This is a genomic window from Streptomyces lusitanus (genome assembly GCF_042647945.1).
Lineage (GTDB): Bacteria > Actinomycetota > Actinomycetes > Streptomycetales > Streptomycetaceae > Streptomyces > Streptomyces pseudogriseolus.
Genome location: NZ_JBHRWL010000002.1, coordinates 539,884 through 594,914, shown reverse-complemented (window position 1 = coordinate 594,914; position 55,031 = coordinate 539,884). Strand labels below are relative to the sequence as shown.

General features: G+C 72.1%; 54 protein-coding genes and 1 riboswitch (2 of these 55 only partly in view). Of the genes, 32 read left to right on the top strand and 22 right to left on the bottom strand.

From position 1 onward, the window contains the following. From ACFOSY_RS04160 to ACFOSY_RS04150, 3 genes are all read left to right on the top strand, one after another. Positions 1-216, top strand: partial view of a TetR/AcrR family transcriptional regulator gene (locus tag ACFOSY_RS04160; RefSeq protein WP_394305319.1) — the 3' end only. Its footprint begins 438 nt before the window's first position; 216 of the gene's 654 nt are visible here — the last part of the coding sequence; the start codon falls outside the window, past its left edge; it ends in the stop codon at positions 214-216. 77 nt (positions 217-293) lie between these two features. Further along, positions 294-608 carry a hypothetical protein gene (locus ACFOSY_RS04155; RefSeq protein WP_394305318.1) on the top strand — a complete coding sequence of 105 codons (315 nt, stop codon included), beginning with the start codon at positions 294-296 and terminating at the stop codon, positions 606-608. A gap of 103 nt (positions 609-711) precedes the next feature. Continuing rightward, complete coding sequence (locus ACFOSY_RS04150; protein WP_394305317.1) at positions 712-1,881, top strand: C40 family peptidase; 1,170 nt, start codon at positions 712-714, stop codon at positions 1,879-1,881. Here the strand turns inward: ACFOSY_RS04150 and ACFOSY_RS04145 are convergent. From ACFOSY_RS04145 to ACFOSY_RS04125, 5 genes are read right to left on the bottom strand one after another with little or no spacing between them, the layout of a single operon-like run. After that, positions 1,845-3,107 (bottom strand): styrene monooxygenase/indole monooxygenase family protein, encoded by a 1,263-nt coding sequence (locus ACFOSY_RS04145; RefSeq protein WP_394305316.1) that lies wholly within the window; start codon positions 3,105-3,107, stop codon positions 1,845-1,847. The two genes, ACFOSY_RS04150 and ACFOSY_RS04145, sit on opposite strands and share 37 nt — an antisense overlap. Before the next feature lie 21 nt (positions 3,108-3,128). Next, entirely contained in the window at positions 3,129-3,767 is a 639-nt protein-coding gene (locus ACFOSY_RS04140; RefSeq protein WP_394305315.1) for a GTP-binding protein, read from the bottom strand. Then, complete coding sequence (locus tag ACFOSY_RS04135) at positions 3,748-4,176, bottom strand: DUF742 domain-containing protein (protein WP_394305314.1); 429 nt, start codon at positions 4,174-4,176, stop codon at positions 3,748-3,750. The genes ACFOSY_RS04140 and ACFOSY_RS04135 overlap by 20 nt, the downstream gene beginning before the upstream one ends. Then, positions 4,173-4,709: a roadblock/LC7 domain-containing protein gene (locus tag ACFOSY_RS04130; protein ID WP_394305313.1), complete on the bottom strand. Its 537-nt coding sequence runs from the start codon at positions 4,707-4,709 to the stop codon at positions 4,173-4,175. Before ACFOSY_RS04130 ends, ACFOSY_RS04135 begins: the two co-directional genes overlap by 4 nt. Further along, positions 4,706-8,059 (bottom strand): sensor histidine kinase, encoded by a 3,354-nt coding sequence (locus ACFOSY_RS04125; RefSeq protein WP_394305312.1) that lies wholly within the window; start codon positions 8,057-8,059, stop codon positions 4,706-4,708. The genes ACFOSY_RS04130 and ACFOSY_RS04125 overlap by 4 nt, the downstream gene beginning before the upstream one ends. 395 nt (positions 8,060-8,454) lie before the next feature. Here ACFOSY_RS04125 and ACFOSY_RS04120 point away from each other — a divergent pair, with 395 nt between their 5' ends. Continuing rightward, entirely contained in the window at positions 8,455-9,276 is an 822-nt protein-coding gene (locus ACFOSY_RS04120; RefSeq protein ID WP_394305311.1) for a hypothetical protein, read from the top strand. A gap of 365 nt (positions 9,277-9,641) precedes the next feature. On the opposite strand, the gene ACFOSY_RS04115 is transcribed toward ACFOSY_RS04120, so the two are convergent. Beyond that, a complete protein-coding gene (locus ACFOSY_RS04115) occupies positions 9,642-10,121 on the bottom strand; it encodes a MarR family winged helix-turn-helix transcriptional regulator (protein WP_394305443.1) in 480 nt (159 codons plus the stop codon). A 242-nt stretch (positions 10,122-10,363) separates the two neighbouring features. Between ACFOSY_RS04115 and ACFOSY_RS04110 the strand changes: the two genes are divergently transcribed. After that, positions 10,364-11,194 carry a lysozyme gene (locus tag ACFOSY_RS04110; protein ID WP_394305310.1) on the top strand — a complete coding sequence of 277 codons (831 nt, stop codon included), beginning with the start codon at positions 10,364-10,366 and terminating at the stop codon, positions 11,192-11,194. Between the two features lie 98 nt (positions 11,195-11,292). Here the strand turns inward: ACFOSY_RS04110 and lon are convergent, their stop codons facing one another. After that, positions 11,293-13,707: an endopeptidase La gene (gene lon, locus ACFOSY_RS04105; RefSeq protein ID WP_394305309.1), complete on the bottom strand. Its 2,415-nt coding sequence runs from the start codon at positions 13,705-13,707 to the stop codon at positions 11,293-11,295. Positions 13,708-13,857: 150 nt separating this feature from the next. Here lon and ACFOSY_RS04100 point away from each other — a divergent pair, with 150 nt between their 5' ends. The 7 genes from ACFOSY_RS04100 to ACFOSY_RS04070 all read left to right on the top strand — a co-directional run bounded on the left by ACFOSY_RS04100 (position 13,858) and on the right by ACFOSY_RS04070 (position 23,206). Then, positions 13,858-14,547, top strand: coding sequence for a spermidine synthase (locus tag ACFOSY_RS04100; protein WP_394305308.1), 690 nt, complete (start codon positions 13,858-13,860; stop codon positions 14,545-14,547). Positions 14,548-14,672: 125 nt separating this feature from the next. Continuing rightward, positions 14,673-15,413, top strand: coding sequence for a response regulator transcription factor (locus ACFOSY_RS04095; RefSeq protein WP_006134880.1), 741 nt, complete (start codon positions 14,673-14,675; stop codon positions 15,411-15,413). Then, positions 15,410-16,519 carry a sensor histidine kinase gene (locus ACFOSY_RS04090; RefSeq protein WP_394305307.1) on the top strand — a complete coding sequence of 370 codons (1,110 nt, stop codon included), beginning with the start codon at positions 15,410-15,412 and terminating at the stop codon, positions 16,517-16,519. Before ACFOSY_RS04095 ends, ACFOSY_RS04090 begins: the two co-directional genes overlap by 4 nt. 291 nt (positions 16,520-16,810) lie before the next feature. Continuing rightward, on the top strand, positions 16,811-20,602 hold the full coding sequence (locus ACFOSY_RS04085; RefSeq protein WP_394305306.1) for a multifunctional oxoglutarate decarboxylase/oxoglutarate dehydrogenase thiamine pyrophosphate-binding subunit/dihydrolipoyllysine-residue succinyltransferase subunit: 3,792 nt from the start codon (positions 16,811-16,813) through the stop codon (positions 20,600-20,602). Positions 20,603-20,691: 89 nt separating this feature from the next. Continuing rightward, positions 20,692-20,871, top strand: a complete 180-nt coding sequence (locus ACFOSY_RS04080) for a DUF6104 family protein (RefSeq protein WP_023586593.1) — start codon at positions 20,692-20,694, stop codon at positions 20,869-20,871. Positions 20,872-21,216: 345 nt separating this feature from the next. Further along, on the top strand, positions 21,217-22,089 hold the full coding sequence (locus tag ACFOSY_RS04075) for a DUF4097 family beta strand repeat-containing protein (protein WP_394305305.1): 873 nt from the start codon (positions 21,217-21,219) through the stop codon (positions 22,087-22,089). A 1-nt stretch (position 22,090) separates the two neighbouring features. Continuing rightward, complete coding sequence (locus ACFOSY_RS04070) at positions 22,091-23,206, top strand: helix-turn-helix transcriptional regulator (protein ID WP_394305304.1); 1,116 nt, start codon at positions 22,091-22,093, stop codon at positions 23,204-23,206. A gap of 9 nt (positions 23,207-23,215) precedes the next feature. Here the strand turns inward: ACFOSY_RS04070 and ACFOSY_RS04065 are convergent, their stop codons facing one another. The 4 genes from ACFOSY_RS04065 to ACFOSY_RS04050 all read right to left on the bottom strand — a co-directional run bounded on the left by ACFOSY_RS04065 (position 23,216) and on the right by ACFOSY_RS04050 (position 26,499). Further along, positions 23,216-23,779: a Clp protease N-terminal domain-containing protein gene (locus ACFOSY_RS04065; protein ID WP_394305303.1), complete on the bottom strand. Its 564-nt coding sequence runs from the start codon at positions 23,777-23,779 to the stop codon at positions 23,216-23,218. After that, positions 23,779-23,988, bottom strand: a complete 210-nt coding sequence (locus ACFOSY_RS04060; RefSeq protein ID WP_028959309.1) for an HTH domain-containing protein — start codon at positions 23,986-23,988, stop codon at positions 23,779-23,781. The genes ACFOSY_RS04065 and ACFOSY_RS04060 overlap by 1 nt, the downstream gene beginning before the upstream one ends. Before the next feature lie 148 nt (positions 23,989-24,136). Further along, complete coding sequence (locus tag ACFOSY_RS04055) at positions 24,137-25,102, bottom strand: zinc-binding dehydrogenase (protein WP_394305302.1); 966 nt, start codon at positions 25,100-25,102, stop codon at positions 24,137-24,139. 161 nt (positions 25,103-25,263) lie between these two features. Beyond that, the gene (locus ACFOSY_RS04050) at positions 25,264-26,499 is read right to left on the bottom strand and encodes an NAD(P)-dependent malic enzyme (protein WP_394305301.1); all 1,236 of its coding nucleotides are present in this window, start codon (positions 26,497-26,499) and stop codon (positions 25,264-25,266) included. Positions 26,500-27,080: 581 nt separating this feature from the next. Here ACFOSY_RS04050 and ACFOSY_RS04045 point away from each other — a divergent pair. The 3 genes from ACFOSY_RS04045 to ACFOSY_RS04035 are packed head-to-tail and all read left to right on the top strand — an operon-like array spanning position 27,081 to position 29,804. Then, complete coding sequence (locus ACFOSY_RS04045) at positions 27,081-28,043, top strand: ABC transporter substrate-binding protein (RefSeq protein ID WP_394305300.1); 963 nt, start codon at positions 27,081-27,083, stop codon at positions 28,041-28,043. Between the two features lie 31 nt (positions 28,044-28,074). Continuing rightward, complete coding sequence (locus ACFOSY_RS04040) at positions 28,075-29,046, top strand: amino acid ABC transporter permease (protein WP_394305299.1); 972 nt, start codon at positions 28,075-28,077, stop codon at positions 29,044-29,046. Next, the gene (locus ACFOSY_RS04035; RefSeq protein ID WP_086684367.1) at positions 29,043-29,804 is read left to right on the top strand and encodes an amino acid ABC transporter ATP-binding protein; all 762 of its coding nucleotides are present in this window, start codon (positions 29,043-29,045) and stop codon (positions 29,802-29,804) included. The genes ACFOSY_RS04040 and ACFOSY_RS04035 overlap by 4 nt, the downstream gene beginning before the upstream one ends. Positions 29,805-29,885: 81 nt before the next feature. On the opposite strand, the gene ACFOSY_RS04030 is transcribed toward ACFOSY_RS04035, so the two are convergent. After that, positions 29,886-30,656 carry a class I SAM-dependent methyltransferase gene (locus ACFOSY_RS04030; protein ID WP_394305298.1) on the bottom strand — a complete coding sequence of 257 codons (771 nt, stop codon included), beginning with the start codon at positions 30,654-30,656 and terminating at the stop codon, positions 29,886-29,888. A gap of 99 nt (positions 30,657-30,755) precedes the next feature. Between ACFOSY_RS04030 and ACFOSY_RS04025 the strand changes: the two genes are divergently transcribed. Next, positions 30,756-31,406 (top strand): CGNR zinc finger domain-containing protein, encoded by a 651-nt coding sequence (locus ACFOSY_RS04025; RefSeq protein ID WP_394305297.1) that lies wholly within the window; start codon positions 30,756-30,758, stop codon positions 31,404-31,406. Here the strand turns inward: ACFOSY_RS04025 and sodX are convergent. Beyond that, a complete protein-coding gene (sodX, locus tag ACFOSY_RS04020) occupies positions 31,289-31,723 on the bottom strand; it encodes a nickel-type superoxide dismutase maturation protease (protein WP_394305296.1) in 435 nt (144 codons plus the stop codon). The genes ACFOSY_RS04025 and sodX overlap by 118 nt on opposite strands. 146 nt (positions 31,724-31,869) lie before the next feature. On the opposite strand from sodX, the gene sodN reads away from it, so the two are divergent. The 3 genes from sodN to ACFOSY_RS04005 all read left to right on the top strand — a co-directional run bounded on the left by sodN (position 31,870) and on the right by ACFOSY_RS04005 (position 33,292). Next, positions 31,870-32,265: a superoxide dismutase, Ni gene (gene sodN, locus ACFOSY_RS04015; RefSeq protein WP_006136256.1), complete on the top strand. Its 396-nt coding sequence runs from the start codon at positions 31,870-31,872 to the stop codon at positions 32,263-32,265. 147 nt (positions 32,266-32,412) lie between these two features. Next, the gene (locus ACFOSY_RS04010) at positions 32,413-32,838 is read left to right on the top strand and encodes a helix-turn-helix domain-containing protein (RefSeq protein WP_394305295.1); all 426 of its coding nucleotides are present in this window, start codon (positions 32,413-32,415) and stop codon (positions 32,836-32,838) included. Positions 32,839-32,866: 28 nt separating this feature from the next. After that, positions 32,867-33,292 carry a VOC family protein gene (locus ACFOSY_RS04005; RefSeq protein ID WP_006136258.1) on the top strand — a complete coding sequence of 142 codons (426 nt, stop codon included), beginning with the start codon at positions 32,867-32,869 and terminating at the stop codon, positions 33,290-33,292. A gap of 58 nt (positions 33,293-33,350) precedes the next feature. On the opposite strand, the gene ACFOSY_RS04000 is transcribed toward ACFOSY_RS04005, so the two are convergent. From ACFOSY_RS04000 to ACFOSY_RS03975, 6 genes are all read right to left on the bottom strand, one after another. After that, positions 33,351-33,785, bottom strand: a complete 435-nt coding sequence (locus tag ACFOSY_RS04000; RefSeq protein ID WP_394305294.1) for a hypothetical protein — start codon at positions 33,783-33,785, stop codon at positions 33,351-33,353. Between the two features lie 3 nt (positions 33,786-33,788). Further along, complete coding sequence (gene ctaD, locus ACFOSY_RS03995; protein ID WP_394305293.1) at positions 33,789-35,501, bottom strand: aa3-type cytochrome oxidase subunit I; 1,713 nt, start codon at positions 35,499-35,501, stop codon at positions 33,789-33,791. A gap of 122 nt (positions 35,502-35,623) precedes the next feature. Continuing rightward, positions 35,624-36,193, bottom strand: coding sequence for a hypothetical protein (locus ACFOSY_RS03990; RefSeq protein WP_394305292.1), 570 nt, complete (start codon positions 36,191-36,193; stop codon positions 35,624-35,626). A 123-nt stretch (positions 36,194-36,316) separates the two neighbouring features. Next, positions 36,317-36,940, bottom strand: a complete 624-nt coding sequence (locus ACFOSY_RS03985; RefSeq protein ID WP_394305291.1) for a GNAT family N-acetyltransferase — start codon at positions 36,938-36,940, stop codon at positions 36,317-36,319. Positions 36,941-37,136: 196 nt separating this feature from the next. Further along, positions 37,137-38,273 (bottom strand): family 2 encapsulin nanocompartment cargo protein polyprenyl transferase, encoded by a 1,137-nt coding sequence (locus ACFOSY_RS03980; protein ID WP_394305290.1) that lies wholly within the window; start codon positions 38,271-38,273, stop codon positions 37,137-37,139. Between the two features lie 133 nt (positions 38,274-38,406). Continuing rightward, entirely contained in the window at positions 38,407-39,813 is a 1,407-nt protein-coding gene (locus ACFOSY_RS03975) for a family 2B encapsulin nanocompartment shell protein (protein WP_394305289.1), read from the bottom strand. Between the two features lie 310 nt (positions 39,814-40,123). Between ACFOSY_RS03975 and ACFOSY_RS03970 the strand changes: the two genes are divergently transcribed. Both ACFOSY_RS03970 and ACFOSY_RS03965 read left to right on the top strand, forming a co-directional pair. Continuing rightward, positions 40,124-40,705, top strand: a complete 582-nt coding sequence (locus ACFOSY_RS03970) for an N-acetylmuramoyl-L-alanine amidase (protein ID WP_225655854.1) — start codon at positions 40,124-40,126, stop codon at positions 40,703-40,705. Between the two features lie 114 nt (positions 40,706-40,819). Beyond that, positions 40,820-41,746, top strand: coding sequence for a 1-aminocyclopropane-1-carboxylate deaminase/D-cysteine desulfhydrase (locus tag ACFOSY_RS03965; protein ID WP_394305288.1), 927 nt, complete (start codon positions 40,820-40,822; stop codon positions 41,744-41,746). Between the two features lie 24 nt (positions 41,747-41,770). Here the strand turns inward: ACFOSY_RS03965 and ACFOSY_RS03960 are convergent, their stop codons facing one another. Next, on the bottom strand, positions 41,771-43,363 hold the full coding sequence (locus ACFOSY_RS03960) for a Na+/H+ antiporter (protein WP_394305287.1): 1,593 nt from the start codon (positions 43,361-43,363) through the stop codon (positions 41,771-41,773). A gap of 59 nt (positions 43,364-43,422) precedes the next feature. Here ACFOSY_RS03960 and ACFOSY_RS03955 point away from each other — a divergent pair, with 59 nt between their 5' ends. The 3 genes from ACFOSY_RS03955 (at position 43,423) to ACFOSY_RS03945 (ending at position 45,485) form a co-directional block, all read left to right on the top strand. Continuing rightward, a complete protein-coding gene (locus ACFOSY_RS03955; protein WP_394305286.1) occupies positions 43,423-43,683 on the top strand; it encodes a UBP-type zinc finger domain-containing protein in 261 nt (86 codons plus the stop codon). Positions 43,684-43,941: 258 nt separating this feature from the next. Further along, positions 43,942-44,355, top strand: a complete 414-nt coding sequence (locus ACFOSY_RS03950; protein ID WP_015657891.1) for an ATP-binding protein — start codon at positions 43,942-43,944, stop codon at positions 44,353-44,355. 17 nt (positions 44,356-44,372) lie between these two features. After that, entirely contained in the window at positions 44,373-45,485 is a 1,113-nt protein-coding gene (locus tag ACFOSY_RS03945; RefSeq protein ID WP_394305285.1) for an RNA polymerase sigma factor SigF, read from the top strand. A 33-nt stretch (positions 45,486-45,518) separates the two neighbouring features. On the opposite strand, the gene ACFOSY_RS03940 is transcribed toward ACFOSY_RS03945, so the two are convergent. Further along, positions 45,519-45,971 carry a hypothetical protein gene (locus ACFOSY_RS03940; RefSeq protein WP_394305284.1) on the bottom strand — a complete coding sequence of 151 codons (453 nt, stop codon included), beginning with the start codon at positions 45,969-45,971 and terminating at the stop codon, positions 45,519-45,521. Positions 45,972-46,088: 117 nt separating this feature from the next. Here ACFOSY_RS03940 and ACFOSY_RS03935 point away from each other — a divergent pair, with 117 nt between their 5' ends. Next, positions 46,089-47,057 (top strand): diacylglycerol/lipid kinase family protein, encoded by a 969-nt coding sequence (locus ACFOSY_RS03935; protein ID WP_394305283.1) that lies wholly within the window; start codon positions 46,089-46,091, stop codon positions 47,055-47,057. A gap of 316 nt (positions 47,058-47,373) precedes the next feature. Beyond that, the gene (locus ACFOSY_RS03930) at positions 47,374-47,631 is read left to right on the top strand and encodes a WhiB family transcriptional regulator (RefSeq protein ID WP_003992873.1); all 258 of its coding nucleotides are present in this window, start codon (positions 47,374-47,376) and stop codon (positions 47,629-47,631) included. 269 nt (positions 47,632-47,900) lie between these two features. Here the strand turns inward: ACFOSY_RS03930 and ACFOSY_RS03925 are convergent, their stop codons facing one another. Continuing rightward, positions 47,901-49,367 carry a PAS domain-containing sensor histidine kinase gene (locus ACFOSY_RS03925; RefSeq protein WP_394305442.1) on the bottom strand — a complete coding sequence of 489 codons (1,467 nt, stop codon included), beginning with the start codon at positions 49,365-49,367 and terminating at the stop codon, positions 47,901-47,903. A gap of 542 nt (positions 49,368-49,909) precedes the next feature. Between ACFOSY_RS03925 and nagB the strand changes: the two genes are divergently transcribed. The 6 genes from nagB to ACFOSY_RS03895 all read left to right on the top strand — a co-directional run. Beyond that, a complete protein-coding gene (gene nagB, locus ACFOSY_RS03920) occupies positions 49,910-50,695 on the top strand; it encodes a glucosamine-6-phosphate deaminase (protein ID WP_394305282.1) in 786 nt (261 codons plus the stop codon). A 158-nt stretch (positions 50,696-50,853) separates the two neighbouring features. After that, a complete protein-coding gene (locus ACFOSY_RS03915) occupies positions 50,854-51,618 on the top strand; it encodes a GntR family transcriptional regulator (protein WP_031020506.1) in 765 nt (254 codons plus the stop codon). Positions 51,619-51,823: 205 nt separating this feature from the next. Then, positions 51,824-52,090: a DUF3311 domain-containing protein gene (locus ACFOSY_RS03910; protein WP_394305281.1), complete on the top strand. Its 267-nt coding sequence runs from the start codon at positions 51,824-51,826 to the stop codon at positions 52,088-52,090. Further along, a complete protein-coding gene (mctP, locus tag ACFOSY_RS03905) occupies positions 52,087-53,715 on the top strand; it encodes a monocarboxylate uptake permease MctP (RefSeq protein WP_394305280.1) in 1,629 nt (542 codons plus the stop codon). Before ACFOSY_RS03910 ends, mctP begins: the two co-directional genes overlap by 4 nt. 78 nt (positions 53,716-53,793) lie before the next feature. Next, complete coding sequence (locus ACFOSY_RS03900) at positions 53,794-54,297, top strand: GNAT family N-acetyltransferase (RefSeq protein ID WP_394305279.1); 504 nt, start codon at positions 53,794-53,796, stop codon at positions 54,295-54,297. A 75-nt stretch (positions 54,298-54,372) separates the two neighbouring features. Continuing rightward, positions 54,373-54,503: riboswitch (cobalamin riboswitch) on the top strand. A 125-nt stretch (positions 54,504-54,628) separates the two neighbouring features. Beyond that, on the top strand, positions 54,629-55,031 hold the start of the coding sequence (locus tag ACFOSY_RS03895; RefSeq protein ID WP_394305278.1) for a ribonucleoside-diphosphate reductase subunit alpha. 1,955 nt of this gene lie beyond the right edge of the window; only the first 403 of its 2,358 coding nucleotides appear in the window; its start codon is at positions 54,629-54,631; the stop codon falls past the right edge of the window.

Below are 55,031 nucleotides of genomic sequence, written 5' to 3'. Positions count from 1 at the left end.
GTCGACGAGCCCGGGCCCCGGCTGCGGATGACCATCCGGATGTGGATCACGGCCGTGGAGGCCGCCTCCCTGATCTGGCTCGACGAGGACAAGCAGCCGCCGCAGGAGGAGCTGCGGGACTGGCTGGTGGAGCAGTTCGTGGCGGTGCTGACGGTGACCGCGCGGCGGGACGCGCAGACCGACGCCCTGGTGCAGGCGCTGGCCGCGGACCTGTGAGCGGGGCCGGCCGGGGACCTGTGACCCGCGACCGGCGGCCGGGACCGGTCCCCTGGCCGATGGCCGAGACTGGTGGGGTGAAGAGCGAAGACACCCCCTTCGAGGGCGGCCCCATGGACGGGCGCGTCCTGCCCGTGCTGCTCGGTATCACCGGGCACCCGCCCAAGACGTACCGGATCCCCGTCCCCGCCCCGGACGGCGGACCGCCCACCGTGCTCGTGTACCGGAGGGTGCCGCGCGGGAAGAGCACGCTCACCGGCCTGACCGCCCGCTGGAAGTACCTCTACGACCCCGCCGGCCGGGCCGGGGACGGACCGCGGTGGCCGTGGTCGAAGCGTCCGGCGCGCCCGGACGCCACGCCGGAGGGCAAGCCGGACGACGCCGACGGGTGACCCCGTTGCGCCGAACCGCGCACACTCGGCGAGCGGACCGCGCACACCCCCCTGATGCTCGCGGTGCGGAGCGGACGTGCCGCCCCGCGTCGGAGGTGATGGCGTGTCAGGAATGCTTCTGCGTCTGGTGTGTACGGCGGCGCTGGCGGCCGGGACCGTGCTCGCGCCCCTGCCCGCGGCGGCCGTCCCGGAGCCGGGCGGCACCGCCGCCGCGTCCGGCGGCCGGTCCGTCTCCGAGCTGCTGACGGACCTTCAGACCCTTTACCGGGAGGCCGAGAAGGCCACCGAGCGCTTCAACGCCACCGAGGAGGCGCTGGCCGGGCAGCGCGCCGAGACGGAGCGGCTGGAGAAGGCGCTGGCCCGCACCCGGCTCTCCCTGCACGACAGCCGGGGCGCCGCAGGACGGCTCGCCCGGCAGCAGTACCAGTCCCTGAGCGGCCTCTCCCCCTATGTGCGGCTGCTGCTGGCGAGCGACCCTCAGCGGGCGCTGGAGCAGGGGCATGTGATCGGGCAGCTCGCGCGGGAGCGGGCGCAGACGGTGGGCCGGCTGACCGGTGACGCGCGGCAGGCCGGCGAGCTGGCGCGGCGGGCGCGCAAGGCGCTGGACGAGCGGATTGCGCTCACCGAGCGGAGGAAGAAGGAACGCGACCAGGTGGTGGACCGGCTGCGGGACGTCGAGGAGCTGCTGGCGTCGCTCACCGCGGAGCAGCTCGCGGAGCTGGCCGAGCTGGAGCGCGGCAGGGTGGACGAGGCGCAGCGGGAACTGGTGGCGTCCGGCGCGCTGAGCGGCGCGAACGCCCCGTCCGCGGCCGGTGAGCGGGCCGTGCGGTACGCGGTGGAGCAGCTCGGCAAGCCGTACCAGTGGGGCGCGGAGGGCCCGGCGACGTACGACTGCTCGGGGCTGACCTCGCAAGCCTGGCGCGCGGCGGGGGCGAAGGTGCCGCGGACCAGTCAGGAGCAGTGGGCGCGGCTGGAGCGGATCGAGCTGGTGGACCTGCGGCCGGGCGACCTCGTCGTGTACTTCCACGACGCCACGCATGTCGCCCTGTATCTGGGCGACGGGATGGTGGTGCAGGCGCCGCGGCCCGGTGCGCGGGTCAAGGTGTCGCCGATCGCGGCCAACCCGGTGCTGGGCGCGGTGCGGCCCGACCCCGGCGGGGAGCCCCTGGAGCACTATGTGCCGCCGGAGCTCCCCGAGGGGGCGACGGACGGGTCCGACGAGGGGTACGGGGCCGGCTACGCGCCGGCCGCGCCGGAGACCTCGGCGAGGTAGGCGTCCGTCCTGTCCGGCTCGTAGAAGTAGTTCTCGAAGTCGGCCGGGTTGTCGAAGCCGTTGGCGAAGCGGTCGGCGACCGGCTGGAGCTGCCCGGCCGCGCCGATCAGGTTGAGGATGTGCTCCGGCGGCGGGGCCAGCATGGCGTTCGTCCACTTGGTGACGTGCTGGGCGGTGTTCCAGTAGCGGTCGAAGGTCTGCCGCATCCAGTCCTCGTCGAACTGCTTGTCGCCGTGTTCGAGGATCGAGGCGAGGTAGGCGGCGGCGCACTTGGACGCGGAGTTGGAGCCCTGGCCGGTGATCGGGTCGTTGGCGACGACGACGTCGGCGACGCCCAGCACCAGGCCGCCGGAGGGCAGCCGGCCGATGGGGTTGCGGACGGTCGGGGCGTAGCGGCCGGCCAGGGTGCCGCCGGCGTCGGTGAGTTCGACCTTGGTGGCGCGCGCGTACTCCCAGGGCAGGAACTTCTCCATCAGTTCCAGGGTCAGGGAGAGGTGCTCGGCCGGGTCCTTGACGTCCGTGAAGGCGTCGAGCGGGCCGCCGGGTATGCCCTCCCAGAAGAGGATGTCGGCGCGGCCGGACGTGGTGAACGTCGGCATGATGAACATCTCGCCGACGCCGGGGACCAGGTTGCAGCGGACCGCCTCGGTGTCCGGGTGCTCCGGGCGCGGGCCCAGGCCGTGCACGTAGGCGACGGCGAGGGCGCGCTGCGGGGTGCTGTACGGGGAGCGCTCGGGGTCGCGGGAGAACATCTGCACCAGCTCGCCCTTGCCGGCGGCGATGAGCACCAGGTCGTAGGCGCGGGAGAGGTAGTCGAGGTCGCCGACCGCGGCGCCGTGGATGACGAGCTGTCCGCCGCGCTGGGCGAAGGTCTCCATCCAGCCGGCCATCTTGACCCGCTGGTCCACCGACTGCGCGTACCCGTCGAGGCGGCCCAGCCAGTCGATCGCGCGCTGCGAGGGGCCCGGGTCGAAGGAGCCGGGGGCGGCGACCGACACGCCGAGGCCCTGGATCTTCGGGGCCTGGGACTCCCAGAAGTTCAGCTGGAGGTCACGCTCGTGCTGGAGGGCGGTGTGGAACATGCACTGCGTGGACATGACCCGTCCGGTGCGGATCTCGTCCGCGGTCCGGTTGGACATGAGGGTGACCTCGTACCCGTGCGACTGGAGTCCCAGGGCGAGCTGGAGGCCGGACTGGCCGGCCCCGACGACGAGTATCTTCCGCATACGGGGGACGCTCCTAAGGGGCTACTCGGGGGTTTCGTCGAGCGCGTGGCCCACGAGGGACAAGAGGGTCTCGATGACCGAGATCCGGCGGCGCGCATCCATGATCATGACAGGTATGTGCGCGGGGATCGTGAGGGCCTCCCGCACGTCCTCCGGGTCGAAGCGCTCGCTGCCGTCGAAGTGGTTCACGGCCACGACGTACGGCAGCCCGCAGCTCTCGAAGTAGTCCAGCGCCGGCCAGCAGTCCTTCAGCCTGCGGGTGTCGGCCAGCACCACGGCGCCGATCGCGCCGCGCACCAGGTCGTCCCACATGAACCAGAACCGCTGCTGGCCGGGTGTGCCGAACAGGTACAGCACCAGGTCGTCGTCGAGCGTGATGCGCCCGAAGTCCATGGCCACGGTGGTGGTCGTCTTGCCCGGCGTGGCGGTGAGGTCGTCGGTGCCCTCGCTCGCCTCCGTCATCAGCGCCTCGGTCTGCAGCGGCGTGATCTCGGAGACGGAGCCGACGAGGGTGGTCTTGCCGACGCCGAAGCCGCCGGCCACGACTATCTTCGTGGCGATCGGGGCCCGGGTGGGGTCCGTCTGCCAGGGCAGCAGGGGCTCGTCCCCCTGGACGAGCGGAGTGACGCCAGGGGCGGCGTCAGAGACGGCGGAGTCCACTCAGCACCCTTTCCAGCAGCGCGCGGTCCGGGCGGCCCGTGCCGTGGCCGGTGCCCGTTCCGTAGACACGGATCTTTCCCTGGTCCGCGAGGTCGCTCAGCAGCACGCGGACCACGCCGAGCGGCATCTGGAGCAGCGCGGCGATCTCGGCCACCGTCCGCATGCGGCGGCACAGTTCGACGATGGCCCGTACCTCCGGCATGACCCGGGCGAGGCCGCCGGAGGTGAGTTCCTTGCGCTCCTCGGCGGCCTCCAGCGCCGCGGTGCCGGCCGTGGCGCCGACGAACGTCTCGACCAGCAGGACGTGGCCGAAGCGGGTACGGCCCCCGGTGAGCGAATAGGGGCGCACACGGGCGGGTTTGCGGTCCCCGCCGCGGACGGGGAGCTGGTGTTTCGGGACGCTGGTCATCGGGCGCTCCCGGCGGACTCGTGCTCCGCGCTCGCCGCGCCTTCCGCGCCGTCCGCGCTCTCCAGGTTCTTGCGCAGTTCGCTGCGGAGTTCGGGGGTCAGGACGTGGCCGGCCCGGCCGACGAACAGGGCCATGTGGTACGCCACGACGCTCATGTCGCAGTCCGCCGAGCCGTGCACGCCGAGCAGCGAGCCGTCGCTGATCGACATCACGAAGAGGCTGCCCTCGTCCATGGCGACCATCGTGTGCTTGACGGGCCCGTAGTCCATCAGCTTCGACGCGCCGACGGTGAGGCTGCCGATGCCGGAGACGACGGTGGCGAGGTCGGCGGCGGAGCCGCGCGGGCCGCGCCGCTGCGGGTCCGGGCCGCTGCGGGCCCGGGCGAGCGTCTCGTCGGAGGAGAGGAGCAGCAGGCCGTCGGAGGAGACCACGGCGACGGACAGGATGCCGGGCACCTCCTCGACGAGGTTCGTCAGCAGCCAGTGCAGGTTGCGGGCCTCACTGCTCAGTCCGAAGGTACTGGGCGCGGTCAACTGCTTGCCTCCTCGACAGTGCCCCCCGTGGCTTCCTCGGTTGTGACGTCCCCGCGGGACCGCTCGGCCGCCAGCTCCGCCTCGACGTCCCGCCGCCCGGCGTCCGCACCCCGGCGGAACCCGCCGAGCCGCCTGCGCAGCGCCTCGGCGTCCACGGACCCCGACCGCGGCCGCGGGGGAGCGACCGGCGCGGTGATCTTCGGCGTCCGCTTGGGCAGTCCCTTGGCGGTGACGGGCTCTTCGTCGGCGGGGCCGTCGGCGACCCGGGTGTGCTCGTGGTCGGCGGGGGCGTCACCGGCGACGGGGGTTTCGGGGGCGGGGCCTCCGGCCGCCGGTACGGCCTCGCGGGTCTCGGGGGCGGGGCCCCCGGACGCCGGTACGGCTGCCGACTCGGGCTCGTGCCCGGCGCCCGGGCGTACGGCCTCGCCGGCGGGCGCGGCGGAACCGGCGCCGTGGCCGTCCGGCTGCGCCGGGATGAACAACTCCATGGTGGTCTCAGCGGGCCGCTCCGCGGGGGCGGTGCGCCCGGCGGGCGGCTCCGCGGGGTGGGCACGACCGTCATGCGGCTCGCCGGAGCGGGCCGGGGGGACGTCGTGCGTGCGGGGCTCGTCGCCGGCGTCGGCACCGGGGTGCGGGTGCGGGGCCGCGTGGGCGCCCTCCGCAGCGGCCTCGCGCGTCTCCGGGGCGCCGGGGGCGGGGAGGGGCGCATCGGTGCTCGACGCTTCGGCGTCGGCGGGCGCAGCCTCGTGACCAGTGGGCGCGCCCTGGCTTGCGGGCGGCGGTGCAGTCGGAGCACCTTGGGCGGCCTCGCCCGAAGCCGGCTCCTCGGCGACGCCGGAGGCAGCCGCAGGCGGGGCGGTGTTCGCCCGGCCAACGGCGGGGGCGGAGCCGTACACCGCCGTCGTGTCCGCAGCGGGCGCCGCCGGGGCGGCAGGGTCCGTCCCGTCGGCGGTCGGCTCCGCGGCGGTGCCGGAGGCAGCCGCGTCCGACTGGTCGGCGGCGTCGGCGGAGTCCGACGCCGCCGTCGCGTCCCGCGTCTCGCCCTGCGCCGCAGGCGTCTCCGGCGAAGGCGTCTCTGACGTCGCCGCAGCCCCCTGGGCCTCGATGGTGCGTTCGGCCAGGTCGACCAGGAGGTCGCCGGACTTGGTGCGGCCGCGCAGGACGTTGGAGTTGGCCTCCGCGTCGGCTCCCGGCAGGGTCACCGTGTGGGCGCCGCCGGGGACGGAGGACGGGACGGCCGTGGGGGTGGCCGGGGCCAGAAGAGGGTCAGGCAGGACGACCACCGCGGCGATCCCGCCCTGCTTCTGCTTGCGCAGCTGCACCCGCACCCCGTGCCGGTGGGCGAGCCGGGCGACGACGTACAGGCCGAGGCCGAGGCCGTCGTCGGACTCGGCCTCCGCGTCGTACGCCGCGTCCGGGTCGAACTCGGTGAGCCGTGTGTTGAGCCGCTCCAGCCGGTCCTCGGCCATGCCGATGCCCTCGTCCTGGACGGAGAGCATGACCTCGCCGTTCTCCAGCAGCCAGGCGGAGACCTCGACGGGCATGTCGGGCGGGGAGAACGCGGTGGCGTTCTCCATGAGTTCGGCGAGCAGGTGGGACAGGTCGTCCGCGGCGAACCCGGCGATGTGCGCGTGCGGCGGCAGCGCCGCGATCCGCACCCGCTCGTACCGCTCGATCTCGCTCACCGCTGCCCGTACGACGTCGACCAGCGGGACCGGGCCCGCGGTGTGCCGGCCGTGCTCGGTGCCGGCGAGGACCAGCAGGTTCTCGCTGTGCCGGCGCATGACCGTGGCGAAGTGGTCGAGCTTGAACAGCGTGGCCAGGCGGTCCGGGTCGTCCTCCCGCTCCTCCAGCCCCTCGATGACGCCGAGCTGCCGCTCGACCAGGCCGAGGGTGCGCAGGGCGAGGTTGACGAAGGTGCCGCCGATGCTGTGGCGCATCCGCTCCATGTGGGCGGTGGCCTCGGCGAGTTCGCCGCGCAGCTCCTCGCGGGCGTCGGCCATCTTCTGCCGCTGCCCGACGAGGTGCTTGCGGTCGGCCTCCAGCGTGGCGATCCGCTGGGCGAGTCCGGCGGCGTGCGCGTGCAGGGCGTTGACGGAGCGGACGACCTGGGCGAACTCGTCGTTGCGGCCGGTGAAGGTGACCGGTTCCTCGGCGGTGGGGTCCTCCGCCCCGGCGAGCCGGGCGGAGCCGCGGCGCAGCACCGACAGCGGCCGGGTGAGGGTGCGGGCCATCGCGGTGGCGACGCCGACGGCGAGCAGCAGAATCGCGCCGAGGACCGCGATCCGGATCTCCAGCTCGGTGACGTCCTCGTCGCGGAGCTGGGCGAGGTCCTTGGTGCGCTGCTCGAACAGGGAGGCCTCGGCGCCGCGCATCATGTCGATCCGCGCGGTGAGGGCCGCCGCGAGCTTCTTGGTGCTGGTGTCGAGCTCGGAGTCGGAGAGCGTCGGCTTGTCGGTGAGCTTGGCGAGGTACTCCTCGGCGGTGCCGACCTCGGGGCCGGTGACCGTGGAGTCGTAGGAGGCGCGGGCGTCCTTCGGGGCGGAGTCGCGGAAGCCGGCGAGGGCGGCGTCGGAGCGCACGCGGGCCTCGAGCGCGGCGGCGGACAGTTCGTCGCGCCGCTCCTCGTCGTCGTCCGAGCCGCCGGACTCGGTGACCGGCAGTCCGGAGACCGGGTCGATCACGGTCTCGGTGGAGCTCGGCACGTTCAGCGCGGCGAGCAGCAGGCCGCGGGTGGCGGCGGCCTGCTGGACGGCGGTGTCCAGCTCGGTGAGCGCGTGGGCGCCGGAGCCGGCGCGGGGCGGGGTGGCGTCGGCGAGCCGCGCGGCGAGCTGGTGCAGCCGGGAGACGGCGTCGGAGTACGCCTGGTGGGCCTCCAGCGCGCCGGACTTGCCGGTGAGGGCGGCGCGGCGCACGGCGGCGACGGCGTCCAGCTCGTCGCGCAGGGCCTCGGAGGTGTCCTCGTCGGCGCGCAGTTCCTCGACCTGCCGGTCGACCCGGGCGCTGTGCTCCTCGTCGGGCGCCTTGGACTCGGGGCGGCCCGCCGCGATGTAGGGGACGACCTCGTCACGCTCGTCGGCCAGGGAGTGGGCCAGGGTGAGCGCGTCCTGGGTCCGCTCGGCGAGCGTCACCAGTTCCTGCGAGTCGTGCAGTTCCTGGGAGGCCGCCAGCACGGAGGGCGCCCCTGCCCCGGCGATCGCCGCGGCCACCACGGCGACGGCGACGACAAGGCGGTTGCGTACGTGGGTGGGGCGGCCCTTGCCGACGGTGGGCGTCTGCTGCGGGTCCCCCGTGAGGGCCGCCTGCTTGTCCTTGCGACGAGGCCGCGTCTTTCGCACCGGTGCTCGCATTCCTGACTCGTGTACCCGTGGGCCCGGGTGACGCTCCGTCAACGGGCGCGGGCGCTCTTCCCGAGCCGCTGGCCGCGCTCGGACAGTGAGGCGCCCCCAACGCTCCCCGACCCTCCCAGTGCCCGTGGACAGTGGATGCGCATCACCTGACCCGCCACTCGAAGGAGTGAACATCGGAGGCGAGTTGAGGAGCAAGTTCCGTTGTGCGCCGCAGCGGACCTGCGCGGTACGCCGGTTGGACGTCTGCGGCGGGCGGTGGCAATATTCGCCGCCACGCCTTCCCGGAGGCCTTCATTCCCTCCCAAATCCGGCGCTTGACCTGCGCGCCTGTGAAGGAGAGGCGTCCGTTGCCGGGCTTCGGCGGTCGCTGTGGGGGGCTCGTGCAGACTGGCCGGATGCGCACGGAGCTTGTTTCGGAGCCCGGTGATCCGGGGCGGCCCAACGAAGACTTCGCGAGTGTCGCGCTCCCGGCCTCGGGTCAGGGCGGCGCGCTCGTGGTCCTGGACGGTGTCACGCCGCCGTCGGACGGGGGCGGCTGTCTGCATTCGGTGCCCTGGTTCACCGCCCGGCTGGGCGGCGCGCTGACCGAACTGACCGTTTCCCTCCCGGATGTTCCGCCGGCCGGGCTGCTGTCGCGGGGCATCGCGCGTACGGCCGAGAGTCATGCCGCGACCTGTGACCTTTCTCACCCCCGTACACCGCAGGCAACGGTGGTGCTGGCCCGGTGGTCACCCGACTCGGTGGACTGTCTGGTGCTGTCCGACTCGGTGCTGCTGGTGGAGTCGCCGGACGGCACGGTCACGGCGGTCAGGGACGACCGGCTGGACCGGCTGCCCCGTTCGGCCCTGTCCAGCCACGCGGTGGTGGACGCGACGCTGCGCAACAAGGAGGGCGGCTTCTTCACGGCCGCGGCCGATCCGTCGGTGTCGTCACGCGCCGTCACCGTCTCCCTGCCCCGGGACCGGGTGCGGGCCCTGACGGCGCTGACGGACGGTGCGACGCGGTGGGTGGACCGGTTCGGGGCGGGTGACTGGGCGGACTGCGTGGCGGTGATTCGTGAGGAGGGGGCGCGGGGGTTGGTGCGGAGGGTTCGGGTGCTGGAGGGGGAGCGGGGGGAGCGTCCGCTCGGGGGGAAGGTTCACGACGACGCGACCGTCGTGCATGTCGAACTGGCGGGGGCGCCGGAATCGGGCTTCACCCGCACGGCCGATGGGTGAGGGTGTCTCACCTTTGACGCGGGGCGTCGGCCGTGCCCCGGGGCGGGGTCGTCGTCTCGGCTGCCGGCCGGTGGGGGCTTGGCGCGCAGTTCCCCGCGCCCCTGGGAAAAGGTCGGCGCCGGGGCCGCGTCCCTGACCTGGGCGGTGGAGGGGCCGCGTCCCTGAGGGGCGTCGCCTCCGGTGCCGGCCGGTGGGGGCTGGGCGCGCAGTTCCCCGCGCCCCTGGGGGGGTTGTCGGCGCCGGGGCCGCAGAGAGACCGCGTCCCTGAGGGGCGTCGCCTCCGGTGCCGGCCGGTGGGGGCTGGGCGTGCAGTTCCCCGCGCCCCTGAGGGGGTTGCGGTGACCGCGGCCCTGAGGGCGGAGCCCCTACTTCTCCTGTCCGCCGTTCAGGCGGTGCAGCAGGCGGGCCAGTTCGTCGACCTCCTTCGGGTCCCAGTCGGCGAGGCGGCCGGCGTAGCGGGCGCGGCGGGCCTCGCGGACGCGGCTCACGCGGCGGCGGCCCTCCTCCGTGAGGGTGACGAGCCAGGCGCGGCCGTCGGCGGGGTCGGGCTCGCGGCCGACGAGTCCGAGCTGTTCCAGGGCGCGCAGCTGGCGGGACATCGTGGCCTTGCCGACGCCGATGTAGGCGGCGAGCTCGGTGGCCCGCTGCCGCCCGCACTCCTCCAGACGGACCAGCAGGCCGTACGCGGACGGCTCCAGGTCGGGGTGGACCTCGCGCGCCATCTCCCCCTGGCTGGCCCGGGCGCGGCGCAGCAGGACCGTCAACTCGCGTTCCAGCGCCAGGAACGCGGGCTGTTCCACGTCGGACGCGGGCTCCGGCGAGGCGGCGCGCTCCTCGCCGCCCATTCCGTTGTCGTGCACGTTGGCCCCTGCCTCGGTTTCCCGTTCTGAAAGTTGTCGCCGAGTGGCGGCGTCGCCCCAGCTCCATAAGTATTTCGCAGGCGTAGACCAACGGCAGTGCGCGGCCCTCCCGCCCGCCGCCGCGGTCGGCGCCCGCAGTTTCTCTACCAGGCCCTCACGTGGCATGCCCACTACATGCGATGTGGGTCACATTCCGGGTTCGTCCCACGACCGTTCGGAGATGCGTCATGCCTGTGCACAGATCCCGATCCGTCCGTATACGCGCGCTCGGCACCGCCGGCGCCGTCCTGCTCGCGCTGCTCGCCCTCCCCCAGACCCCCGCCGTCGCCGACGCCACCGCCCCCGCCGTCCCGCCGCGCGGCTCCGCGCACATGGGCATGGGCGTCGTCGCCCACGACGGCCAGGGCGGCCTGCCCACCGCCCGCTCCACCCAGACGGAGGGCGTGGACGTCTCCAGCCACCAGGGCGACGTCGCCTGGGGGACGCTGTGGAAGAGCGGGGTGCGCTGGGCCTACGCCAAGGCGACGGAGGGCACGTACTACACCAACCCGTACCACGCGCAGCAGTACGACGCCTCCTACGACGTCGGCATGGTCCGCGGCGCCTACCACTTCGGCACGCCCGACACGGCGAGCGGCGCCGCGCAGGCCGACTACTTCGTGGACCGCGGCGGCGCCTGGTCCGCCGACGGACGCACCCTGCCGGGCGTCCTGGACATCGAGTGGAACCCGTACGGCGACGACTGCTACGGCAAGTCGGCGAGCTCGATGGTGAGCTGGATCCGCGACTTCCTGGACCGCTACCGCGCCCGCACCGGCCGCTCCGCCGTCCTCTACACCGCCACCAGCTGGTGGAAGCAGTGCACCGGCAACTACGCCGGCTTCGCCTCCACCACCCCGCTGTGGATCGCCCGGTACGCCTCCTCGGCGGGCGAGCTGCCGGCCGGCTGGGGCACGTACACGATGTGGCAGTACACCTCGACCGGCCCGACGGTCGGCGACCACGACCGCTTCAACGGCACCGTGGACCGGGTGCGGGCCTTCGCCGCCGGGAGCTGACCCGGCGACGGCAGGCACGGCGACGGCAGGCACGCGGCACGGGAAAGGCCCGGGCCTCCCTCACGGGGCCCGGGCCCTCCCTCATCCGGCGGCCCCCGTCACGCGGCCACCGGAACCTCCGGCGCCGCCCCGTTCGTCGCCGGGGACAGCGCCAGCTCCAGGACCTGGCGGACGTCGGTGACGGCGTGCACGTCGAGCTTCTCCAGCACCTCCGCCGGGACGTCGTCCAGGTCGGGCTCGTTGCGCTTGGGGATGATCACGGTGGTGACGCCGGCCCGGTGCGCGGCGAGCAGCTTCTGCTTCACCCCGCCGATCGGCAGCACCCGCCCGGTCAGCGACACCTCGCCGGTCATCGCCACGTCCGTGCGGACCAGCCGCCCGGAGAGCAGCGAGGCCAGGGCCGTGGTCATCGTGATGCCCGCGCTCGGGCCGTCCTTGGGGACCGCGCCCGCCGGGAAGTGGATGTGCACGCCCCGGTCCTTCAGGTCGCCCACCGGCAGCTCCAGCTCGGCGCCGTGGCTGCGCAGGAAACTCAGCGCGATCTGCGCCGACTCCTTCATCACGTCGCCCAGCTGGCCGGTCAGGGTGAGCCCCGCCGCGCCCGTCTCCGGGTCGGCCAGGGACGCCTCCACGTAGAGGACGTCACCGCCGGCGCCGGTCACGGCGAGCCCGGTGGCCACACCGGGAACGGCGGTACGGCGCTCGGCCGGCTCCTGGGCGGACTCCGGCACGTGGTGCGGCCGTCCGATCAGGTCCCGCAGGTCGCCCTCCGTCACGGTGAACGGAAGCTCCCGCTCCCCCAGTTCGTGCCGGGCCGCGACCTTGCGCAGCAGCCGCGCGATCGACCGCTCCAGGTTGCGCACGCCCGCCTCGCGCGTGTACTCGCCCGCCAGCTTGCGCAGCGCGCCCTCGTCGATCGTCACCTCGTCCTTGTCCAGTCCGGCGCGCTCCAGCTGGCGCGGGAGCAGGTGGTCGCGGGCGATGACGACCTTCTCGTCCTCGGTGTAACCGTCGAGGCGGACCAGCTCCATGCGGTCGAGCAGGGCCTCCGGGATGGCCTCCAGGACGTTGGCCGTGGCGAGGAACACCACGTCGGACAGGTCGAGCTCGACCTCCAGGTAGTGGTCCCGGAAGGTGTGGTTCTGCGCCGGGTCGAGGACCTCCAGCAGAGCCGCGGCCGGGTCGCCGCGGAAGTCGGAGCCGACCTTGTCGATCTCGTCGAGCAGGACGACCGGGTTCATGGACCCCGCCTCCTTGATCGCCCGCACGATCCGGCCGGGCAGCGCGCCGACGTAGGTGCGGCGGTGGCCGCGGATCTCCGCCTCGTCGCGGACGCCGCCGAGGGCGACGCGGACGAACTTGCGGCCCATCGCGTGGGCGACGGACTCGCCGAGCGAGGTCTTGCCGACGCCGGGCGGGCCGACCAGGGCCAGTACGGCGCCGCCGCGCCGGCCGCCGACGACGCCGAGGCCCCGGTCGTTGCGGCGCTTGCGGACCGCCAGGTACTCGGTGATGCGCTCCTTCACGTCCTCCAGGCCCGCGTGCTCGGCGTCGAGGACCGCCTGGGCGCCCTGGATGTCGTAGGAGTCCTCGGTGCGCTCGTTCCACGGCATCTCCAGGACCGTGTCGAGCCAGGTGCGGATCCAGGAGCCCTCCGGGGACTGGTCGGAGGAGCGCTCCAGCTTGTCGACCTCCTTGAGCGCGGCCTCGCGGACCTTCTCGGGCAGGTCGGCGGCCTCGACGCGGGCGCGGTAGTCGTCGGACTCCTCACCGTCCTGCTCGCCGTTGAGCTCGCGCAGCTCCTTGCGGACGGCTTCGAGCTGGCGGCGGAGCAGGAACTCGCGCTGCTGCTTGTCGACGCCTTCCTGGACGTCCTTGGCGATGGTCTCGGCGACGTCCTGCTCGGCGAGGTGGTCGCGCAGCTGCTGGGTGGCGAGCTTGAGCCGGGCCACCGGGTCGGTGGTCTCCAGCAGGGCGGTCTTCTGTTCGGTGGTGAGGAACGGCGAGTAACCGGAGTTGTCGGCGAGCGCGGAGACGTCGTCGATGGCCTGGACGCGGTCGACGACCTGCCAGGCGCCGCGCTTGCGCAGCCATGCGGTGGCGAGCGCCTTGTACTCCTTGACGAGTTCGGTTACGTGCCCCGGCAGCGGCTCGGGCACGGTCTCGTCGATGCGGGTGCCCTCCACCCACAGCGCCGCGCCCGGCCCGGTGGTGCCGGCGCCGATGCGCACGCGGCCCCGGCCGCGGATCAGGGCGCCCGGGTCGCCGTCGGCCAGCCGGCCGACCTGCTCGACGGTGCCCAGCACACCGGTCCCGGCGTAGGTGCCGTCGACGCGTGGCACGAGGAGCACCTTGGGCTTGCCCGGTTCGTCACGGGCGGCGGCCTGGGCGGCTTCCACCGCCGCCCGCACCTCGGAGTCGCTCAGATCCAGCGGAACCACCATCCCGGGCAGGACGACCTCGTCGTCGAGCGGCAGCACGGGCAGGGCGAGCGGTGTGGACTCAGCAGCCATGATCTCCCCTTCGGCAGTCAAGTTGAGCTATGTCGGCTCAATGCAGGGGAGCCGCCGAATGTTCCCCGGGCGGCGTTCGCTCTCAGCGATCACCGGGGCGGGCTTCGCGACCCCGGATCACCGCGCGGGGGGACCTGCCAGGATGAACGCATGTCCACCCCGTACGACATTCCCGAAGCTCCCGAAGTCCTGGACCGCCGCGAGGGCCCGTACGGCGAGGTCGTGCTGCGCAGGCACGGCCGGCTGCTCCAGATCATCGCCAACGGCTGCTTCCTGATGGACACCTCCGACGGGCGCTCCGAGCGGCTGCTCGTGGACGCGGCCCTGGCCGCCCTGGACCCGGCCGTGGCGGACCCGTCGGTGCTGATCGGCGGGCTGGGCGTCGGCTTCTCCCTGGCGCACGCGGCCGGGCAGGCGCGGTGGGGACGGATCACGGTCGTGGAGCGGGAGCCCGCGATCATCGGGTGGCACCGCACGGGCCCGCTGGCCGAGCTCTCCGGCGCGGCGCTCGCCGATCCCCGGACGGAGATCGTCGAGCAAGACCTGATCACCTACGTCAATGAGACATCCGACACATTCGACGCGCTGTGTCTCGACATCGACAACGGGCCCGACTGGACCGTCGACGAGGGCAACGAGGGGCTTTATGCGCCGGACGGACTCGCGGCGTGTGCAAGGGTGTTGAGGCCGCGCGGGATCCTCGCGGTATGGTCCGCCAAGCCCTCACCGGAATTCGAGGGAACCTTGCGGAATGCCGGGTTCCGGCAGGTGCGTACCGAAGAGATCCCCGTTGCCCGGGGCGTTCCGGACGTCGTGCACATCGGCGTCCGCCCTGGATAGCAAACCCGTGGTGAATCCCCGTACGCTGCTGCCCTGACGCGGATCATTCAAGCGTCAATCGCAGTGATGCGCAGACGACGGATCACCCCACGGATTCCGGAAAAAGCACACCTCAGGGGCGGGCGATGGAGCAGACACACACCTCCCACAACGGCACGGCGACGACCACCCCCGGCGCGCAGCGCAGGGTCCTGGTGGTCGAGGACGACGCGACGATCGTGGACGCCATCGCGACCCGCCTGCGTGCCGAGGGATTCCTGGTGCAAACGGCGGGCGACGGCCCGTCCGCGGTGGACACGGCGGAGGCCTGGCAGCCCGACCTGCTGATCCTCGACGTCATGCTGCCCGGCTTCGACGGCCTGGAGGTCTGCCGGCGCGTGCAGGCCCAGCGGCCGGTGCCGGTGCTGATGCTCACCGCGCGCGACGACGAGACCGACATGCTGGTGGGCCTCGGCGTCGGCGCCGACGACTACATGACCAAGCCGTTCTCCATGCGGGAGCTGGCGGCCCGGGTGCACGTGCTGCTGCGCCGCATGGAGCGCGCGGCCCTCGCGGCCACCACCCCGCGCAGCGGCATCCTGCGCCTGGGCGAGCTGGAGATCGACCACGCCCAGCGCCGGGTGCGCGTGCGCAGCGAGGACGTCCATCTGACGCCCACCGAGTTCGACCTGCTGGTGTGCCTGGCCAACACGCCGCGCGCGGTGCTCTCCCGCGAGCAGCTGCTGGCCGAGGTCTGGGACTGGGCGGACGCCTCCGGCACCCGGACCGTGGACAGCCACATCAAGGCGCTGCGCCGGAAGATCGGCGCCGAGCGCATCCGCACCGTGCACGGCGTGGGCTACGCCCTGGAGACGCCGACGCCATGAGCGGGGGTCCGGCGGGACGCGGACAGCGGAGGAAGCAGCCCTGGGGCGGTGTGCGCCCCTTCTCGATCAAGACCAAGCTGGGCGCGCTGGTCGTCGTCTCGGTGCTGATCACCACCGGGCTGTCGGTGATCGCGGTGCACACCAAGACGGAGCTGCGCTTCATCACGGTCTTCTCGATGATCGCCACGCTGCTGATCACGCAGTTCGTGGCGCACTCCCTCACCGCCCCGCTGGACGACATGAACGCCGTCGCGCGGTCCATCTCGCACGGCGACTACACCCGCCGCGTCCGCGAGAGCCGCCGCGACGAGCTGGGCGACCTGGCGCAGACGATCAACGTCATGGCCGACGAGCTGGAGGCGCAGGACAGCCAGCGCAAGGAGCTGGTGGCCAACGTCTCGCACGAGCTGCGCACGCCCATCGCGGGGCTGCGCGCGGTGCTGGAGAACATCGTCGACGGCGTGACCCGGGCCGACCCCGAGACGATGCGCACGGCCCTGAAGCAGACCGAGCGGCTCGGCCGCCTGGTGGAGACCCTGCTGGACCTCTCGCGCCTCGACAACGGCGTGGTCCCGCTGAAGAAGCGCCGCTTCGAGGTGTGGCCGTATCTGTCGGGCGTGCTGAAGGAGGCCAACATGGTGGCCTCCGCCCGGGCGAGCATGACCTCCGGCTCCGGCAGTCACACCCGTACGGACGTGCATCTGCACCTCGACGTCTCGCCGCCCGAGCTGGTGGCGCACGCCGACCCCGAGCGGATCCACCAGGTGGTCGCCAACCTGATCGACAACGCGGTCAAGCACAGCCCGCCGCACGGCAGGGTGACCGTGCGGGCCCGTCAGGGCGCCGAGCCGGAGTCGCTGGAGCTGGAGGTGCTGGACGAGGGTCCGGGCATCCCGCGCACCGAGTGGCACCGGGTCTTCGAGCGGTTCAACCGCGGCAGCGTCAACCGGCCGCACGGTCCCGGCAGCGACGGCGGCACCGGACTGGGGCTGGCCATCGCCCGCTGGGCCGTGGATCTGCACGGCGGCCGGATCGGGGTGGCGGAATCCGAGCGCGGTTGCCGGATTTTGATCACTCTTCCGGGCCCCTCACCTACGTCGCATTGACGTACAGTTCGAACCGGAGCCTCAAGATCCATCTGTGTTCGCCCAGGCAGGCACGTGTGATCAGGCACAGGGCCGCGCGCGGGGCGCGACGGGCCCTGGTCGAGTGATGCCTGATACCGTCGGAAGAAGCGGAACCTCGCTTGTTTCCCGCCAATTCCAGCGCCGAAACACCCGCTGAGATGTGATGTGCACGACGTTGCACGGGCCCGGCCTGACCTTCTCGCGCGGGGAGGCGTAGCCTTTATTTCCGCTGTCCATCATCTTGCGAAGCGGAAGAGGGCGGTTGACGCCGTGTCGCCACAGTCCCCCAGTAACTCGAGCATCTCGACCGACACCGACCAAGCGGGCAAGAACCCCGCTGCGGCCTTCGGTGCCAACGAATGGCTCGTCGACGAGATCTACCAGCAGTACCTCCAGGACCCGAACTCGGTGGACCGAGCCTGGTGGGACTTCTTCGCCGACTACAAGCCGGGCGCTCCCGCGACCTCGGCTCCGGCGGGTGACGCGGCCGCGGGGGCCGCGGTGACCCCCACCGCCCCGTCCCGGCCGGCGACGCCCGCGCAGGCGCCCGCCCCGGCCGCGAAGCCCGCCGCCGCCGCGCCGGCCGCCAAGGCCCCGGCGCAGGCTCCGGCCCCGGCCCAGCCTGCGAAGCAGGCCGCTCCCGCCGCCAAGCGGGCCCCGGCGAAGAAGGCCGAGCCCGCGGGCGAGGCGCAGACCGGCCCCGAGCAGGTCACCCTGCGCGGCCCGTCCGCCGCGGTGGCGAAGAACATGGACGCCTCGCTGGAGCTGCCCACGGCCACGTCCGTGCGCGCGGTCCCGGTGAAGCTGCTGTTCGACAACCGCATCGTCATCAACAACCACCTCAAGCGCGCCCGGGGCGGGAAGATCTCCTTCACGCACCTCATCGGCTACGCGATGGTGCAGGCCATCAAGGCCATGCCGTCGATGAACCACTCGTTCGCCAAGGTGGACGGCAAGCCCACCCTGGTCAAGCCGGAGCACGTCAACCTCGGTCTCGCCATCGACCTGGTCAAGCCCAACGGCGACCGCCAGCTCGTCGTCGCGGCGATCAAGAAGGCCGAGACGCTGAACTTCTTCGAGTTCTGGCAGGCCTACGAGGACATCGTCCGCCGCGCCCGCGACAACAAGCTGACGATGGACGACTTCACCGGCGTCACGGTCTCCCTGACCAACCCCGGCGGCCTCGGCACCGTCCACTCCGTGCCGCGCCTGATGCCCGGCCAGTCCGTGATCATGGGCGTCGGCTCCATGGACTACCCGGCGGAGTTCCAGGGCACCTCCCAGGACACCCTGAACAAGCTCGGCATCTCGAAGGTCATGACGCTCACGTCGACCTACGACCACCGGGTGATCCAGGGCGCCGCCTCCGGCGAGTTCCTGCGCCAGGTCGCGAACCTCCTGCTCGGCGAGAACAACTTCTACGACGAGATCTTCGAGGCGCTGCGCATCCCCTACGAGCCGGTCCGCTGGCTCAAGGACATCGACGCCTCGCACGACGACGACGTCACCAAGGCCGCCCGGGTCTTCGACCTGATCCACTCCTACCGGGTCCGCGGCCACGTCATGGCCGACACCGACCCGCTCGAGTACAAGGTCCGCAAGCACCCCGACCTGGACATCGTCGAGCACGGCCTCACCCTGTGGGACCTGGAGCGCGAGTTCGCCGTCGGCGGCTTCGCCGGCAAGTCGATGATGAAGCTGCGCGACATCCTCGGCGTGCTCCGCGACTCGTACTGCCGCACCACCGGCATCGAGTTCATGCACATCCAGGACCCCAAGCAGCGCAAGTGGATCCAGGACCGCGTGGAGCGCGGCCACACCAAGCCGGAGCGCGAGGAGCAGCTGCGCATCCTGCGCCGGCTGAACGCGGCCGAGGCCTTCGAGACCTTCCTGCAGACCAAGTACGTCGGCCAGAAGCGCTTCTCGCTGGAGGGCGGCGAGTCCGTCATCCCGCTGCTCGACGCGGTGCTGGACTCGGCCGCCGAGTCCCGCCTGGACGAGGTCGTCATCGGCATGGCCCACCGCGGCCGGCTGAACGTGCTGGCCAACATCGTCGGCAAGTCGTACGCGCAGATCTTCCGCGAGTTCGAGGGCAACCTCGACCCGAAGTCGATGCACGGCTCCGGCGACGTGAAGTACCACCTGGGCGCCGAGGGCACCTTCACCGGCCTGGACGGCGAGCAGATCAAGGTCTCCCTGGTCGCCAACCCCTCCCACCTGGAGGCGGTGGACCCGGTCCTGGAGGGCGTCTCGCGCGCCAAGCAGGACATCATCAACAAGGGCGGCACGGACTTCACGGTCCTGCCGGTGGCGATCCACGGCGACGCGGCCTTCGCGGGCCAGGGCGTGGTGGCCGAGACCCTGAACATGTCGCAGCTGCGCGGCTACCGCACCGGCGGCACCGTGCACGTCGTCATCAACAACCAGGTCGGCTTCACCGCGGCCCCCGAGTCCTCGCGCTCCTCCATGTACGCGACGGACGTGGCCCGCATGATCGAGGCCCCGATCTTCCACGTGAACGGCGACGACCCCGAGGCGGTCGTGCGCGTCGCGCGCCTGGCCTTCGAGTTCCGCCAGGCGTTCAACAAGGACGTGGTGATCGACCTCATCTGCTACCGCCGCCGCGGTCACAACGAGTCGGACAACCCGGCCTTCACCCAGCCGCTGATGTACGACCTGATCGACAAGAAGCGCTCGGTGCGCAAGCTCTACACCGAGTCCCTCATCGGTCGCGGCGACATCACCCTGGAAGAGGCCGAGCAGGCGCTCCAGGACTACCAGGGCCAGCTGGAGAAGGTCTTCACGGAGGTCCGCGAGGCCACCTCGCAGCCCGCCACGGCCGCCCCGTCCGACCCGCAGGCCGAGTTCCCGGTCGCCGTGAACACCGCGGTGAGCGCGGAGGTCGTGAAGCGGATCGCCGAGTCGCAGGTCAACATCCCCGACCACATCACCGTCCACCCGCGTCTGCTGCCGCAGCTCCAGCGCCGGGCGTCGATGGTCGAGGACGGCACCATCGACTGGGGCATGGGCGAGACCCTCGCCTTCGGCTCGCTGCTCCTCGAGGGCGTCCCGGTCCGGCTCGCCGGCCAGGACTCGCAGCGCGGCACCTTCGGCCAGCGTCACGCGGTCATCATCGACCGTGAGACGGGCGAGGAGTACACGCCGCTGCAGTACCTCTCCGAGGACCAGGCGCGGCTGAACGTCTACAACTCCCTGCTGTCCGAGTACGCGGCCATGGGCTTCGAGTACGGCTACTCGCTGGCCCGCCCGGACGCGCTCGTGCTGTGGGAGGCGCAGTTCGGCGACTTCGTCAACGGCGCGCAGACGGTCGTGGACGAGTTCATCTCGTCGGCCGAGCAGAAGTGGGCCCAGACCTCCGGTGTGGTCCTGCTCCTCCCGCACGGCTACGAGGGCCAGGGCCCGGACCACTCCTCGGCCCGCCCGGAGCGCTTCCTCCAGCTCTGCGCCCAGAACAACATGACGGTCGCGATGCCGACCTCGCCGTCGAACTACTTCCACCTCCTGCGGTGGCAGGTGCACAACCCGCACCACAAGCCGCTGGTGGTCTTCACCCCGAAGTCGATGCTGCGCCTCAAGGCCGCCGCGTCGAAGGCGGAGGAGTTCACGACGGGCCAGTTCCGCCCGGTCATCGGCGACGCCACGGTCGACCCGGCCGCGGTGAAGAAGGTCGTCTTCTGCGCCGGCAAGGTCTACTACGACCTGGAGGCCGAGCGGAAGAAGCGCGGCGTCACGGACACGGCGATCATCCGCATCGAGCGGCTGTACCCGCTGCCGGGCGCCGAGCTCCAGGCGGAGATCAAGAAGTACCCGAACGCCGAGAAGTACCTGTGGGCGCAGGAGGAGCCGGCAAACCAGGGCGCCTGGCCGTTCATCGCGCTCAACCTGATCGACCACCTGGACCTGGCGGTCGGCGCCGACCTGCCGCACGACGAGCGTCTGCGCCGCATCTCGCGGCCGCACGGCTCGTCCCCGGCGGTCGGCTCCGCCAAGCGCCACCAGGCCGAGCAGGAGCAGCTGGTGCGTGAGGTCTTCGAGGCGTAGTCCTCCGGGTCCTCCGGCCGTACGCGCGGGCCGCACCCCTCTCACGGGGGGTGCGGCCCGCCCGTTTTCCCGCACATATCCTTGTCCTCATGTACTTCACGGACCGTGGCATCGAGGAACTGGAGAAGCGGCGCGGGGAGGAGGAGGTCACCTTCGAGTGGCTCGCGGAGCAGCTCCGCACCTTCGTCGACCTCAACCCCGACTTCGAGGTCCCGGTGGAACGCCTGGCCACCTGGCTGGCCCGCCTGGACGACGAGGACGAGGAGTAGGCCCCTCGCGCGTCCCGCGCACGCTCCGCCGCTTCGCCGCCGCCCGCGGACGCTCCGCCGCTCCCCGCGGGCAGTCGTGCCGCAGGGCGATGGGGGTACCTCCCGCTCGAGCGAAGCCGAGAGTGGGGGAGGGTGGGCGCGGACGGCACCCCGCAATCGCCGGGCTGCGAGCCCCCCCCCGCCCAGCTGCAACACACAGTTCCTCACACAACAAACCCAAGGCACCGTTCACCCGAACGTGTGCCTTGACTTTCGCGCGCCGCGATATATCGTGAATCGAGTAATACGCGATATGACGCAACCCCGCGCCCACATCCGAGGGCACCGGCGATCAGGAGGCCGTCCATGCCCGAGTGGTCCGTCCAGGACAAAACCAACCTCACTTTCGACGCCCCCCTGACCCACCTCCACGTCCGCATCGTCAACGGCACGGTCAACGTCGTGGGCACGGACGACCCCGAGGCCCACCTCCAGGTCTCCGACGTGGAAGGCCCACCCCTCGTCGTGACCCATGAGGACGGCGTCCTGACCGTCGCCTACGAGGACCTCCCCTGGAAGGGGTTCCTGAAGTGGCTGGACCGCAAGGGCTGGCGCCGCAGCGCGGTGGTCTCCCTCGCCGTCCCGGCACAGACCCGCGTCGAGGTCGGCGTCGTCGGCGCCGGCGCCGTCGTCTCCGGCATCCGGGGCCCCGCCGCGGTGAAGGGCGTCGCGGGCGACACCACCCTGGTCGCCCTCTCCGGCCCGGTGCGCGCGGACACCGTCTCCGGCAGCGTGGAGGCCCAGTCCGTGACCGGCGACCTGCACTTCGCCTCCGTCTCCGGCGACCTCACCGTCGTCGAGGGCTCGGGCCCCTCCGTCCGGGCGGACACGGTCAGCGGCTCGATGATCGTGGACCTGGACCCCGAGGGCCCCACGGACGTCAGGCTGACCAGCGTCTCGGGCGAGATCGCCGTCCGGCTGCCCGACCCGGCGGACGCCGAGGTGGAGGCCAACACGGCGAGCGGCGCCATCTCCAACGCCTTCGACAGCCTGCGGGTGCAGGGGATGTGGGGCGCCCACAAGCTCACCGGCCGCCTCGGCGCGGGCAGCGGCAGACTGCGGGCCACCACCGTCTCCGGCTCCATCGCCCTGCTGCGCCGCCCGCCCCGCGAGGACGAGCCGGACCCGCGGGGCGGCCCGGGAGACAATGCCGGTACGACCGACAAGAAGGTGCTCTGACATGCCCCCCGTCTTCGCCCACGGACGCCTCCGCCTCTATCTGCTGAAGCTGCTCGACGAGGCCCCCCGGCACGGCTACGAGGTGATCCGCCTCCTCGAGGAGCGCTTCCAGGGGCTGTACGCGCCGTCCGCGGGCACGGTCTACCCCCGTCTGGCCAAGCTGGAGGCGGAAGGGCTGGTCACCCACACCACCGAGGGCGGACGCAAGGTCTACTCGATCACCGACGCGGGCCGTGCCGAGCTGGCCGACCGCAGCGGCGAGCTGGCCGACCTGGAGCTGGAGATCCGCGAGTCGGTGGCCGAGCTGGCCGCCGAGATCCGCGCCGACGTCAGCGGCGCGGCGGGCGACCTGCGCCGCGAGATGCGGGCCGCGGCCGGCCGGGCCCGGCAGTCGCGGGGCGGCGGCGCCTCCGGCGGCAAGGACGCCCCCTTCGGCGACTTCGACCTCGGCGACTTCTCGATGTTCGGCGACAAGGAGTCCTGGCGCGCCGCCAAGGAGGAGATGCGCCGCGCCAAGCAGGAGTGGAAGGAGCAGGCCCGCCGCGCCAAGGACGAGAGCCGGCGCTCCCGCGAGGAGGCCCAGCGCGCCCGCCGCCAGGCCAAGGAGGCCCAGGACCGGGCGCAGGAGCAGGTGCAGCGCATCATGCGGCAGGTCCAGGAGCAGGTGCAGGGCCACTTCGCCCGTGGCGACTGGCCGTCCGGACTGCGGGAGGGTCTGGGTGAGCTGGTCAAGGAGATGGGCGAGTTCGGCAAGGACTTCGGCTTCGGCCGCCCGGCGGGCTCGACGGGCTCCGCCGGCCCGACGGGCTCCGCCGGCCCGACGGGCTCCGCCGGCCCGGCGGGCTCCGCGGAGGAGCCGGAGTTCCGCCCGTCGTACTCCTCGACCCCCGAGGACTTCCCGGCCGCCTACGCCCCTGCCTGGGGCCACGAGAGCGCCGCGGAGTCCACGGGCGACCCGGCGCGCGACCTGGAGCGGCTGCTGGACCGCTTCCGGGACGACGTCCGGGACGCCGCGCGGGACCACGGGGTCACCGAGGAGCAGCTGCGCGACACCCGCCGGCACCTGTCGGAGGCCGCGGCCCGCATCGGGGCGATACTGCGGGCGCCGAAGCGCTGAGGGCCGGTCTCAGCCCGCCTTGGCCTCGCCGCCGCTCCCGTAGAGCACCCTGGTCACGGACTCGTACGTCACCCCGTGGTCGGCGAGGACCTCGGCGGGCACGCCGGGGCGGGCGGTGAGGGCGAGCAGCATGTGCTCGTCGCCGATGTGGCGGTGGCCGCGGGCGGTGGCGGTGCGCAGCGCCCCGGCCAGGACGTCCTTGGCGGCCCGGTCGAAGGGGCGGTGCCCCCGCCACCGGATGCGGGGCCGCTCCCCGGAGAGGGCTCCGGGACCGTGCGTCTCCTCCACCCGGGCGACGATCTCCGGGACGTCGATGCCCAGTCCGGCGAGGGCGTCGGTCTCGGCCTGGGTGAGTCCGCCCCGCCGCCGCGCCCGCTCCAGGGCCTCCCGTACCGGCGCGCGCCGGTCGTCGAGCCCGAGGGCGGTCAGGGCGAAGGAGGCGCGGCTGCCCTCCCGGCCGAGCAGGGCGAGGAGCAGGTGCTCCGCGCCGACGCGGGCCGCGTCCGTCTGTTCGGCCTGGGCGACGGCGTCCTTGACCACGTCCCGGGCGTCCTTGGTGAACCGCTCGAACATCAATGCCTCCCGTACTTCTTGTGGACGGCCTGCCTGCTGACCCCTAGCTCGGTGGCGATCTCCTGCCACGACCAGCCGTGGTTGCGCGCGTTGCGCACCTGTACGGCCTCCAGCTGCTCGAGCAGCTTGCGCAGCGCGGCGACCGCCCGCAGGCCGACCCGCGGATCGCGATCGCCCGCCCGTTCGGCGAGATCGGTTGCCTCAGTCATGATGTCAACTTACGTTGACACCTCTCTACTGTCAACCCCAATTGACACGACCGCGACCCGACACGACCGCCCCAGACACACGTGCGGCCGGCCCGGAGCACCGGACCGGCCGCACGAAAGCCGTGCAAGCGAGAGGGGAGAGCCCCCGTCAGGGGTTGGTGAGCACGATCTTCCCGAACAGCTCGCCGGACGCCATCCGCTCGAAGCCCTCACGGGCCCGGTCCAGCGGCAGCGCGTCGTCGATCACGGGTCGTACCCCGGTCGCGGCGCAGAAGGACAGCAGGTCCTCCAGCTCGTCCTTGGTGCCCATCGTGGAGCCGACGATCCTCAGCTCCAGGAAGAAGACCCGGGTCAGTTCGGCGTGCGAGGGCCGGTCGCCGCTGGTGGCGCCGGAGATCACCAGCGTGCCGCCGGGGCGCAGCGACTTCACCGAGTGCGACCAGGTGGCCGCGCCCACGGTCTCGATCACCGCGTCGACCCGCTGCGGCAGCCGCGCGCCGGGCTCCACGGCCTCCACGGCGCCCAGCTCCAGCGCGCGCTTGCGCTTGGCCTCGTCCCGGCTGGTGGCGAAGACCCGCAGCCCCGCCGCCTTGCCGAGCACGATCGCGGCGGTCGCGACACCGCCGCCGGCGCCCTGCACCAGCACGGAGTCACCCGGCCGCACACCGGCGTTGGTGAAGAGCATCCGGTAGGCGGTCAGCCAGGCCGTGGGCAGGCAGGCCGCCTCCTCGAAGGACAGCTCCTTGGGCTTGGGCAGGATGTTCCAGGTGGGCACGGAGACCTGCTCGGCGAAGGTGCCCTGGTAGCGCTCGGTCAGGATGGAGCGGGGCTCCCCGGGCCCCACGCCGTGACCGGTCTGGCCGATCACCGAGTGCAGGACGACCTCGTTGCCGTCCTCGTCGATCCCGGCCGCGTCGCAGCCCAGGATCATCGGCAGCTTGTCCTCCGCGAGGCCGACGCCGCGCAGGGACCAGAGGTCGTGGTGGTTGAGGGAGGCGGCCTTGACCGTGACGGTGCTCCAGCCCGGCCGGGACTCGGGAGCGGGTCGCTCTCCCGACTCCAGTCCCGTGAGCGGCTGGTCGCGGTCGATTCGGGCGGCATAGACGGCGAACATGACCTTGACGATAGGTTCCGCGCCCCGCCGAAGGAACCGTGCCCGGCTGTGACACACGCCCTCTTGCGCCGGACCGGGCCGTCCCCGAGCCGTCCCGTGCGTCCCCGGACATGCGTGGGCCCCGTCCACGGCGCGGACGGGGCCCCTCACACATGTGCGCTTCAGCGCCGGGCGACGCCCTCCGCCCGGGCGGCCGCGGCCACGGCCGCCGTCACCGCGGGGGCGACCCGCTCGTCGAACGGGGACGGGATGACGTAGTCGGCGGCGAGATCGTCACCCACCACCGACGCCAGCGCCTCGGCCGCCGCCAGCTTCATGCCCTCGGTGATCCGGGAGGCCCGCACCTGGAGCGCGCCGGCGAAGATGCCGGGGAACGCCAGGACGTTGTTGATCTGGTTCGGGAAGTCGGACCGGCCGGTGGCCACGACGGCCGCGTACTTGTGCGCGACCTCCGGGTGCACCTCCGGGGTCGGGTTGGCCATGGCGAAGACGAAGGCGCCCTCCGCCATCGACGCCACCGCGGACTCGGGGACCGTGCCGCCGGAGACGCCGATGAAGACGTCGGCGCCCGCCAGCGCGGACTCCAGCGGGCCGGAGATCCCGGCCTTGTTGGTGAACGACGCCAGCTCCGCCTTGATCGGCGTGAGGTCCTGGCGGTCCCGCGAGACCACGCCCTTGCGGTCGGCCACCGCGACGTCCCCGATGCCGGCCTCGACCAGCATCTTGGCGATCGCGACACCCGCCGCGCCCGCACCGGAGATCACCGCACGCAGCTCGCCCAGCGGACGCCCGCTGAGCCGCGCCGCGTTCCGCAGCGCCGCGAGCGTCACGACCGCCGTGCCGTGCTGGTCGTCGTGGAAGACCGGGATGTCCAGGCGCTCCTGGAGCCGCCGCTCGATCTCGAAGCACCGCGGCGCCGAGATGTCCTCGAGGTTCACGCCGCCGAAGGACGGGGCGAGCCGGACCACGGTCTCGACGATCTCGTCGACGTCGGTGCAGCTCAGCGCGAGGGGGACCGCGTCCACACCGCCGAACTGCTTGAAGAGGATGGCCTTGCCCTCCATCACCGGGAGGGAGGCCTCGGGCCCGATGTCACCGAGCCCCAGCACGGCCGTGCCGTCGGTCACGACGGCGACGACCGAGGACTTCCACGTGTAGTCGTGGACCAGCTCCGGCTGCTCGGCGATCGCGCTGCACACCTTCGCGACGCCGGGCGTGTACGCCAGGGACAGGTCGTCCTTGTCGCGGACCGGCACGGTGGCCTGCACGGCCATCTTGCCGCCGCGGTGCAGCGCGAACGCCGGGTCGAAGGACTCCAGGGGCTCTGCCCCGCCGCCCTGCTCGGAAGCGTCCCGGTTCTCGCTGTCGCTGCGAGGATTGACAATCTCCGCTGCCACTTGGTTTTACCCCTTAAGTGTTCATTGTTTGAGGGTTGCCACTCCTGGTGAGGGGTGGGCGGGACCGCGCCAGGCCCGGAGGGGTTGATGCGTACGGGCCGAACGCGACGGGCGCGCCGCACACGCGCCCTGAGCCCCGGATGAGGGGTGTAAAGAACCTTCTTACCGGACGGACGCGGTCGGCGACGAGTCCATAACGCGAAGGTCACATGCCGACGCCATGAAGCTTCGTCCGATATCAGGACAAGACCTGGACGAAGTCCCAGCAAGCCCGCAAGTGCCCCGTGGACTCGGCGGGTCGCCCGCGCAACAGGCGTATCAGCGGAGATCTTGCGGTCGGAATAGAGGATTCCCGAAGAGTCTGCGGTCGCGATGTACCCAAGTGGCCGGGTTCGACGACCCGCCGTTATCCGATTTTGACATCGCAAGCACCCTGAACGGGCCAATCCGAATGGCAAGATGCCGTAATCACACGAGGTCGCGGCACTCGAAGATGTGTGCGCCTGTCGACCCCGCGGCGATGCCGACAGGCCATCGCCGGCCCCATCGGCAACTCCACCCATCCGCCGGAGGAACCCACCATGACCGCAAGCACCACCCGTCGTACCACCGCCGCGCGCTCCCGGATTGCAGCGGTCGGCGCGATCGCGGTCGCAGGCGCACTGCTTCTCACCGGCTGCGGTGACCAGACGGGGAGCAGCGGCGGCTCGGACTCGGGCGAGGGCAAGTCCAACTCCGCCCCGCTGTTCGACAAGCTGCCCCAGAAGATCCAGGACGCCGGCGTCCTGAAGGCGGGCACCAATGCCGAGTACGCCCCGATGGAGTTCCAGGAGGGCGGCAAGATCGTCGGCGTCGACCCCGACATCGCCGCCGCGCTGGGCGAGAAGCTGGGCGTCAAGGTCGAATTCACCTCCGGCAGCTTCGACGGTCTGATCACCGCGCTGAACTCGGGCCGCTACGACATCGCGATGTCGTCCATCACGGACAACAAGCAGCGTCAGGAGGGCCTGGACGACAAGGGCAAGAAGCTCGGTCCGGGCGTCGACTTCGTCGACTACTTCGTGGCCGGCACCGCCGTGTACGTCCAGAAGGGCAACCCGGAGGGGATCAACTCCATCGAGGACCTCTGCGGCCGGCCGGCCGCCGTGCAGCGCGGCACCACGTACGAGAAGGCGCTGCAGGACCAGTCCAAGAAGTGCACGGACGCCGGCAAGAAGGCCGTCAAGATCCAGTCGTTCGAGAACGACACCGAGGCGCAGACCCGTGTGAAGTCCGGCGGCGCGGTCGCCGGTGTGAACGACTACCCGGTCGCCGTCGACCTGGCCCGCAAGGCCGACAACGGCAACGCCTTCGAGGTCATCGGCGAGCAGGTGGACGCCGGTCCGTTCGGCATCGCCGTCAACAAGGACAACAAGGAGCTCACCGAGGCTCTGGAGGCGGCCGTCAACGCGATCATCGAGGACGGCACCTACAAGAAGATCCTCGAGAAGTGGGGCGCCGAGACCGGCGCCATCGACAAGGCCATGGTCAACGGCGGCAAGTGACGGTCCCGGGCACGACTGAAGGGCAGTCACAGTGAGCGACAAATTCGACAAGGAGACGGCCGGCGCCCGACCGGCGACCGCCGTCTCCAAGGACGACGGGCCCGCCCCCGCGGCGCCCGCGGCGATCAAGGCCATTCCGGTCCGTCACTACGGCCGCTGGGTCAGCGCCGTCGTCGTGCTGGGCCTGGTGGCCCTCCTCGTCAACGCCTTCGCCACCGCGGAGAAGATCCAGTGGCAGGCCGTCGGCGACTACGTCTTCGACAGCACCGTCCTGGCCGGCGCCGGGCGCACCCTCTTGATCAGCATCCTGGCGATGGTCATGGGTGTGGTCCTCGGTGTGGTCCTCGCCGTGATGCGGCTGTCGAAGAACCCGGTGACGAGCTGGGTGGCGTGGGTCTACATCTGGTTCTTCCGCGGCACGCCGGTGTACGTGCAGCTCCTGCTGTGGTTCAACCTGGCGCTGATCTTCCCGGTGCTCAATCTCGGCCCGCTGTACAAGGACGAGATGGTCGACGTCATGACGCCGTTCATGGCGGCCCTGCTGGGCCTCGGCCTGAACGAGGCGGCGTACATGGCGGAGATCTGCCGCGCCGGTCTCCAGTCCGTCGACGAGGGCCAGACCGAGGCCGCGCACGCGCTGGGCATGAGCCACGGCAAGACGCTGCGGCGCATCGTGATCCCGCAGGCGATGCGGGTGATCGTGCCGCCGACCGGCAACGAGTTCATCAACATGCTGAAGACCTCGTCGCTGGTGTACGCGGTGACGTACAACGAACTGCTGCGCGCCACCTCGACGATCGGCTCCACGTCGTACGCCGTCATGGAGATGCTGTTCGTGGCGTGCATCTGGTACCTGGTCATCACCAGCGTGTTCAGCGTCGGCCAGTACTACCTGGAGCGCCGTTTCGCACGCGGCTCGTCCCGGAACCTGCCCGCGACCCCGTGGCAGAAAGTCAAGGCCAACCTGACGGCCTTCAGCCGCGAGAGGAGCAGCACGGTATGACGGCCATGGTGAAGGCCGAGGGCGTCCACAAGTCCTTCGGCGGTGTGCAGGTCCTCAAGGGCATCGACCTGGAGGTGAGGACCGGCGAGGTGTTCTGCCTCATCGGCCCCTCCGGCTCGGGCAAGTCGACCTTCCTGCGGTGCATCAACCACCTGGAGAAGATCAACGCCGGCCGGCTGTACGTCGACGGCGACCTGGTGGGCTACCGCCAGAAGGGCGACAAGCTCTACGAGCTGAAGGACAGCGAGGTCGCCCAGCAGCGCCGGGACATCGGCATGGTCTTCCAGCGCTTCAACCTGTTCCCGCACATGACGGCCGTCGAGAACGTCATGGAGGCGCCGGTCCAGGTCAAGGGCGTCAGCCGGTCCGCGGCCCGGCAGCGGGCGCTGGAGCTGCTGGACCGGGTGGGTCTGGCCGACAAGGCCGGGAACTACCCCTCCCAGCTCTCCGGCGGCCAGCAGCAGCGGGTGGCGATCGCGCGTGCGCTCGCCATGGACCCCAAGCTGATGCTGTTCGACGAGCCGACCTCGGCGCTCGACCCGGAGCTGGTCGGTGACGTCCTCGACGTCATGCGCGACCTGGCCGAGTCGGGCATGACGATGATCGTCGTCACGCACGAGATGGGCTTCGCCCGCGAGGTGGGCGACAGCCTGGTGTTCATGGACGGCGGTGTGGTGGTCGAGTCCGGCCACCCCCGGGACGTGCTGACCAACCCGCAGCACGAGCGCACCCAGTCGTTCCTGTCGAAGGTGCTCTGACCTCGGCATCCCGCGCACGGCGAAGGGGCGGTACGGATTCCCGTACCGCCCCTTCCGTCTGCGCCATGCGCGTGGTGTGCGCTACTTCAGCGCCAGCAGCAACGTGTCCGACGGGGAGCACCACACCGGGCGGGCCTCGGCGAAGCCGGCCTCGCGGAGCGTGCGCGCGTGCCAGGCCGGGGAGGGCATGTCGCCGTCGGCGTGCTCGCCGTAGATCTCGAAGCGGCGGGCGGTGGGCCCGGCGAGGACGGGGTCCTTCGCGGCGAGCTGCCACCACTCGGCCCAGTCGAGGGCGCCCTCGGCCCTGGCCTGATCCATGCGGGCGTGGCGCTGTGCGCGCTCGGCCGCGTTGATCCGGGGCGTGGTCTCGTCGATCATGTGGTCCGCGTTCATGAAGACGCCGCCGTCGCGGACCAGGCCCGCGAGGTGCCCGTAGAGGTCCGCGAGGGGTTCCCGGTGCAGCCAGTGCAGGGCGGTGGCGGTGAGCACGGCGTCGTAGGAGTCGTGCGGGAGCCTCGAGACCCAGCCGGGGTCCTTCAGGTCGGCGGTGACGAAGGTGACCCGCTCGTCGCCGGCGAAGGTGCCCTCGGCGATGGCGAGCAGCGCCGGGTCCAGGTCGACGCCGGTGCTGGTGGCGTCCGGGAGGCGGGCGAGCAGCCGGGCGGTGATGCTGCCGGTGCCGCAGGCCAGGTCCAGGACGCGCGGGGCGGTGCCGACGAGGGCCTCGACCATGTCGAGCATGACCCGGAAGCGTTCCTCCCGGTCGGGCATGTACCACTCCTGCTGGCGGTCCCAGCTGTCCTGCCAGGCCTGCCAGTCGGTACCGGCCGTGGTGATGTGCGAGTCCGTCATGGGCCCTCCCTGGCACTGCACTCCGTAATACCCTGGACGCACGATCGTCTGTTACCCGACCGCACGCACGACCATAGAGCCCCTGCGTAAGGATTCCAAGTGGAACTGGCCTATTACTCGGACTACGCCGTCCGTCTCGTGAACACCGAGGAGCCGGTCCGGGGCACGGACACGCTCACCTCGGTCGAGGCCGTGCGCGACCTGTTCGGCGGCAACGGGTCGGCCGCCCGGCGGGCCACCGAGGCGGACGTCACGCGGTTCCGCTCGGTCCGGGCGAGGCTCCGGTCGGTCTTCGAGGCGGCGGACGACGGCGACGAGACCCTCGCCGTCGACCTGCTGAACTCCCTGCTGCTGGAGTTCCCGGTGAGCCCGCAGATCTCCGGGCACGACTTCCGCGACGACGACGGCCGCCCGCTGTGGCACATGCACCTGGCCGACCATCCGTCGAACGCGACCGCCGGGTACGCCGCGATCGCCGCGATGGGCCTGGCCTTCCACCTCACCGAGTACGGCGTGGACCGCCTCGGGCTGTGCGAGGCCGCGCCCTGCCGCAACGCCTACCTGGACACCTCGACCAACCGCTCCCGCCGCTACTGCTCGGACCGCTGCGCCACCCGGGCGAACGTGGCCGCCTACCGGGCCCGCAAACGCCTGGAGGCGGACCGGTCGGACAGCACAGGCCGGGCCGAGGTCAGCAGCCAGAGCAGCAGCGCGAGCGGCGACCGCCGGGCCGCCGGGCGCGGCCGGTAGCGGAAGCGGACCCGGCCCAGCACCAGCTCGTCGGGGACGACGCCGTAGTCGGTGCTGTCCCCGCCCGCGTACGCGTTGTCCCCCAGCACCCACCAGCCGCCGTCCCGCCGCTCGGCCGCCCGCTTGACGACCAGCAGGTCCTGCTGGAACGGATGGCGCAGCACGATCACGTCACCGCGTCTGACCCGCGCCCCGTAGTGGACCAGGAGCCGGTCCCCGTGGCGCAGCGTGGGCACCATGGACGGCCCGGTCACCTCGGCCACCCCGAAGGGAAGCGGCGCCCTCACCCGCTCGGCGTCCTGCGACAGCTCCGGCATCTCCCGGCACCTCCCCGGTTCTTCCTCCACCAGTCTCAGTCTGACCCCGGACTTTTGTCCTAAGCCCACGGGGGCACTCGCGAAAACCGGTCCGTCACGGAGTAATGTCCCCTGTGAGAAGACGATCACGAGGAAGGAAACGCTTCATGCTTTCCCGCCTGTTTGCCCCCAGGGTCAAGGTCAGCGCGCACTGCGACCTCCCCTGCGGTGTGTACGACCCGGCCCAGGCCCGCATCGAGGCGGAGTCGGTCAAGGCCGTCCAGGAGAAGATGGCCGGCAACGACGACCCGCACTTCCAGGCGCGTGCCACGGTCATCAAGGAGCAGCGCGCCGAGCTGGCCAAGCACCACGTCTCGGTGCTGTGGAGCGACTACTTCAAGCCGCCGCACTTCGAGAAGTACCCGGAGCTGCACCAGCTGGTCAACGACACCCTGAAGGCCCTCTCGGCCGCCAAGGCGTCGACCGACCCGGCCACCGGCCAGAAGGCGCTGGACTACATCGCCCAGATCGACAAGATCTTCTGGGAGACCAAGAAGGCCTGACCCGGCCGCACGCTTCCGGCGGCCGGCGGTCGGTGCACCATCGCGGGTCCCGGGGCCCTTTTCCCGAAGGGGGCCCGTCGCTTCACGCGGCGGGTCCCCTTCGGTGTTCCCCGGCGCCGTTCGCGGGGCCCGTGGGATGCTGGGCGCATGGAGCTGGAGGATCTGGTGCGGCTGCGACGGGCGCGGGACCGGATGGACCGGGAGTACGCCGAGCCGCTCGACATCGCGGAACTGGCGCGGACGGCCCTGATGTCGCCCGGCCACTTCCAGCGCAGCTTCCGGGCCGCGTACGGGCAGACGCCGTACGCGTATCTGATGACGCGGCGGATCGAGCGGGCCAAGGCGCTGCTGCGCAAGGGAGACCTCTCGGTGACCGAGGTGTGCCTGGCGGTCGGCTGTACGTCGCTCGGGTCGTTCAGCTCGCGGTTCACCGAGCTGGTCGGGGAGACGCCGAGCGCCTACCGTGCCCGGTCGCACGACGAGAGCGCGGTCATCCCGCCGTGCGTCGTGCGCACGTACACCCGGCCGGTGCGGACCCCCCGGCGGCGGGTCGACCCGAGCGGGAACTTCTGACGCGGACGGCAGGAACGGCGGAAACGGTATGGACAGGGCGACGGACGTACGGCTCGCGCAGTGCTTCATCGCGGTCGACGACCACGACAAGGCGCTGGCCTTCTACTGCGACGTGCTGGGCTTCGAGGTGCGCAACGACGTGGGGTTCGAGGGGATGCGCTGGGTGACCGTCGGCTCCCCCGACCAGGACGTGGAGATCGTCCTGGAGCCGCCCGCCGCGAGCCCGGACGCCTCCCCCGCCGACAAGCAGGCGATGGCCGAGCTGCTCGCCAAGGGCATGCTGCGCGGGGTCAACTTCACCACCACCGACTGCGACGCCCTCTTCGAGCGGGTGCGGGCCGCGGGCGCCGACGTGCTCCAGGAGCCGGTGGACCAGCCCTACGGGATGCGGGACTGCGCGTTCCGCGACCCGGCCGGCAACATGGTGCGCTTCCTGGAGCGTCCGGCGGACTGAACGCCGGCCGGTTCGGCGCCGCCCGCGGTACGGCCACGCCGGCGCGCCCTTGCCCGCCTCAGCCTCGCCCGACGGCCGGGGCCAGCAGCGCCGCCGTCACCGCGAGCGGGAGGGTGACGGCCAGGGCGGCCACCGCGCCGCGCGGGACCGCGCCGGACGGCGGCGGGCCGCCGGAGGCCGGCCCCGCCCACAGCCGGGCCGTCTCCCGGCGCTCACGTCCGCGCCGCACCGCGGCCCGGACCCGCAGGACGGCCGCGGCCGTGCCCCCGGCCGCCGCCACCGCGCACGGCACCCACCAGTGCGGCGCCACCAGCAGCGCCGGTGCCAGCGCGGCGACGGTGCCCCAGCCGGTCAGGCAGGCGAGCGCCGCGGTCCGCCGGGAGGGCGGCCGGTCGGCCGCACCGGCCCGCAGGTCGGCGAGCGCGGGCAGGTACCAGACGCAGCCGGCGGCGGTGACCAGCGCGCACCCGAGGGCGAGGACGGGCTGCGCCATGGCTCACCGCCCCGCTTCCAGGGCGGCCACCTCGGGATGGTGCAGGTCGAACGCCGGGGACTCGCTGCGGATCTTCGGCAGGGAGTGGAAGTTGTGGCGCGGGGGCGGGCAGGAGGTGGCCCACTCCAGCGAGCGGCTGAAGCCCCAGGGGTCGTCCACGCCCACGGGCTCGCCGTACTTGGCGGTCTTCCAGACGTTGTAGAAGAACGGCAGGACCGACAGGCCGAGCAGGAACGAGCCGACGGTGGACAGGGTGTTGAGGGCGGTGACGCCGTCCGCGGCCAGGTAGTCGGCGTACCGGCGGGGCATGCCCTCCACGCCCAGCCAGTGCTGGACCAGGAACGTCAGATGGAAGCCGACGGTCAGCGTCCAGAAGGTGATCTTCCCGAGCCGCTCGTCGAGCATCTTGCCGGTGAACTTCGGCCACCAGAAGTGGAATCCGGCGAACATCGCGTACACCACCGTGCCGAACACGGTGTAGTGGAAGTGCGCGACGACGAAGTACGTGTCCGAGACGTGGAAGTCCAGCGGCGGTGAGGCCAGCAGAACGCCCGTCAGGCCGCCGAAGAGGAACGTCACCAGGAAGCCCAGCGTCCACAGCATCGGCGTCTCGAAGGAGAGGCTGCCCTTCCACATGGTGCCGATCCAGTTGAAGAACTTCACCCCGGTCGGCACCGCGATCAGCATCGTCATGAACGAGAAGAACGGCAGCAGCACACCGCCCGTGACATACATGTGGTGCGCCCACACGGTCACGGAGAGACCGCCGATGGCGATGGTCGCGCCGATCAGCCCCATGTACCCGAACATCGGCTTGCGGGAGAAGACCGGCACCACCTCGGAGACGATGCCGAAGAACGGCAGCGCCAGGATGTACACCTCGGGATGGCCGAAGAACCAGAACAGGTGCTGCCACAGCAGCGCCCCGCCGTTCCCGGGGTCGAAGATGTGGCTGCCGAACGTCCGGTCGCACTCCAGCGCGAACAGCGCGGCCGCCAGGACCGGGAAGACGATCAGCACGAGCAGCGCCGTGAGCAGCACGTTCCAGGTGAAGATCGGCATGCGGAACATCGTCAGGCCGGGCGCGCGCATGCAGATGATCGTGGTGATGAAGTTGACCGCGCCGAGGATCGAGCCGAAACCGGAGAGCGCGACGCCCATGATCCAGAGGTCGGCGCCGATGCCCGGCGAGTAGATCTCGTTCGACAGCGGCGCGTACAGGAACCAGCCGAAGTCGGCGGCACCGCCCGGCGTGAGGAAGCCGGCCGCCGCGATCGAGGAGCCGAACAGGAACAGCCAGAACGCCAGCATGTTCAGCCGCGGGAACGCCACGTCGGGGGCGCCGATCTGCAGCGGCATGATCCAGTTGGCGAATCCGGTGAACAGCGGCATGGCGAACATCAGCAGCATGATCGAACCGTGCATCGTGAACGCCTGGTTGAACTGCTCGTTCGACATGACCTGAAGGCCGGGCCGGGCGAGTTCGGCGCGCATCATCAGCGCCATCACGCCGCCGACGACGAAGAAGACGAACGCGCTGACCAGGTACAGCGTGCCGATCTTCTTGTGGTCGGTGGTCGTCAGCCAGTCCACCCAGGCGGCCGGGCGCGTCGCGGCCGGCGGCGGGGCGGGCCGCGCGGCGGCGTCCGTCTCCGGCGCCGGCCGGGGCCGCTCGTCCACGGCGGCTTCCTGGTGCTGTGTGCGTGTCTCGTCCACCGGACGTCTTCCTCCCCATGTGTGGTGCGCGCCCATGATCGAAGGGGGGAGGGCGGCTCCACATGGGTCGAAAGGTCCCCGTGCGGGCCTCGGGACGGGGCCGAAGGTCCCGTGTCGCGGGGTCAGAAACGGAGGCGGGTACGGGGCATGGGGACGCGGGGCATGGGGACGCGGGGCGTGCGGTCGCGCGCGGCGCCCTCGGGCCACAGGACCTCCACTTCGATGCCGCGCGCACGCGCGTAGGTCACCAGGTGGGCGGTGGCGTCACGGCCGTCGGAGGGCGAGCCGTCCCAGACGGCCAGCAGCAGGGAACTGGCGGCGACGAGGCGTTCGTCGGCGCCCACGCAGGCGTCGCGGTCCGTGGGGTCGTAGTCGAGCAGCCTCACCTGGTCGGCGAGGGTTAGCAGTTCGCCGGTGGCCGACCGGTCCCGCGGGGGCGGCAGCGCGGGCACGCCGATGCTGGTGGGGATGACCACGGCCAGCGGCCGGCCGGATGCGCGCGCCGCACGGCCGGACGCCAGCGACGTGCCCGCGGCGGCGCGGACCATGATCCTCGCCCGCTCGGGACGCCGCGCCAGCCGGGTCCGTACGGCCTTCTCCACCCGGCGCAGTGACACGTCGGTCAGATCATGGTGTCCGACGACCGCGATGTCCCCGTGCGCCGGCCCCGTCGGCGTCCCGTTCCGGCCCATCAACGCCCCCCGTTCCGCTCGTCCTCCGTCCGCGGGGCCAGTGAAGCGGGGCGCGCGAGGCTGCGTACAGGGCCGAACGTCCCTCTGCGGCGGGGTTCGCCCCTGAGGGGGAGGGGCTACCGGTCAGCCCTGCGAGCCGGTCGTGCGGGGTTCGCGCCACATCGGGTACATCAGCGGGCCGTCCGGGAGGCGCAGCGGCTCGCCGACGTGCTCGAAGCCGAGGCGGCGGTACAGGACGGCGCTGCGCTCGCTGCTGGCCTCCAGGTACGCGGCGCGGCCCTCGCGGTCGCAGCGGTCGAGGACGGAGCCGATCAGCGCGGTGCCAAGCCCCTCGCCCTGCCGGCCGGGGGCGACGCCGATCATCCACAGGTACTCGTGGGCGCGGCCCTGGGGGTGGATGCCCGCGGTGAGCCGGCCGATCATCTCCACCCGCTCGTTGTCCGGGTCGACGGCCCGGCGCAGCTCGGCGAACTCGTCCTCGCCCTCGGCCGCCCCGCCGTGTCCGGGGTCCTCCGCGGGCACGGACATCCACAGGGCGCACGCGGAGCCGTCCTCGACGAGGTCGACGCGCCCGTCGGCGAGGGTGGCGTCGGTGAAGGCGGCCATGAGCCGGTGGTGCGTCGCACGGCGGTACTCCGCGCCGGGGAACACCCAGCTGCTGACCGGGTCGTCCTGGAACGCCTCGTCCAGCAGCCGGACCACCAGCTCCCGGTCGTCCCCGCCGGCCGTCCGGATCGCCACGCCCATGTCCGCCCCTTCGTTCCAACCGTCGTGTCGCGTACGGGGGTTGAGACTAGCCGGACGGGCGGGCGAGCAGGGGGCGGGTCCCGCACACCGTGGGGAAGTGCGGGACCCGCCGGTCCGGGACCACGGAGCCGTACGGGTCAGGGTCCGCACGGCGGCTCGTGGTCCCGGGGCCGGGGGGACGGCCCGAGCCGTCCCGTCAGGTGGTGCGCCGGGTCACGAACTCGGCGAGGGCCAGCAGGCCTCCCGCCGCCTCCGGGTCCGGCACGGCACGGGCCACCTCCTGCATCGCGCGGGCCATCCGGTCCGCCGCCTGGGTCTGCGCCCAGTCGCGGCCGCCGGCCCGCTCCACGAGATGGGTGAGGCCTACGACGTCCCCCTCCCGGTGCGGGGCGGCGTACGCGGCGGCCAGCTCCCCCGCCTCCGGGGTGCCGGAGGTGAGCGCGGCGACGACCGGCAGCGACTTCTTGCGGGCGGCGAGGTCCGCACCGGCCGGCTTGCCGGTGCGGCGCGGGTCGCCCCAGGTGCCGATCACGTCGTCGATCAGCTGGAACGCCAGCCCGGCCGCCCGGCCGAAGGCGTCCATCGCCGCCACCTCGGCGTCCCCTGCGTCCGCGTACAGCGCGCCGAGGGCGCAGGCGCAGCCGAGCAGGGCCCCGGTCTTCGCCTCCGCCATGGCGAGGGTCTCCTCCAGGGTGACCTCGTCGGGGGCGCGCCGCTCCAGGGCCGTGTCCGCGTGCTGCCCGGCGCACAGTTCGACGACGCACTGGGCGAGCCGGGCCGCCGCGGCCGGGGCGGCGGGGTGGGGGTCCTCGGCGAGCAGCCGCAGGGCGAGCGCCTGGAGGGCGTCGCCCACGAGGATTGCGTCGGCGTCCCCGAACACCGTCCACACCGTGGGCCGGTGGCGGCGGGTGGTGTCCCGGTCCATCACGTCGTCGTGGACGAGCGTGAAGTTGTGGACCAGTTCCACCGCGGCCGCCGCCCGCAGGGCCGCCGTCCGGGCGGCGGAGCCGCCGAGCGCGGAGGCCGCCGCGAGCACCAGGGCGGGCCGGAGCGCCTTTCCCGAACCCCCGCCCGCCGGGGTGCCGTCCGCGTTCTGCCAGCCGAAGTGGTAGAGCGCGACGCGGCGCATCGGGGCGGGCAGGGAGCCGAGGGCCGTGCGCAGCACCGGGTCGACGGCGGCCCGGGTCCGCTCCAGCAGGGCGGCCGCCTCGTGCCCGTCCGCGGTGTGCGCGTCCGCGGTGTGCCGGTCCGGCCCGGGTGCGCCGTCGGGCGCGGTGCGGGCCGTGCGCTGCTCCGGGCGGCCCGTCGTCGGATGGGCCATGGACTCCGTCATCGACTTCCCCCTGGGACCGACTCGGTGAAGGCACGGAGGGACGGCGCCTGCGCACCCGTCGAGCACGTTCCCCCCAGATGTACCCGCCCGGGCGGGCGGGGACACGGCGCGCGCGGCGTCAGCCGGCGGACGGTCACCGCCACCGGCCGATCTCGACGTTCTCCAGGACGCCCAGCGCGTCCGGGACCAGCACCGCTGCCGAGTAGTAGGCCGTGACCAGGTACTTGATGATGGCCTGTTCGTTGATGCCCATGAACCGCACGGACAGGCTCGGCTCGATCTCGTCGGGGATGCCGGCCGCGCGCAGGCCGATGACGCCCTGGTCCTCCTCTCCGGTGCGCAGCGCGATGACGGAGGTGGTGCGGGCCTCGGTCACCGGGATCTTGTTGCACGGGTAGATGGGCACGCCCCGCCAGGTGGGGATGCGGTTGCCGCCGACGTCGATGGTCTCCGGGACGAGTCCCCGCTTGTTGAGCTCCCGGCCGAACGCGGCGATGGCGCGCGGGTGGGCGAGCAGCAGCCGGGTGCCGCGGCGCCTGCTGAGCAGTTCGTCCATGTCGTCGGGGCCGGGCACCCCGTCGTGCGGCTGGATCCGCTGGTCGTACTCGCAGTTGTGCAGCAGCCCGAAGTCGCGGTTGTTGATCAGCTCGTGCTCCTGGCGCTCCTTCAGCGCCTCGACGGTCAGCCGGATCTGTTGCTCCGTCTGGTTCATCGGCTGGTTGTAGAGGTCGGCCACGCGCGTGTGGATGCGCAGCACGGTCTGGGCGACGCTGAGTTCGTACTCGCGGGGCCGGGCCTCGTAGTCGACGAACGTGTGCGGGATGTCCGGCTCGCCGCTGTGGCCGGCGGCGAGGTCGATCTCCTTCTCGCCGTACTTGTTGGTGCGCTGCCGCGGGACGTCGGCCCGCCGGCGCAGGTGCTCGCGCAGGGTCTCGGACCGCTCGGCGACCTGGTCGACCGCGTCGCGGGGCAGCACCAGGACCGTGCAGGCGGTGAGGGTGCGGGCCGTGTACTCCCAGATGGCGTCGTCGTCCTGGAGGGCCTGTTCGCCGAAGTAGGCGCCGTCGGCGAGCACCCCGAGGGACTCGTCCTCGCCGTACGGACCGGTGCCGACGCGCTCCACCCTGCCGTGCGCCAGCAGGTACACCTCGTCGGCCGGGCTGCCGAAGGAGGCGATGACCTGGCCCGCCTCGATCTCCCGCTGCCGGCACCGGGAGGCCAGCTCGGTGAGCACCTCCTCGTCCTCGTAGTCGCGCAGCACCGGCAGTTCGCCCAGCTCGGCGGGGATGATCTCCACCCGGTCGCCCGTCTTCACGAAGGTCAGCCGGCCGTCGCCCACGGCATAGGTGAGCCGCCGGTTGACCCGGTACGTGCCGCCCTGCACGTCGACCCAGGGCAGCATCCGCAGCAGCCAGCGGGAGCTGATCTCCTGCATCTGCGGCACGGACTTGGTCGTGGTGGCCAGGTTCCGCGCCGCCGCCGTACCAAGGCTCTGCTGCTGCCTGGCCTGCTCCGTGCGGACCTCTTCGCCTACCGACATAAGGAAATGCCCTCCCCAATAGATCCACGCCCGGCCGTGCCGGACGTCGCGGTGCGTGATCAAGCGTTCCTCACGCACCGTGCCCGCGCCATTACCCGATCGAGCGGGGTTGGATCTTGAGAAGGGTGGGCACACTGACCGGCCGGACGGCGGCAACAACGGCGGCCGGGCGGAAGGAGATTGTCCGGATCGGCTCGCACAGCAGCCGAACGAGTACTTGAAACGCCGACTTTCGGCTATAGGCCCTGTACCAGACGGCCGCGCCCGGCGGCCGTCGTCCGGCTCGAAGGAGGGCGGCATGGCCCCACCCATGTCCGCGAGCGCGTTCCTGCGCGCTCTCAAGGCGGAGGGTCTCACGGTCGTCGAGGTCGGCGACTGGCGCGACCACAACCGCAACCACAAGGGCCCCTGGGGGCCGGTGCACGGGGTGATGATCCATCACACCGTGACCAAGGGCAGCGCCGCGACGGTGGACATCTGCCGCAGAGGCTACTCGGGCCTGCCGGGCCCGCTGTGCCACGGCGTGATCACCAAGGACGGCCGGGTGCACCTCGTCGGCTACGGCCGCGCCAACCACGCGGGGCTCGGCGACGACGACGTGCTGCGGGCGGTGATCGCCGAGAAGAAGACGTTCCCGCCGGACAACGAGGCCAACACCGACGGCAACCGGCACTTCTACGGCTTCGAGTGCGAGAACCTCGGTGACGGGAAGGACCCGTGGCCGGCGGCGCAGCTGGAGGCCATCGAGAAGGCCGCGGCGGCGGTCTGCCGCCACCACGGCTGGAACGAGCAGTCGGTCATCGGCCACCTGGAGTGGCAGCCGGGCAAGGTGGACCCGCGCGGGTTCACCATGGCCGCGATGCGCAAGCGGATCCGCGACCGCCTGAAGTGATCCCGAAGTGATCCGGCGCCGGTCCCTCGTCGCCGGTGTTCCGCACTCCTGCCCCCCCCACGCGGAGCACCGGCGCCCGGACCGGGGCCCCACCTCACCCCGCCTCGGGTGACAATGACGCGCGTGACCAGCTCCGACACTCCCGGCCCCGGCGCCCTGGCCGGCCTGCGCCCGCGGCTCCCCTCCCCGCTGGAGGAGGCCGTCGACGCGCGGTTCGAGCGGCACGGGGTGCGTCTGCTGCTGAAGCGGGACGACCTCGTCCACCCCGAGCTGGTCGGCAACAAGTGGCGCAAGCTCGCGCCGAACCTGGCGGCGGCCGGCGGCCGGACGGTGGTGACGTTCGGCGGGGCGTACTCCAACCATCTGCGGGCCACGGCCGCCGCCGGACGGCTGCTCGGTCTGCGCACGGTGGGCGTGGTGCGCGGCGAGGAGCTCGCGGGCCGGCCGCTCAACCCGTCGCTCGCGCGGTGCGCGGCCGACGGCATGCGGCTGCACTTCGTGGCGCGGTCGGTGTACCGCCGTAAGTCCGATCCGGACACCCTCGCGGCCGTGCTGCGCGCGGCGGACGCGGAGGGCGCGTACGTCGTGCCCGAGGGCGGCAGCAACGCCGTCGCGGTGCGCGGGTGCGTGGAGCTCGGCCGGGAGCTGGCGGGCGCGGCGGACGTGGCCGCGGTGGCCTGCGGCACCGGCGGCACGCTCGCGGGGCTGGCCGCCGGGCTCGCCGGGAGCGCGCGCACGCTCGGCATACCGGTGCTCAAGGGCGGCTTCCTCACCGCGGAGACACGGGCGCTCCAGACGGAGGCGTTCGGCGGGCCGCGCGGGGAGTGGACCCTGGACGAGCGGTTCCACCACGGCGGCTACGCGCGCGTGCCGGCGGACCTGGAGGCGTTCGCAGCGGACTTCGAACAGCGTCACGGCGTCCCGGTGGAACGTCTCTATGTCGCCAAGTTGCTTCACGCCCTTGTCACCCTGGCCGGGGAGGGTGCCTTCCCGCGCGGGAGCACGGTCGCCGCGGTGGTCACCGGGCGGCCGTTCCCCTGAGCCCGCGCGCCGGCCGGGAAGGGCCTACTCCGTCTCCCGGTAGGCCGCCGCCTCCTCCAGGTCCAGCCGGCGCAGCAGCGTCCGCAGCATCTCGTCATCGATGTAGCGCCCGTCGCGCAGCTTCACGAACACCTCGCGCTCGGCGCCGATCATCTCCCGCGACAGCCGCCGGTAGGTGTCGTCCACCGACTCGCCGGTGACCGGGTTGACCTGCCCGAGCCGCTCCCAGACGGCGTTGCGGCGGCGCTCCAGGACGCTGCGCAGCCGGTCGGCCAGCGGCGCCGGCAGGACGTTGCGCTCGTCGGCGAGCAGGGCGTCGAGGCGCTCCTCGGCGACCCGGGACGCCTGCGCCTGCGCGTTGGCCTCGGCCAGGGTCTCGGCCTGCGTGTCGCGCCCGGGCAGCCGCAGCATCCGGATCAGCGGGGGCAGGGTCAGCCCCTGCACGACGAGCGTGCCGATGACGGTGGTGAAGGTCAGGAAGAGCAGCAGATACCGGTGCGGGAAGTTCTCGCCCTCCGCGGTGACCGGGATCGAGAAGGCGATGGCCAGCGAGACCACCCCGCGCATCCCCGCCCACGAGATCACGAACGGCGCCTTCCAGCCGGGCCTGCGCTCCCGCGCCCGGATCCGCGCCGAGGCCAGGTACGGCAGCCAGACCGCCGGGTACACCCAGAGGAACCGCACGGCGACGACGACCACGAAGACGATCACGGCGTACCAGGCGGAGGAGCTCCCCTCGTGGTCCCCGAGCCCGCGCATGACGAAGGGCAGCTGGAGTCCGATGAGGGCGAACACGGCCGACTCCAGGACGAACGCGACCATGCCCCACACCGCCGACTCCTGGAGCCGGGTGGCGAAGTCGACCTCCCACGCGCGGTGCCCGAGGTACAGCGCGACCACGACGACGGCGATCACCCCGGAGGCGTGCACCTGCTCGGCGACGCCGTACGCGACGAACGGGATGAGCAGCGACAGCGTGTTCTGGAGCAGCGTCTCCCTGACATGGGTGCGCAGCCAGTGAAGGGGCATCATGAGCACCAGGCCGACCGCCACGCCGCCCAGGGCGGCCAGCAGGAACTCCCCCACTCCCCCGGCCCAGCTCACGCCCTCGCCGACGGACGCGGCCACGGCGACCCGGAACGCGGTGATGGCGGTCGCGTCGTTGAACAGCGACTCGCCCTGGAGGATCGTCGTGATCCGCGAGGGCAGGCCGACCCTGCGGGCCACCGCCGTCGCCGCCACGGCGTCCGGGGGCGCCACCACGGCGCCGAACACCAGCGCCGCGGTCAGCGGCAGGCCGGGCACCAGCAGGTACAGCACCCAGCCCACGGCGAGCGTCGCGAACAGCACGTACCCGACGGACAGCAGGGCCACCGGCCGCAGCTGCGCCCGCAGGTCCAGGTAGGAGCTCTCGACGGCCGCCGTGTAGAGGAGCGGCGGGAGGATCAGCGGCAGCACGATGTGCGGGTCGAGCCCGTACTCGGGCACGCCGGGGAGGTAGCTGACCGCCAGGCCCACCGCGACCAGCACCAGCGGCGGCGGCACCGGCGTCCGCCGGGCGGCGGCGGCCACCGCGGCACTGCCCGCGACCAGGAGCAGCAGGGGCATCACGTCCATGTCGGGCCCACCCTCGTTTTTCGCGCGGCCGTCCGCGCGACCGTCGTAATCTGGCAATCATGAAACAGTGCACGCACGTCGAGGCGCTGCCGCACCCGGAACCCGTCCCGCTCGGTGAGACGTGTCCCGAGTGTCTGCGGGACGGCACCGATCCGGTGCAGCTGCGCCTCTGTCTCACCTGCGGCCACGTCGGGTGCTGCGACTCCTCGCCGAACCGGCACGCCACGGAACACCACAAGGAGACCGGCCATCCCGTGATGCGGACCCATGAGCCCGGCGAGGACTGGCGGTGGTGCTTCGTCGACCACGTACTGGTGTGACGTGGCGGGACTCCGGAGCCGGACGGTTCGACGGTCCGGCGCCTGGGTACGTCAATGCGGCGCGCGCTCTTCCCATTTGGGCGTCGCAGACCCCTAGCCACGCAGCGTGTTCACAGTTTTACTATGAGTGACAGCAACGGGTCGGGGTCCCGGCGACAGGACCGCGGGGAGCGCGATAGCGTCACCGCTGAACCACGTAGCGCGTTGCCCGGGGGCGAACACAGGCCCTGAAACGCTTGTACCACCTTGGAGGTGAGGGTGTCCCAGATCGCTGGCGAGCCCGCGACCCAGGACTTCGTGGAAGTCCGGCTGCCGGCCGCGGGGGCCTACCTGTCGGTGCTGCGTACGGCCACGGCCGGCCTCGCGGCCCGTTTGGACTTCACCCTCGACGAGATCGAGGACCTGCGCATCGCGGTCGACGAGGCCTGCGCGATCCTGCTCCAGCAGGCCGTGCCGGGATCGGTGCTCAGTTGCGTCTTCCGGCTCGTCGACGACTCGCTCGAGGTCACCGTCTCGGCGCCCACCACGGACGGCCACGCCCCCTCGCGGGACACCTTCGCCTGGACAGTGCTGTCCGCGCTCGCGGGCAAGGTCTCCTCGGCCGTGGACGACGACAAGACCGTGTCGATCAGCCTCTACAAACAGCGCGGCGCGGGACCCGGGCCGGCGTGAGGAGCGAGGACGGGCCGGTGCGGGACGAAGAACGCGGCACAAGGGAGCTGCCGGCCGGGCGCGCGCCGGACGGCATCGACGGCATCCCCGAGCAGGCCCGGCCGCATCCGGAGGACGACTCCGCCAGGGGCGTCCGGCCGGGCGGCGGGCAGGCCGGCGGTGCCGTGCGGGACACGTCCGCGGCCGGGCCGGCCGCTCCCGGCGGGGACGCCCCCGCCCTGGCCGAGCCGGTGGCGGGGGACGAGGCGAGCGCTCGGGGAAGGGCGACGGGCGGGACGATGAGCGAGCACGAGCGAGAGGCCGAGGAGCAGGCGGCGCCTGCCTCCGGCGCACGGAGCGCACCGGGTGCGCCGGGCACGCACGCGCACCACGACCCGCACGACCGCAGCGGGGCGCGCGCCCTCTTCCTCGAACTGCGCACGCTCCAGGACGGCACCCCGGAGTACGCGGAGCTGCGCAACCGTCTGGTGCGGATGCATCTGCCGCTCGTCGAGCACCTGGCGCGCCGCTTCCGCAACCGCGGCGAGCCTTTGGACGACCTGACCCAGGTCGCCACGATCGGGCTGATCAAGTCCGTGGACCGCTTCGACCCGGACCGGGGCGTGGAGTTCTCCACGTACGCCACACCGACGGTCGTCGGCGAGATCAAGCGGCACTTCCGTGACAAGGGCTGGGCGGTGCGCGTGCCGCGCCGGCTCCAGGAGCTGCGGCTGGCGCTGACCACGGCCACGGCGGAGCTGTCCCAGCTGCACGGCCGCTCCCCCACGGTGCACGAGCTCGCCGAGAAGCTGGCGATCTCGGAGGAGGAGGTCCTGGAGGGGCTGGAGTCGGCGAACGCCTACTCCACGCTGTCCCTGGACGTCCCCGACACCGACGACGAGTCCCCGGCGGTCGCCGACACCCTCGGCGCGGAGGACGAGGCGCTGGAGGGCGTGGAGTACCGGGAGTCGCTCAAGCCGCTGCTGGAGGACCTCCCGCCGCGTGAGAAGCGGATCCTGCTGCTGCGCTTCTTCGGCAACATGACCCAGTCGCAGATCGCGCAGGAGGTCGGCATCTCGCAGATGCACGTCTCCCGGCTGCTGGCCCGCACCCTGGCCCAGCTGCGGGAGAAGCTGCTCGTCGAGGAGTAGACGCCGGCGAGGAGTGTGCGCCGGCGCGGCGCGTCACCGCGCGCCGTCGCCCGCGTTCCCGGGTCCGCGGATGCCGAGGGCCCGGGTGGTCTCCGCGTTGATCAGCAGCACCAGCGCGGTCACGGCGACGACGGCGAGCACGATCCCGGCGGGGACGGCCACGCCGTCGGACGTCAGCATGTTGTACGCCACCGGCAGCGCCATGATCTGCGTGATGACGGCGGGCCCGCGGCTCCAGCTCCGCCGGGCGAACAGGCCGCGCGCGGCCAGCAGCGGCAGCAGCGCCAGCACGATCAGGGTGACCCCGCCGGTGACGGCCTGCTGCCGGTCGTCCGGCTCTCCCGCGAGGCCGAGCACCAGCAGCCAGACGCCGCCCACGACCAGCGCGAGGCCCTCCAGCGCGGCGAGGGCCGCGGCGTACGTCAGGCGGCGCGGACGGGCGCCGGTGTCGTCGGGGCCGGTGACGGGGGTCTGCTCGCTGCTCACCCTTGCAGGGTAGCCGCCGCCGTGAAGCCGCCCCGTGGCGAGGTTCACGCCCCGCGCCGTGCACCGGGCGGGGCCTCGGTCTGGGCCGGGTACCGCCGAGTAGGTACTCTGCACGTCATGCGTGCACTTCTCGTGGTCAACCCGGCGGCAACCACCACCAGTGCGCGCACGCGCGACGTGCTGATCCACGCGCTCGCCAGTGAGATGAAACTGGACGCCGTGACCACCGAGTACCGGGGTCACGCCCGCGACCTGGGCCGGCAGGCGGCGGAGAGCGGCGAGGTCGACCTGGTGGTCGCCCTGGGCGGCGACGGCACGGTGAACGAGGTCGTCAACGGCCTGCTGCACGCGGGCCCCGACCCGGAGCGCCTGCCCGGTCTCGCGGTGGTTCCCGGCGGCTCCACCAATGTCTTCGCCCGCGCCCTGGGGCTGCCCAACCAGCCGGTGGAGGCGACCGGCGTGCTGCTGGACGCCCTGCGCGAGGGCCGGGAGCGGACCGTGGGCCTGGGGCTGACCTCGGGCACGCCGGGCACCGAGGACGAGGCGGTGCCGTCGCGCTGGTTCACCTTCAACGCGGGGCTGGGCTTCGACGCCGGCGTGGTCGGCCGGGTGGAGCAGCAGCGGGAGCGGGGCCGGAGGTCGACGCACGCGCTGTACATGCGCCAGGTGGTGCGTCAGCTGCTGGGCGACCCGCACCGCCGGCGCGGGGTGATCACGCTGGACCTCGAGGGCGAGGAGCCGGTCGAGGACCTGGTGCTGTCCATAGTCTCGAACACCTCGCCGTGGACGTTCCTCGGCAACCGCCCGATCTACGCCTCGCCCCAGGCGTCCTTCGACACGGGACTCGATATTTTCGGTCTCACCCGCATGTCGACCCCCGCGGTTGCCCGGTATGGCACGCAGTTGCTCACTTCGTCCCCGGAGCGCGGACCCCGCGGCAGGCACGCCGTGACGCGGCACGATCTGACCCGCTTCACCTTGCATTCGAAGGTGCCGCTGCCCCTTCAGATGGACGGTGACCACCTGGGGCTGCGTACCAGCGTGACGTTCACAGGCGTTCGCCGTGCACTGCGTGTGATTGTGTGAGCAGAAAGGGCCAAAGTCCTTTCAGTCGAACGTTTAGGCCAGGGTCCACCCCATGGAAGTACGGCTGTGACCTAGTCGACACCGAAGAATCAAAAAAAACTTTCCGGAAGGGGTTGTATCCGCCGCCGAGGTTTGCGAGTCTCTTCTTGGCGATCGGGACGGCCCGCAACACCGGCCTCCAGAGATCACCGGAACCCCCCTTCAAACCATGGACCACGCCAGGGAACCTGGCGGTCGGCCCTTCCCTTGTCGGGGGATTCGTGAAAGCGTTCACATTCACAAGCACCTGAAGTAATACCAAGGAGAGGTAGCAGCCATGGACTGGCGTCACAACGCCGTTTGCCGCGAGGAAGACCCCGAGCTCTTCTTCCCCATCGGCAACACCGGTCCCGCGCTGCTGCAGATCGAGGAAGCCAAGGCCGTCTGCCGCCGCTGCCCGGTGATCGAGCAGTGCCTGCAGTGGGCGCTCGAGTCCGGTCAGGACTCCGGCGTCTGGGGTGGTCTCAGCGAGGACGAGCGTCGCGCGATGAAGCGCCGCGCCGCCCGCAACCGGGCGCGTCAGGCCTCCGCCTGACGACCCCGCCCCAGCAAACAGCCTGAGCTTGGCGGCGCGTGTGCGCCCGTCCGGATGAATCCGTGGACGGCGCACACGCATCTCCCGCCCCGAGCCGCAGCGCGAAGTTCCCCCGATGTCCGACCCGATCGGGCAGGGGAAGCGAAAGAACGAGCATCAGCCCCGGACCGTGGTCCGGGGTCTTTTGCTGTCCGGGCCAGGACGGCGCCGGACCCGTACGGCGCCGGGCCCGGATCGCACCGCACCTCGGCGGCACCGGGCCCCGGCGGTCAGGCGTCCGCCTGGACCGGGATGTCGAGGATCACCCGGGTCCCCCGCTCCGGCGCCGGCACCATGTCGAAGGCGCCGCCCAACTCCCCCTCCACCAGCGTCCGTACGATCTGAAGGCCCAGGTTGCCCGCGGTGTGCGGGTCGAAGCCCGCGGGCAGGCCCACCCCGTCGTCCTGCACGGTGACCAGCAGACGCGCCTCCCGTGAGGTGCCGCCGCGCACCGCGGACACCTCGACGGTGCCGGTCTCGCCTTCGCGGAAGCCGTGCTCCAGGGCGTTCTGGAGCACCTCGGTCAGCACCATCGACAGCGGTGTGGCCACCTCGGCGTCGAGTATCCCGAAGCGGCCCGAGCGCCGGCCGGTGACCTTGCCCGGGGAGATCTCGGCGACCATGGCGAGCACCCGGTCGGCGATCTCGTCGAACTCCACGCGCTCGTCCAGGTTCTGGGACAGCGTCTCGTGGACGATGGCGATGGACCCGACCCGCCGCACGGCCTCCTCCAGCGCCGCCCGTCCGCGCTCGGAGCCGATCCGGCGGGCCTGGAGCCGCAGCAGCGCGGCCACCGTCTGGAGGTTGTTCTTCACCCGGTGGTGGATCTCCCGGATGGTGGCGTCCTTGGTAATCAACTCGCGTTCGCGGCGGCGCAGTTCGGTCACGTCGCGGAGCAGCACCAGCGAACCGATGCGGGTGCCCTTCGGCTTGAGCGGGATCGCGCGGAACTGGATGACGCCGTCGTCGGACTCGATCTCGAACTCGCGGGGCGCCCAGCCGCTCGCGACCTTCGCCAGCGCCTCGTCCACCGGGCCGCGCGAGGGGGCGAGTTCGGCGGTGGTGTGCCCGAGGTGATGGCCCACCAGATCCGCGGCGAGGCCCAGGCGGTGGTAGGCGGACAGGGCGTTGGGCGAGGCGTACTGGACGACGCCGTCGGCGTCGAGGCGGATCAGGCCGTCGCCGACCCGCGGCGAGGCGTCCATCTCCAGCTGCTGGTTCGCGAACGGGAAGGCGCCGGCCGCGATCATCTGGGCCAGGTCCGAGGCGCTCTGGAGATACGTGAGCTCCAGCCGGCTGGGGGTGCGCACGGTGAGCAGGTTGGTGTTGCGCGCGATCACGCCGAGCACCCGGCCCTCGCGCCGTACCGGGATGGACTCGACGCGGACCGGGACCTCCTCGCGCCACTCCGGGTCGCCCTCGCGCACGATCCGGCCCTCGTCCAGGGCGGCGTCCAGCATGGGCCGCCGACCGCGCGGGACGAGATGGCCGACCATGTCGTCCTGGTAGGAGGTGGGGCCGGTGTTGGGCCGCATCTGGGCGACGGAGACGTAGCGGGTGCCGTCGCGGGTGGGGACCCACAGGACCAGGTCGGCGAAGGAGAGGTCGGAGAGCAGCTGCCACTCCGAGACCAGCAGGTGGAGCCACTCGAGGTCGGTGTCGTCGAGGGCGGTGTGCTGGCGGACGAGTTCGTTCATGGAGGGCACGTCGGCGAGCGTACCCGCGTGTTCGCGCGCCCCGGAAACACCCGCGGGCCGCGGCGCCTGGGAGGGACCCTCAACCCTCCCGGCACCGCAGCCCGGAGCAATATCGGCCGGTGGGGTGTGCGGTCCCGGTCGGCCGAAGGATGAGGAGCCGGGGCAGTCAGGGCAGAGAGCCTCGGATCCTCGGTCCGCCTTCCTGTGCGGGGAAGGCAGGTCTGTGTGTCTGCTACGCATTGTGGACTAGACCACTGCGCCTGTAAATGCGTCGTGCGGAGGTTCTTCGACCGTGGCTCCGCGCCGCGCCGGACGCAGACGGGTCCACCACGCAGCCTAACCCGACGGGGGTCGCCGCGGGGCCGGCCGGGCGCGGCGATTTCGGGGCACCCGGGCGCGGGGAGGCGGTTTCGCGGCCGGGGCCGGTTTCGCCTCGGCCGAGGGGCGGCCCTCTGCTAGATTTGAGATTGGTCTAAACCACATGGTCCCGGCGCCCCGGGGCCCGTCCCAGTCGAGTCCACCGGAAGATCGGCAGGCCCATCGTGGAAGTTGTCATCGTTGCGGACGCCAAGGCGGGAGGCGAGCTCGTCGCCGAGGCCATGGCGCGGCTGCTGCGGCGCAAGCCCGACGCCCTGCTCGGCGTGGCGACCGGTTCCACGCCGCTGCCCGTCTACGAGGCGCTGGCGGCGAAGGTCCGCGCCGGCGCCGTGGACACCTCCCGTGCGCGGGTGGCGCAGCTCGACGAGTACGTGGGGCTCCCCGCCGACCACCCGGAGTCCTACCGGTCGGTGCTCCGGCGCGAGGTCCTCGAGCCGCTCGGCATCCCGGTGGACGCCTTCCTGGGCCCCGACGGCACGGCCGAGGACGTGCAGGCCGCGTGCGAGCGCTACGACCGTGAGCTGGCCGAGGCCGGCGGCGTGGACCTCCAGCTGCTCGGCATCGGCACCGACGGGCACATCGGCTTCAACGAGCCGTGCTCCTCGCTCGCCTCGCGCACCCGGATCAAGACGCTGACCGAGCAGACCCGGGTGGACAACGCCCGCTTCTTCGACGGCGACATCGGCCAGGTGCCGCACCACGTCATCACCCAGGGCATCGGCACCATCCTGGAGGCCCGGCACCTGGTGCTGCTGGCCACCGGCGAGGGCAAGGCGGAGGCGGTCGCCGCCACCGTCGAGGGCCCGGTCGCCGCGGTGTGCCCGGCGTCCGCGCTCCAGCTGCACCCGCACGCCACCGTGGTGGTCGACGAGACCGCCGCCTCCGAGCTGAAGCTCGCCGACTACTTCCGGCACACCTACGCCAACAAGCCGGAGTGGCAGGGGCTCTGACCCCCGCCCGTGGTCTGGACCACCACTGGTCACAGGGGTATACAAAAGGGATCACGGAGCGTGCGGAGGGCCCGCCCCCGCCCGGAGCCGTGCCACGATGTCAGCCGCGGCCGACGGTCTGTCGGCCGCATCGGCAGCCGGAGCCGGGAAGGCGAAGCATGAGCACCGACGTCAGCAGTACGGAGAACGAGGGTGGGACCGCGGTCCGTACGGCACGCGTGCCCAAGTACTACCGGCTGAAGAAGCACCTGCTCGACATGACCGAGACCGCGCCTCCCGGCACGCCGGTCCCGCCCGAGCGCACGCTGGCGGCCGAGTTCGACACCTCGCGCACCACCGTGCGCCAGGCGCTCCAGGAGCTGGTGGTCGAGGGCCGTCTGGAGCGGATCCAGGGCAAGGGCACGTTCGTCGCCAAGCCCAAGGTGTCCCAGGCGCTCCAGCTCACCTCGTACACGGAGGACATGCGCGCGCAGGGCCTCGAGCCGACCTCGCAGCTGCTGGACCTCGGGTACATCACGGCCGACGACCGGCTCGCCGGCCTGCTCGACATCACCGCGGGCGGGCGTGTGCTGCGCATCGAGCGGCTGCGCATGGCCAACGGCGAGCCGATGGCCATCGAGACCACCCACCTCAGCGCCAAGCGCTTCCCGGCCCTGCGCCGCAGCCTGACCAAGTACACCTCCCTCTACACCGCCCTCGCCGAGGTGTACGACGTCCATCTGGCGGAGGCGGAGGAGACCATCGAGACGTCCCTGGCCACGCCGCGTGAGGCGGGCCTGCTGGGCACCGACGTCGGCCTGCCGATGCTGATGCTGTCCCGGCACTCGCTCGACCGGGACGGGCAGCCGGTGGAGTGGGTGCGGTCGGTGTACCGGGGCGACCGGTACAAGTTCGTCGCCCGCCTCAAGCGCCCCCAGGACTGAGCCAAGCGGGGGCCCGCCGGGCGCCGGCCACCCGGCCGCAAATCCCGGCATACCGGGTGGTTGACAGGATTTTCGTTGCTGTTGCCTCTCGGTTGCGCTGCTGCTGCATACCGCCCCTCTCACGGGGGGTTACGACGCCCCCGCGCCCTCACCTACATTGCCGCGAGCCAACGTCGGCGATCAGTGAGGGGACGGGAGCCGTCTGATGTCGCAAACCCCGCAAACAACTCCAGGGCCGGTGGTGACGCCTGTGCGCGTCGTCATCGGCCTCTGCCTGCTCGCACCATTCGTCGCCATGCTGTGGGTCGGGTCCTACGCCAAGACCGACCCGGTGCTGATCGGCATCCCCTTCTTCTACTGGTACCAGATGCTGTGGGTGCTGATCTCGACCGTCCTGACGATGGTCGCGTACAAGCTCTGGCAGCGTGACCAGCGCGCCCGCGCGGACCGGAAGGGCGGTGCGGAGCAGTGAACGACGGCGTGAACGGCGTGGCACTCGCCGTCTTCATCTTCTTCTTCCTGCTCGTCACCGTGATGGGCTTCCTGGCCGCGCGCTGGCGCAGGGCCGCGAACGAGCACACCCTCGACGAGTGGGGCCTGGGCGGGCGCTCGTTCGGCACCTGGGTCACCTGGTTCCTGCTGGGCGGCGACCTGTACACCGCGTACACCTTCGTGGCCGTCCCGGCGGCGATCTACGCGGCGGGCGCGGCCGGCTTCTTCGCGGTGCCGTACACGATCCTGGTGTACCCGCTGATCTTCACCTTCCTGCCCCGGCTGTGGTCGGTGTCGCACAAGCACGGCTATGTGACGACCTCCGACTTCGTGCGCGGGCGGTTCGGCTCGAAGGGTCTTTCGCTGGCCGTCGCGGTCACCGGCATCCTGGCGACGATGCCGTACATCGCGCTCCAGCTGGTCGGCATCCAGGCCGTGCTGGACGTGATGGGCGTCGGCGGCGGCGAGAACACCAACTGGTTCATCAAGGACCTGCCGCTGCTCATCGCCTTCGGTGTGCTGGCCGCGTACACCTACTCGTCGGGGCTGCGGGCGCCCGCGCTGATCGCGTTCGTCAAGGACACGCTGATCTACATCGTGATCGCGGTGGCGATCATCTACATCCCGATCAAGCTGGGCGGCTTCGACGAGATCTTCGCCAAGGCGACCGAGGCGTACAGCCAGACCAACCCGGCCACGGGCGCGCCGCGCGGCGCTACGGTGCCGGGCGAGGCGGGCCAGTGGACGTACGCCACCCTCGCGCTGGGCTCGGCGCTCGCGCTGTTCATGTACCCGCACTCGATCACCGCGACGCTGTCCTCGCGCAGCCGTGAGGTGATCCGCCGCAACACCACGATCCTGCCGCTGTACTCGCTGATGCTGGGCCTGCTGGCGCTGCTCGGGTTCATGGCGATCGCGGCCGGGGTGAAGGTGCAGAACGGCCAGCTGGCCATCCCGCAGCTGTTCGAGAACATGTTCCCGGACTGGTTCGCCGGTGTGGCCTTCGCGGCCATCGGCATCGGCGCGCTGGTGCCGGCGGCGATCATGTCGATCGCGGCGGCGAACCTGTTCACCCGCAACATCTACAAGGACTTCATCAAGCCGGACGCGACGCCCAAGCAGGAGACCGCCGTCTCCAAGGTCGTGTCCCTGCTGGTGAAGGTGGGCGCGCTGGTCTTCGTGCTGACCATGGACAAGACCGTCGCGATCAACTTCCAGCTGCTGGGCGGCATCTGGATCCTCCAGACCTTCCCGGCGCTGGTGGGCGGCCTGTTCACCCGCTGGTTCCACCGCTGGGCGCTGATCGGCGGCTGGGCGGTCGGCATGATCTACGGCACGGTCGCCGCGTACGGGGTGGCCTCGCCGACGCAGAAGCACTTCGGCGGGTCCTCGGACGAGATCCCGGGCATCGGGGAGATCGGCTACATCGGTCTCACCGCGTTCGTGCTCAACGTGCTGGTCACGGTCGTCCTGACCTTCGTCATGCGGGCGGTCAAGGCGCCGGAGGGCGTCGACGAGACCAAGCCGCAGGACTACACGGCGGACGCCGGCGACCCGGGCGTCCAGGTGGAGCTCCCGCCGGCCACGGCGGGCAGCGCGCACTGACGCCGTCGCGTCCAGGGCAGCGGGCCGCCGGTGGAAAACCGGCGGCCCGCTGTCGTACCCGTACGGCAGACTCCCCTCATGGACATCGTCATCCGGCCGGTGACGGCCGGCGAACACGCGGAACTCGGTGAGATCACCGCCCAGGCCTATCTCGGCGACGGGCTGCTGGACTTCGGGGAGAGCGACAGCTACCTCGGCGAGCTGCGGGACGTGGCGAAGCGGGCGGCGGCGGCCGAGGTGCTGGTCGCCGTGGAGCACGGCGCGCTGCTGGGCGGGGTGACCTTCGTGCCCGGCCCGGGGCCCATGGCCGACATCGCGGAGCCGGGCGAGGCGGAGATACGCATGCTGGCGGTCTCCCGCGACCACCGCGGCCGGGGCGCCGGCGAGGCGCTGGTGCGCGCCTGCGTCGACCGGGCGCGGGCGCTCGGCCGGGAGCGGATGGTGCTGTCCACCCAGCGCACGATGCACGCCGCGCACCGGGTCTACGAGCGGCTGGGCTTCACGCGCGCCCCGGCGCGGGACTGGAATCCGCTGCCGGAGCTGGACGACATCATGCTGGTGGTCTACGAGCTGACGCTCTGACGGCTCCGCGCGGGCCGTCGCCCGGCCCGCGCGACACAACATATGGGTCCGCCAGCCGCACCCGGCACAAGATGTATGCTCGTGCTCGCTGTCGTCGCAGGGGAATCCGGTGCGAATCCGGAACTGTCCCGCAACGGTGTACCCATGCCTGCCCACGGGCGCGCACGGGAGTCAGTCCGAGGACCTGCCGACAGTGCGCCCGGCCCTTCCGGTCCGGGTGCCCTGACGTCCGGGCCTCGCGGAATGGGCCGGTGGACGCGACGCCGCGTGCGTTCGTGTGCTGCCCCCTGCGCTCTTCGAGGCCCCCGTGCCGAGCGAGGGAGAGCCACACGTGACCATCGCGCCAGCCGATCCGGCTTCAGCGACCCGCGTGACCGAGGAGAGCGACGGTCCCGGTGCCGCGCTGCTGCGGACCCTGACCCAGCTGACCGCCGACCTGCCCGACGCCGACCCCGGCCGGGTGGCCGCGGCCGCGCTGCGCGGCCGGTCCGCCGCCGCCGACGAGGCGGAGCTGCGGGAACTGGCCACCGAGGCGGCCGCCGGGCTGATCTCCGAGGACCCCGCCTACTCCCGGCTCGCCGCCCGGCTGCTGACCCTCGCCATCCGCGCCGAGGCCGCCTCGCAGGGCGTCACCTCGTTCACCGGGTCGGTCGCGACCGGGTACCGCGAGGGTCTGATCGCCGACCGCACCGCCGCCTTCGTCCGGCTCCACGCGGCCCGTCTGGACGCGCTGG

Excerpts from the sequence above, each read along its gene's own strand:
- ACFOSY_RS04090 (WP_394305307.1), top strand. The coding sequence starts at position 15,410 with ATGAGCGGGGGTCCGGCGGGACGCGGACAGCGGAGGAAGCAGCCCTGG.
- ACFOSY_RS03985 (WP_394305291.1), bottom strand. The coding sequence starts at position 36,940 with ATGGGCGTGGCGATCCGGACGGCCGGCGGGGACGACCGGGAGCTGGTG.
- ACFOSY_RS03990 (WP_394305292.1), bottom strand. The coding sequence starts at position 36,193 with ATGGGCCGGAACGGGACGCCGACGGGGCCGGCGCACGGGGACATCGCG.
- ACFOSY_RS04120 (WP_394305311.1), top strand. The coding sequence starts at position 8,455 with ATGCGCACGGAGCTTGTTTCGGAGCCCGGTGATCCGGGGCGGCCCAAC.
- ACFOSY_RS04125 (WP_394305312.1), bottom strand. The coding sequence starts at position 8,059 with ATGCGAGCACCGGTGCGAAAGACGCGGCCTCGTCGCAAGGACAAGCAG.
- ACFOSY_RS04065 (WP_394305303.1), bottom strand. The coding sequence starts at position 23,779 with ATGTTCGAGCGGTTCACCAAGGACGCCCGGGACGTGGTCAAGGACGCC.
- ACFOSY_RS03975 (WP_394305289.1), bottom strand. The coding sequence starts at position 39,813 with ATGTCGGTAGGCGAAGAGGTCCGCACGGAGCAGGCCAGGCAGCAGCAG.
- ACFOSY_RS03960 (WP_394305287.1), bottom strand. The coding sequence starts at position 43,363 with ATGGACGTGATGCCCCTGCTGCTCCTGGTCGCGGGCAGTGCCGCGGTG.
- ACFOSY_RS04145 (WP_394305316.1), bottom strand. The coding sequence starts at position 3,107 with ATGCGGAAGATACTCGTCGTCGGGGCCGGCCAGTCCGGCCTCCAGCTC.
- ACFOSY_RS04115 (WP_394305443.1), bottom strand. The coding sequence starts at position 10,121 with ATGGGCGGCGAGGAGCGCGCCGCCTCGCCGGAGCCCGCGTCCGACGTG.
- ACFOSY_RS03930 (WP_003992873.1), top strand. The coding sequence starts at position 47,374 with ATGGACTGGCGTCACAACGCCGTTTGCCGCGAGGAAGACCCCGAGCTC.
- ACFOSY_RS04070 (WP_394305304.1), top strand. The coding sequence starts at position 22,091 with ATGCCCCCCGTCTTCGCCCACGGACGCCTCCGCCTCTATCTGCTGAAG.
- ACFOSY_RS03925 (WP_394305442.1), bottom strand. The coding sequence starts at position 49,367 with ATGAACGAACTCGTCCGCCAGCACACCGCCCTCGACGACACCGACCTC.
- ACFOSY_RS03955 (WP_394305286.1), top strand. The coding sequence starts at position 43,423 with ATGAAACAGTGCACGCACGTCGAGGCGCTGCCGCACCCGGAACCCGTC.
- ACFOSY_RS04100 (WP_394305308.1), top strand. The coding sequence starts at position 13,858 with ATGTCCACCCCGTACGACATTCCCGAAGCTCCCGAAGTCCTGGACCGC.
- ACFOSY_RS04000 (WP_394305294.1), bottom strand. The coding sequence starts at position 33,785 with ATGGCGCAGCCCGTCCTCGCCCTCGGGTGCGCGCTGGTCACCGCCGCC.
- ACFOSY_RS04010 (WP_394305295.1), top strand. The coding sequence starts at position 32,413 with ATGGAGCTGGAGGATCTGGTGCGGCTGCGACGGGCGCGGGACCGGATG.
- lon (WP_394305309.1), bottom strand. The coding sequence starts at position 13,707 with ATGGCTGCTGAGTCCACACCGCTCGCCCTGCCCGTGCTGCCGCTCGAC.
- ACFOSY_RS04075 (WP_394305305.1), top strand. The coding sequence starts at position 21,217 with ATGCCCGAGTGGTCCGTCCAGGACAAAACCAACCTCACTTTCGACGCC.
- ACFOSY_RS04055 (WP_394305302.1), bottom strand. The coding sequence starts at position 25,102 with ATGTTCGCCGTCTATGCCGCCCGAATCGACCGCGACCAGCCGCTCACG.
- ACFOSY_RS04045 (WP_394305300.1), top strand. The coding sequence starts at position 27,081 with ATGACCGCAAGCACCACCCGTCGTACCACCGCCGCGCGCTCCCGGATT.
- ACFOSY_RS03910 (WP_394305281.1), top strand. The coding sequence starts at position 51,824 with ATGTCGCAAACCCCGCAAACAACTCCAGGGCCGGTGGTGACGCCTGTG.
- ACFOSY_RS04135 (WP_394305314.1), bottom strand. The coding sequence starts at position 4,176 with ATGACCAGCGTCCCGAAACACCAGCTCCCCGTCCGCGGCGGGGACCGC.
- sodX (WP_394305296.1), bottom strand. The coding sequence starts at position 31,723 with ATGCCGGAGCTGTCGCAGGACGCCGAGCGGGTGAGGGCGCCGCTTCCC.
- ACFOSY_RS03935 (WP_394305283.1), top strand. The coding sequence starts at position 46,089 with ATGCGTGCACTTCTCGTGGTCAACCCGGCGGCAACCACCACCAGTGCG.
- ACFOSY_RS04035 (WP_086684367.1), top strand. The coding sequence starts at position 29,043 with ATGACGGCCATGGTGAAGGCCGAGGGCGTCCACAAGTCCTTCGGCGGT.
- ACFOSY_RS03915 (WP_031020506.1), top strand. The coding sequence starts at position 50,854 with ATGAGCACCGACGTCAGCAGTACGGAGAACGAGGGTGGGACCGCGGTC.
- sodN (WP_006136256.1), top strand. The coding sequence starts at position 31,870 with ATGCTTTCCCGCCTGTTTGCCCCCAGGGTCAAGGTCAGCGCGCACTGC.
- ACFOSY_RS04080 (WP_023586593.1), top strand. The coding sequence starts at position 20,692 with ATGTACTTCACGGACCGTGGCATCGAGGAACTGGAGAAGCGGCGCGGG.
- ACFOSY_RS04110 (WP_394305310.1), top strand. The coding sequence starts at position 10,364 with ATGCCTGTGCACAGATCCCGATCCGTCCGTATACGCGCGCTCGGCACC.
- ACFOSY_RS03970 (WP_225655854.1), top strand. The coding sequence starts at position 40,124 with ATGTCCGCGAGCGCGTTCCTGCGCGCTCTCAAGGCGGAGGGTCTCACG.
- ACFOSY_RS03965 (WP_394305288.1), top strand. The coding sequence starts at position 40,820 with ATGACGCGCGTGACCAGCTCCGACACTCCCGGCCCCGGCGCCCTGGCC.
- ACFOSY_RS04005 (WP_006136258.1), top strand. The coding sequence starts at position 32,867 with ATGGACAGGGCGACGGACGTACGGCTCGCGCAGTGCTTCATCGCGGTC.
- ACFOSY_RS04060 (WP_028959309.1), bottom strand. The coding sequence starts at position 23,988 with ATGACTGAGGCAACCGATCTCGCCGAACGGGCGGGCGATCGCGATCCG.
- ACFOSY_RS03900 (WP_394305279.1), top strand. The coding sequence starts at position 53,794 with ATGGACATCGTCATCCGGCCGGTGACGGCCGGCGAACACGCGGAACTC.
- ACFOSY_RS04030 (WP_394305298.1), bottom strand. The coding sequence starts at position 30,656 with ATGACGGACTCGCACATCACCACGGCCGGTACCGACTGGCAGGCCTGG.
- ACFOSY_RS03980 (WP_394305290.1), bottom strand. The coding sequence starts at position 38,273 with ATGACGGAGTCCATGGCCCATCCGACGACGGGCCGCCCGGAGCAGCGC.
- ACFOSY_RS04095 (WP_006134880.1), top strand. The coding sequence starts at position 14,673 with ATGGAGCAGACACACACCTCCCACAACGGCACGGCGACGACCACCCCC.